This is a genomic window from Pantoea cypripedii, assembly GCF_011395035.1.
Taxonomy (GTDB): Bacteria; Pseudomonadota; Gammaproteobacteria; order Enterobacterales; family Enterobacteriaceae; genus Pantoea; species Pantoea cypripedii_A.
This window is the reverse complement of record NZ_CP024768.1, coordinates 3783029-3838041: the sequence shown is the minus strand read 5'-3', so window position 1 is coordinate 3838041 and position 55013 is coordinate 3783029. Positions and strand designations below refer to the sequence as shown.

Below are 55013 nucleotides of genomic sequence, written 5' to 3'. Positions count from 1 at the left end.
GATGCGATTGCCGCGCGTGAAAACCGTGAGCAGTACGTGCGTGAAGCCGAAGCCTACGCCAACGAAGTTCAGCCGCGAGCCAATGGTCAGGCACAACGTATCCTGGAAGAGGCGCGTGCTTACAAAGAGCGCACCGTGCTGGAAGCACAGGGTGAAGTGGCGCGCTTTGCCCTTATGCTGCCTGAATACAAAGCGGCACCACAGATCACCAAAGAACGTCTGTACATCGAAAGCATGGAACGCGTGCTCAGCCATACCCGCAAAGTGTTGGTTAGCGACCGTAGCAATAACCTGATGATGTTGCCGCTGGATCAACTGATGCGTGGCGCTCAGTCTGCTGCGGGCCAAAACGGCCAGAAAAATACCAATCTGATGAAGTTACCGCCGGCTTCGGACAGCAACGCCAGCAATAGCGACACTTCATCGTACAGTCCGAACAGCATCATGGATCAGCGTCGCGCCAATGCGCAGCGTAACGATACCCAGCGCGAAGGGAGGGAGTAATCGATGCGTAAGCCAATCATCGCCGTAATTATTGTAGTGCTGGTGGTGCTGTACGCGTCACTGTTCGTGGTGCAGGAAGGTCAGCGTGGCATCGTGCTGCGTTTTGGTAAGGTTCTGCGTGATAGCGAGAACAAACCGCTGGTTTATGCACCGGGTCTGCACTTCAAGATTCCGTTTATTGAAACCGTGAAATCACTGGATGCACGTATCCAGACCATGGATAACCAGGCAGATCGCTTTGTCACCAAAGAGAAGAAAGACCTGATCGTTGATTCCTATATCAAATGGCGTATCAGTGATTTTAGCCGTTACTACCTGGCGACCGGTGGTGGCGATATTTCTCAGGCTGAAGTGCTGCTGAAACGTAAGTTCAGTGACCGTCTGCGTTCTGAAATGGGCCGTCTTGATGTGAAAGATATCGTGACCGATTCGCGTGGCCGTCTGACCACCGACGTGCGTGATGCCCTGAATACCGGCAGCGCAGGCAACGATGATGAAGTACAGACACCGGCTGCAGACGATGCGATTGCTGATGCCGCAGCACGGGTTGAGCGTGAAACCAACAGCAAAGAGCCCGCGCCGAACCCGAACAGCATGGCAGCCCTGGGTATTCAGGTGGTTGACGTGCGGATTAAGCAGATCAACCTGCCAACTGAAGTCTCTGATGCTATCTACAACCGTATGCGCGCCGAGCGTGAAGCGGTAGCACGTAGCCAGCGTTCACAGGGTCAGGAAGAGGCAGAAAAACTGCGCGCTCAGGCGGATTATCAGGTGACCCGTACACTGGCAGAAGCCCAGCGTGAGGCACTGATTTCCCGTGGTGAGGGTGATGCGCAAGCGGCGAAACTGTTTGCTGATGCGTTCAGCCAGGATCCGGATTTCTATGCCTTTATCCGTAGTCTGCGTGCCTATGAAAACAGCTTCGCGGATAATCAGGATATTATGGTTTTAAGCCCGGATAGCGATTTCTTCCGTTATATGAAGGCCCCCTCTAACGCAACGCGTTAAGAACTGATATAAATTCAAGGCCGGCAATCTTGTCGGCCTTTTTTTTGGGGAAAAGATAATGAACACAACCATCTGGATGGCACTGGCTTTGGTGCTGGTTCTGGAAGGGCTGGGGCCGATGTTTCTGCCGCGTATCTGGCGACGTATGATTCTGGCTATGGCGCAGCTGCCGGATCGTCTGTTACATCGTTTTGGCGGCGGGCTGGTGGTTGCCGGAGTGGTGATCTATTACATGTTAAGTGTGCACGCGAGCTAAAATGCGCGCTATTTTTCAGCCTTGTTGTGTCTGGTCGCTGATTTATCCCCAACATGTTGTGACCTGACCAAAACTCAGGCAAAAAACCGCGCAATCGTATGCTAAAAGAGCTGAAAGTGGAAAAGTCAGGTGGTAGAATCCATTTTTAAGCAATCGGTGATTTTGAAAAAATGGGTAAGAACGTCGTCGTACTGGGCACCCAATGGGGTGACGAAGGTAAAGGTAAGATCGTAGACCTTCTCACAGAGCGCGCTAAATACGTCGTGCGCTATCAAGGTGGTCATAATGCAGGCCACACGCTTGTTATCAACGGTGAAAAAACCGTCCTCCACTTAATTCCATCAGGCATCCTGCGTGAAAACGTCACCAGCATCATTGGTAACGGCGTCGTGCTGTCACCAGAAGCGCTGATGAAAGAGATGAAAGGTCTTGAGGAGCGCGGTGTACCGGTACGCGAACGTCTGCTGCTGTCTGAAGCTTGCCCGTTAATCCTGCAATACCATGTGTCGATGGACCTGGCGCGTGAAAAAGCGCGTGGTGCTAAAGCTATCGGCACCACCGGTCGCGGTATCGGCCCGGCTTACGAAGATAAAGTTGCCCGCCGTGGTCTGCGCGTTGGCGATCTCTTCAACAAAGAAACCTTCGCTGCCAAGCTGAAAGAAGTGGTGGATTACTACAACTTCCAGCTGGTGAATTACTACAAAGAAGACGCTGTCGATTACGACAAAGTGCTGAACGATGTGATGGCGGTGGCCGACATCCTGACCAGCATGGTCGTTGACGTGTCTGAACTGCTGGATAACGCGCGTCAGCGTGGCGATCTGATCATGTTCGAAGGTGCGCAGGGTACGTTACTTGATATCGACCACGGTACTTATCCGTATGTGACCTCGTCAAACACCACCGCAGGTGGCGTGGCAACCGGTTCTGGTATCGGTCCGCGTTATGTTGACTACGTGCTGGGTATCGTTAAAGCCTATTCAACCCGCGTGGGTGCAGGTCCGTTCCCGACTGAACTGTTTGATGAAACTGGCGAGTTCCTTTGCTCCAAAGGTAACGAGTTCGGCGCCACCACCGGTCGTCGTCGTCGTACCGGCTGGCTGGATGCCGTGGCGGTTCGCCGTGCAGTGCAGATCAACTCGCTGTCAGGTTTCTGCATGACCAAACTGGACGTGCTGGATGGCCTGAAAGAAGTGAAAATTTGTGTGGGATATCGCATGCCGGATGGCCGCGAAGTCACCACCACGCCGCTGGCTGCTGAAGGCTGGGAAGGTATTGAGCCGATTTACGAATCAATGCCGGGCTGGAGTGAAAACACCTTTGGCGTGAAAACGCTGGAAGGTCTGCCGCAGGCCGCACGTGACTACATCAAACGTGTGGAAGAGGTAACCGGTGTTCCGGTGGATATTATTTCTACTGGTCCTGACCGTAGTGAGACCATGATTTTGCGCGATCCGTTTGACGCATAATCCCCTCTGGCCGGACTCTGTCCGGCCTCTGTTTATCTGCACTTTGACTCCGCTCACAATATTTTTTCTTGCAAATATCAAGAGTTGCCTGAAAAAAACGCACCGGCCTTCACGCACTGGTTTATCATCATAATTAAACACAACGCCAGTCGGCATATAAAAATAACACCCGATGATTCACTGAGGTACATGTGCAGCTTACAAGTTTTACTGATTACGGTCTGCGCGCCTTGATATATATGGCCACTTTGCCCGAGGGTAAGCAGACCAACATTACTGAAGTGACCGATACCTATGGGGTGTCGCGTAATCACATGGTGAAAATCATCAACCAACTGAGCCGGGCCGGTTTTGTGGCCGCAACACGCGGTAAAAACGGCGGAATTCGTTTAGGCATGGCCCCGGAAAAAATTGTCATTGGCGACGTTGTCAGGAAAATGGAGCCACTACAGCTCGTTAACTGTGGTGAATGCAGCATTACGCCAGCCTGTCGCTTGCGCAAAGCGTTGAACAATGCGGTCCAGTTATTTCTTGATGAACTGGATAATTACACGCTGGCCGATCTCATCAAAGACAACGAACCACTGTACCAAATCTTATTGTCCGAACCGCCGGTGGCAATCCATCAAAAATGACATCGGAGGAACCGTAATGTCAAAAGACCCTTTTCAGGAAAGAGAAGCTGAAAAATATGAAAACCCGATCCCCAGTCGGGAGTTTATTCTGGCGCTATTAGAGAAGCGCGAAAAGCCTGCCAGCCGCGATGACATCGCCCAGGAACTCAATATCAGCAGTGAGGAGCAGCTGGAAGCGCTGCGCCGCCGCCTGCGTGCCATGGAGCGTGATGGGCAGCTGATATTTACCCGCCGTCAGTGCTATGCCCTGCCTGAGCGCCTGGATTTGCTGCGTGGCAAAGTGATTGGTCATCGGGATGGTTATGGTTTTCTGCGCGTCGAAGGGCAGAAGGATGATTTCTATCTCTCTGCCGAACAGTTGAAATTGTGCCTGCACGGTGACGTGATCCTGGCACAGCCCGGTGGTGCGGATCGCAAAGGCCGCCGCGAGGCGCGCGTAGTACGTGTGCTGGAGCCGCGTAACAGCCAGATTGTTGGTCGTTACTTTACCGATGCGGGTACGGGTTTTGTGGTGCCGGACGACAGTCGTCTGAGCTTCGATATCCTCATCCCACAGGATCAGACGCTGGATGCGCGTATGGGTTCGGTGGTGGTGGTGGAGATCACCCAGCGCCCGACGCGTCGTACCAAAGCGCTAGGCAAAGTCACGGAAGTGCTGGGCGACAACATGGGCACCGGTCTGGCTGTCGATATGGCGCTGCGTACCCATGAAATTCCCCACGTCTGGCCGGAAGAAGTCGAAAAACAGATCGCCAAACTGAAAGAAGAAGTGCCGGAAGCCGCGAAGAAAGGTCGTGTCGATCTGCGTCAGCTGCCGTTAGTCACCATTGATGGTGAGGACGCGCGTGACTTTGACGATGCGGTCTACTGTGAGAAAAAACGCGGCGGAGGCTGGCGTTTATGGGTGGCGATTGCCGACGTCAGCTATTACGTGCGTCCGGGTACCGCTCTGGACAACGAAGCGCACCAGCGCGGCACCTCGGTTTATTTCCCGTCGCAGGTGGTACCGATGCTGCCGGAAGTGCTGTCGAATGGCCTCTGCTCACTGAATCCGCAGGTTGATCGCCTGTGTATGGTGTGCGAAATGACCATCTCGCCCACCGGTAAACTGACGGGCTACAAACATTATGAAGCGGTGATGAATTCACACGCGCGCCTGACCTACACCAAAGTGTGGAACATCCTGCAAGGCAACCCGGAGCTGCGTGAACAATACGCGCCGCTGGTTAAGCACCTTGAAGAGTTGCACCGCATGTATCAGGTACTGGAAAAGTCGCGTGAGCAGCGTGGCGGCATTTCATTCGAAACCGAAGAAGCTAAATTCATCTTCAATGCCGATCGTCGTATTGAGCGCGTTGAGCGCACGGTGCGTAACGATGCCCATAAGCTGATCGAAGAGTGCATGATCCTCGCCAACATCGCGTCAGCGCGTTTTGTTGAGAAGAACGAAGAACCGGCTCTGTTCCGCGATCACGATCGCCCGAGTGATGACAGCATCACCAGCTTCCGTACCGTACTGAACGAGCTGGGTCTGAGCCTGCCGGGTGGCAGCAAGCCTCAGCCGATTGATTATGCTGAACTGCTGACGCAGATCGCCGATCGCCCGGATGCAGAAATGCTGCAAACCATGCTGCTGCGTTCAATGAAGCAGGCGGTGTACGATCCGGAAAACCGTGGTCACTTTGGTCTGGCGCTGGCGTCGTATGCACACTTTACGTCACCGATTCGCCGCTACCCGGACCTGCTGCTGCATCGCGCCATCAAATATCTGCTGGCGAAAGAGCAGGGTGAGGAGAAAGGTAACACCACGGCGACCGGCGGTTACCACTATGATATGCAGCAGATGCTGCAACTCGGCCAGCATTGCTCCATGACCGAACGTCGTGCCGACGAGGCCACGCGTGACGTTGCTGACTGGCTGAAATGCGACTTTATGCAGGATCAGGTGGGTAACGTCTTTAACGGTGTGATCTCCAGCGTTACCGGTTTTGGTTTCTTCGTGCGTCTGAACGATCTGTTTATCGATGGTCTGGTGCATGTTTCCTCGCTGGACAATGATTACTACCGCTTCGATCCGGTCGGGCAGCGTCTGATCGGTGAATCCGGCGGACGAACCTATCGCCTGGGCGATGCCGTTGAAGTGCGGGTTGAAGCGGTGCACATGGATGAACGCAAAATCGACTTTGCGCTGATTTCCAGCAAGCGTGTACCGCGTGGTGAGGGTAAAACCGCGCGTGAACGTGAGAAGCGCGGCGGAAAAGCCCCGGCGAAACGCCGCCGCGATGCCGGTAAAAATGTGAATTTCGAGCCGGACGCCGCTTTCCGCAGTGAGCAGAAAAAACCTGCTAAAGCGAAAGCTGAGAAAAAAAGCAAAAAAGTCTCCGAAAAAACCCGTAAAATCGCCGCCGCCACGAAGGCTAAGCGTGCGGCGAAGAAGAAAACCAGCGAAGCCTGATGATGTTTCGCTAAGGCACCAACCGTAGCGGCGCGATTTATCGCGCGGGTTTTTAACCAACGCGCAATAAATTGCGCCGCTACGTCCGACATCCAACCTTGAGCAAAGTAATGAGTGAAATAATTTTTGGTATCCATGCCGTGCAGGCCCTGCTGGAACGCGATCCTCAGCGTTTTCAGGAAGTCTTTATCCTCAAAGGCCGTGATGATCGTCGCCTGCAACCGCTGATCGCCGCACTGGAAGCTCAGGGAATTGTGATTCAGCTGGCCAATCGCCAGTGGCTGGATAGCCAGGTGGAAGGCGGTGTGCATCAGGGGATCGTGGCACGCGTGAAGCCGGGTAAAAATTATCAGGAAGGCGATCTGCCGGATCTGCTGGAATCGCTGGAAAATCCGTTCCTGTTGATCCTCGATGGCGTTACCGATCCGCATAACCTCGGAGCCTGCCTGCGCAGCGCCGATGCGGCTGGCGTACATGCGGTGATCGTCCCGAAAGATCGTTCCGCACAGCTGAATGCCACGGCGAAAAAAGTGGCCAGTGGGGCCGCAGAAAACGTTCCGCTGATCCGTGTGACTAACCTGGCGCGCACCATGCGTTTGCTGCAGGAGTACAACATCTGGATCGTCGGTACGGCGGGTGAAGCCGATCATACTTTGTACCAGAGCAAGCTGCCGGGCTCACTGGCGCTGGTGATGGGTGCGGAAGGCGAGGGTATGCGCCGTCTGACGCGTGAGCATTGCGATGAATTGATCAGCATCCCGATGGCGGGCAGCGTCTCTTCCCTGAACGTTTCCGTGGCAACCGGTATTTGCCTGTTCGAAGCCGTGCGTCAGCGCCAGGCGTGATCCCCTCCGCAAATTAGTTTTTGTACCAGGCATAACTGCATATCACCCCCATACTTAGGCTGTTAGCCAAGTAAGGGGACGTTATGACCTGGTCAACCCACAGCGTTTTCAATCAGCCTCAGCCGCTCAGTAACAGCAACCTGTTTACCCGCGATCTTGCTTTATGCGAAGCCGTCGTGCGTGAAGGTGCCAGTTGGGATCGTGAGTGGCTGGCTTCCGTCGGGCTGCAACTCGGCAGCGCCGAATCTCTCGAACTGGGACGACTGGCCAATGCCCAGCCACCGGAATTGTTGCGCTATGACGCGCGTGGCGAACGGCTGGATGAGGTGCGTTTTCATCCCGCGTGGCATCTGCTGATGCAGGGCTTATGTGCCAGCCGCCTGCACAATCTCAGCTGGCAACCCGATGTTCAGCCCAACGCGATGGTGGCTCGTGCGGCCCGCTTTATCCTGCACGCGCAGGTGGAAGCGGGGTCGCTTTGTCCTGTCACCATGACGCACGCCGCCATCCCGCTGCTACAAAATCACCTGCCGGAACCCTGGCTTGACTGGCACGATGCGTTGCTGAGTGACCGCTACGATGCGCATCATCAACCCGGTAATAAGAAACGGGGTTTACTGATTGGCATGGGGATGACCGAAAAGCAGGGCGGCACTGATGTGCTGAGCAACAGCACGCGCGCGGAGCCATTAGGTGGACGCGGACCCGGAGAGGCTTATCGCATCGTCGGTCATAAATGGTTTTTCTCGGTGCCGCAAAGCGATGCGCATCTGATCCTGGCGCAGACCTCGGGCGGCCTGAGCTGCTTTTTCCTGCCACGCCTGTTGCCGGATGGCGAACGCAATGCTATCCGGCTGGAACGCCTTAAAGACAAGCTTGGCAATCGCTCCAACGCCAGCTGCGAAGTGGAGTTTCAGGATGCAATCGGCTGGCTGCTGGGGGAAGAGGGTGAAGGTGTGCGACTGATCCTGAAAATGGGCAGTATGACGCGTTTCGATTGTGCACTTGGCAGCCACGGTCTGATGCGGCGTGCATTCTCCATTGCCCTGCACCATGCGCAGCAGCGTCAGGTGATGGGTAAAAACCTCAGCGACCAGCCGCTGATGCGCGCGGTGCTGGCCCAGCAGGCGCTACAGCTGGAGGGGCAAACCGCGATGCTACTGCGTCTGGCGCGCGCCTGGTCAACCCCCGCCAGCGAGCATGAACGTCTCTATGCCCGTCTCTTCACCCCTGCCGCCAAATATGTGATTTGCCAGGCCGGAATGCCGTTTGTCGCCGAAGCGATGGAGGTGCTGGGTGGCATGGGTTATTGCGAGGAGAGCGAGTTGCCACGGCTGTATCGTGAGATGCCGGTCAACAGCATCTGGGAAGGCTCCGGTAACGTGATGTGCCTGGATGTGTTGCGGGTGCTGAACCGGCAATCGGATACGCTGGCGATGCTGAATGACGAGCTGGAAGCGGTGAAAGGGTGCAATCGTCATTTTGACCGCCGCTGGCGGCAGCTGCGCCTGCGTCTCGGTAACGTACAGGAAGCGCAGGCGCGTGCGGTGACTCATGATCTGTTGCAGCTGGCAACGGCGGCAATCCTGCTGAAAGTGGCGGAACCGCCGCTGGCCGATGGCTGGTGTCAGCAGTTCCTTGATACGCGCGGCAAGCCGCTATTAAGCCATGATCTCAGCTCACGGCTACTGCTGCGCGCCACTGCCGGTTGAGGCAGCATAAAGCACCGCAGTGGAGTACCAGAAACCCGGCATCACCGTTTCATCAATCAATAAAACCTGGTAATAGGTGGCACCCAGCTGATTAGCCCGCGCGGCGATAGCGCGCTCTGCATCATCCGGTGAACCCCGCACCTGGACGCTGATGGTGCCGAGTTTGCGTAAGCCGTAGCTCTGCGCCCGGTTAATTTCCTGGGCATGTGCCGTGGGTGGTGGCGGGGCCTGGGGCGTCGGTGTGAGTGCCGAGCAGCCGCTTAACAGCAGGCTCAGCGCGAGAAATAACGAAACACGCATGGCAACTCCGGTTCGGGGAAGATGGCTCAAGTGTATGCCATCTTCCCCTGCTGCATCAGGACTTAAGATGAAAAATACTCACCAGTTCGGCCAGATGATGTCCCTGCTGACTCAGGCCCTGGGCCGCAGCCTCAGATTCCGTGACTAAATCACTGCTCTGATGGGTGGCCTGGCTGATGTGGTTCATTGCCAGGTTCACCTGACCAATGCCCGATGCCTGTTCCTGCGCGGCGATATTGATTTCGCCCATCAGGGTTTTGACCTGCGCGATATGTTCGACAATGTGGTTCATGGCATCGCGTGTCTGCTCAGACAGATTATGCCCTTGCGCGACTTTGCTGATTGAGCTGGCGATCAACCCGTCGATCTCTTTTGCCGCCTGGGCACTGCGCTGCGCCAGAGCACGGACTTCCGCGGCCACCACCGCAAAACCTTTACCGTGCTCGCCCGCCCGCGCCGCTTCGACCGCCGCGTTCAGCGCCAGGATATTGGTCTGGAAAGCAATGGATTCAATCACATGGGTGATGTCGGCAATGCTCTGCGAGGCGACGCGAATTTCCGCCATGGTGCTGACCGAACGCGATACGGTCTCGCCACTCCGGGCCACGGTTTGGTCTGCCTCACTCACCCGCGCCAGTGCCTGACGCACGTTAGCGGCGGTTTGCGCCACGGTGGCACCAAATTGCTCCATGCTGGCCGAGGTTTGCTCGACGCTGCTGGCCTGGCGGCCAATTTGCGCGCTGATGTTCTGGCTGCTGGCGGCGATGCTGTCGGTGCCCTGGCTGATTTGTTGCGCTGTCTGGCGTACCTGGCCGACGATCTGCGCCAGACCATCACCAATACCGTTGATCGCCACCACCAGTTGGCCGATTTCATCATGACGCGTGGAGTCGAGGTGCGCCTGCAAATTACCCGCTGCATACTCTTCGGCCAGATGAATCACCTGATGCAACGGACGAGTAATGGCTCGGCGGCTGTACCAGATAAAACCACAGGCAAAGAGGATGACCAGCGCCAGACCGATGGCGAGAAACAGGTTACGGCTTTGGGTAATAGAGGCCAGCAGGCTGGCACGGCTGACTTCACCGGCGATAATCCAGTTCCAGCCCGGCAGCTGTTGCCAGGCCAGCAGTCGGGTTTCGCCATCCATCTGTATCGTGAGCAGGCCTTTCGGCTGGCTCAGTAGCTGTTGCTGCGTCGCGCTATCCCACAGCGGCAATTTACCTTCGCGCTGGCTGGCAAACAAGAATTGCCCCTGGGTGGTGCCGGGCGCACCGTTTAGCACAAAGAAATGCCCACTGTCGCCGAGATGGCGTGCCAGCACTTTGTCGCGCATCAGCGCGTACTGTTGGTCGATTTGCACCCCGACAAACAGAATGCCAATAACTGCGCCGCTCTCATCCATGACCGGCTGATACTGCGTGATATAACGATGACCAAACAGGGTGGCCAGGCCGCGGTAAGCTTCGCCCTGATTCACGCTGCGCCAGGCCGCACTGCTGCGATCCAGTCTGGTGCCGATCGCACGCTGGCCGTCTTCTTTCTTCAGCGAGGTGGCGATGCGCACGTAATCGTCACCGTCACGCACGAAGATGGTGGAGACTGCGCTGGTACGATCAAGAAAATCATCCACCGCAATCTGGTCAAGGTTGAGGGTCTTCAGACCGGCACGCAGGGTAGGTGTGCTGATATCCCCCACCTGAACGCGGGCGCTTTCATCGCGGCTGAAGCGTTTGGGGAGAAAACTCTGAAACAGCCGGGTGTAATTCGCCACCTCGGCAGACAAGGTGGTATTAAACATGCTGGCCATTTCACTGATGCCCTGCACCTGATTTTGCATGTCGTCCGTCGCCAGGTTTTCCAGCTGACGGGAGGCATTGTGGCTCAGGGTGAGGGTGAGGGTCAGCAGCACGATGGCTACGCTTAAAGACGTCAGTACAGACAGCTTAATTCCGAGGCCCATGGCGCTGAGAGAGAGACGCTTCATAAAGTACCTATGTTGATATGGATGAGGGGATACACGATCAACGGCAATTTAGGGAAAAGGTTTAGGGTGGAAATTATTCGCACGAAAATGTGAAGTGACTCGCGTTTCAGGGCACAGGGTTTACACTGTGAGCAGGTGATAATCATTCTCAACGGAGGCGACATGATTGAACTGGCAACGGAAACACTGGCAGGGATTCAGTGCATCCACGCGGCACCGTCCGGACAGCGGCAGGCGCGTTTACCGACCGTACTGTTTTACCATGGCTTCACCTCGTCAAAAGAGGTGTACAGCTACTTTGCGGTTGCCCTCGCTCAGGCTGGGTTTCGCGTGGTGATGCCGGATGCAGACATGCATGGCGCCCGTTATAACGGTGATACGGAAACCCGGATGACGCATTTCTGGGAAATCCTGAGAAAAAACATCGATGAAGTGCCGCTACTGGAAGCCGCGCTGCGCGCCAATGACTGGATTGCCGATGATCGCTTTGCCGTGGCTGGCGCATCAATGGGCGGGATGACGGCACTCGGGGCGATGGCGCGTTATCCGCAGATTCACAGCGTCGCCTGTATGATGGGATCGGGCTATTTTATGCAACTGAGCCACACGCTGTTCCCGCCGCTGGTGGCCCGCACGCCGGAACAGAAAGAAGCTTTTGCCGCCCGACTGGCACCGTTAGCGGGTTACGATCCCAGCCAGCAGCTGGATAAGCTGGCCAATCGTCCACTGCTGCTGTGGCACGGGGAAGCTGATGAGGTGGTGCCGTTCGCGGAAACGGTGCGGCTGGAAAAAGCGCTACGTGAAGCACAGCTGGATGGGCGCGTCACTTACCTGTCGGAAAAGCAGATCGGCCACAAAATCACACCTTCAGCGCTGGGTGCGCTGGTGAGTTTTTTCAAACATCACCTGTGAAAATAATTCGGGCTGGCAAGACACTGCCAGCCCGTTACGACATACCGGACTACAGCTGTGACGACAACCGTTCAGCCGCGCTACTGTTGGCCCCGGTGTGGTTATCACTGGGGGCACCCAGTCGGTTGACGTAGACATAGCCTGATGCCGCTTTGCTGCTGTTACTTCTCATCTGTTGCGCATAGTCAGTTGAGCTGGCAAAAGCGGGGGTAGACAGGAAGAGACCCAGTAAAGTGGCGATGACGATACTTCTCATAATCGACTCCTCACTACAGGGAATTCACTCTCAGACGCCAACGACAAGCTAAACCGTTGCGCCCATAAATAGTTTAGTTCTTCACCACATTGCTGCCAGCCAACCCTGTTGAACACCTTGTTCAGTCATTTTGATAAAACGCCGCTTAACTCCCTGAATTGTCACCCTTAGCACAAAAGGTGACATCATCTGGCACGCGGCAGGCAATTTGATGAATTGTGCGCTTGAGTTTAACGGGTAACGTCAGTATGATTACGCGTCAATTTTTCAGCTGCATTCAGAGGTGTGTTTCATTTATTAGATGAATCACAACCTATAACGTTCCTTGCTTCCGTGGGCCGCAGCTGACCCTGACAGGAGGCTGAATAATCCGTAAGGAGCAATTTCGATGCGTCATTACGAAATCGTATTTATGGTCCATCCTGACCAGAGCGAACAGGTTCCGGGCATGATCGAGCGTTACACTGGTGCTATCACTGGTGCACAGGGCACGATCCACCGTCTGGAAGACTGGGGCCGCCGTCAGCTGGCTTACCCGATCAACAAACTGCACAAAGCACACTATGTTCTGCTGAACGTAGAAGCGCCGCAGGAAGTGATTGACGAGCTGGAAACGAACTTCCGCTTCAACGACGCCGTTATCCGCAGCATGGTTATGCGCGTTAAGCACGCGGTAACTGAAGCATCTCCGATGGTTAAAGCGAAAGACGAGCGTCGTGAACGCCGTGAAGATTTCGCTAACGAAGCGGCAGATGACTCAGATGCTGGGGATTCTGAAGAGTAATCCATTATGACGGCTAATCGACTGCGCCTGTCTGGCACTGTGTGTAAGACGCCAGTTCGAAAAATCAGTCCGTCAGGAATTCCTCACTGCCAGTTCGTGCTTGAGCACCGTTCCATGCAGGAGGAAGCCGGGTTTCACCGGCAAGCCTGGTGTCAGATGCCGGTGATTATCAGCGGCAGCACCCATCAGGTGATTACTCAACATATAACGGTCGGCACGCAACTCATTCTCGAAGGCTTTATTAGCTGCCATCAGGCACGCAATGGTCAGAGTCGAATGGTGTTACATGCCGAGCAGATTGAATTGATAGATTCTGGAGACTAGCCAAATGGCACGTTATTTCCGTCGTCGCAAATTCTGCCGCTTCACCGCGGAAGGCGTTCAAGAGATCGATTACAAAGATATCGCTACGCTGAAAAACTACATCACTGAAAGCGGTAAGATTGTACCGAGCCGTATCACCGGTACTCGCGCAAAATACCAGCGTCAGCTGGCTCGTGCTATCAAGCGCGCGCGTTACCTGTCTCTGCTGCCGTACACTGATCGTCATCAGTAATCGGTTGCTGTCTAATAACGACTTTAAGAGGATAAGGTAATGCAAGTTATTCTGCTTGATAAAGTAGCAAACCTGGGCAGCCTGGGTGATCAGGTTAACGTTAAAGCGGGCTACGCTCGTAACTTCCTGGTTCCACAGGGTAAAGCTGTTCCTGCTACCAAGAAAAACGTTGAATTTTTCGAAGCGCGCCGCGCTGAACTGGAAGCCAAACTGGCTGACGTTCTGGCAGCTGCTAACGCACGTGCTGAGAAAATCAACGGTCTGGGCAGCGTTACCATCGCGTCTAAATCAGGCGACGAAGGTAAACTGTTCGGTTCCATCGGTACTCGCGACATCGCTGACGCTGTAACTGCAGCTGGCGTTGAAGTGGCTAAGAGCGAAGTTCGTCTGCCGAACGGCGTTCTGCGCACCACCGGTGAGCACGAAGTTGACTTCCAGGTTCATAGCGAAGTATTCGCGAAACTGGTTGTGAATGTTGTTGCTGAGTAATTTTACTCGGTAATGCGAAAAAGCCGGCCTTGTGCCGGCTTTTTTGTTATTGCGCGCGGATAAAGCTGCCGTCAGGTTGACGGGTAAACAGTACCGGGCCGTTGCCGCTATCGACGGTTAATCCAGTCACCACTCCCTGCGCATTCTGGCGAATCTTCACCTGCTGACCCGTCTGCAGGGCGCTCAGCGGCTGATCGTTACCTTCCACCCGCGCCATGGCAAACACATCACTCACCGGCAAATTGTTATCACGGAACAGCTGTGCCAGCGTCTGGCCTGAGGCCACGGTATAACTGCGCCATTCACCCTGTGAATCGGCTTTTGGCGTGTTGTTTTGCGCGTTGTTGTTGTCATAAATATCCGCCTGCATCGGCACCTCTTTAGCCGCGTTATCGCTGACCGGGCGCTCCACCGGATACTGAGGGGTACTGGACGGCCACAGAAACGCCAGCAGGATAATCACCAGTGCAATCACGATACCGCGACGGTGCAAGGCAGGTAGTGGGTCCATCCAGCGGACATTATCCAGCAAATGCCAGATACGGCTCAGGCTGCCGGGCAGGCGGGAAGGGGTAGCAGAAGCCATTCGTGGTTCCTCCTCACTGGTAACCGGGCGTTTGCCTTGCGGCAGCAAGTTCCGCAACCAGGGTAAAGTACGCGGGGTGCGCGTCCTGCGACGTCGTGGGGCGATCTGGCCCATGTATTCTCTCTTATCTCGACGGTGGAAAGGTTTATCCTTCCCTTAAATGTAGTATGGGCAATGCTGGCGCGAAGTGCCTGCCAGCATTGAAAATTTTGACCCGTATATTGTTTCTCTTTCCCTGATAAATGTCATCTGCGATGCGCGAGATTTTACGCCAGCGGCCAGCGCTGTTATGCTGCCGTTTCTATTTTTTTCTCCGGGATTAAGGAATCAAGATGACGACCCCTTCATTCGACAGCGTCGAAGCACAAGCAAGTTACGGTATTGGTTTACAGGTAGGCCAGCAGCTGCTGGAGTCCGGACTGCAGGGTCTGCAGCCGGAAGCGCTGCTCGCGGGCCTGCGCGACGCGCTGGAAGGGAATTCACCGGCAGTTCCGGTTGATGTGGTACATCGTGCGCTGCGTGAAGTACACGAGCGTGCGGAAGGCGTGCGCCGTGAGCGCGTCCAGGCAATGGCGGCGGAAGGCCAGAAATTCCTCGATCAGAACGCACAGCGTGAAGGCGTGAGCAGCACCGAATCAGGCCTGCAATTCAGCGTCATCAAACAGGGTGATGGGGCTATCCCATCTCGTCAGGACCGTGTACGTGTACACTACACCGGTAAACTGATCGATGGCACCGTGTTTGATAGCTCTGTGGCACGTGGTGAACCGGCAGAATTCCCGGTTAGCGGCGTCATCGCTGGCTGGATTGAAGCCCTGACCCTGATGCCGGTCGGCTCCAAATGGGAACTGGTGATCCCACACAACATTGCCTACGGTGAGCGCGGTGCTGGCGCATCGATCCCACCATTCAGCACGCTGATCTTCGAAGTCGAGCTGCTGGAAATTCTGTAAGACGCAGTCAGGGCGGCGGCTGCCGCCCTTCATTTCTTCTTTCTGCTGTAAATTCACCCGCCAGCAAGGTGATGATTATTTCAGCACTTTTTGTACGCATTTTCAGCGTATAACCCTTCACTGTTTCCTTCATCTCATCAACACGGCCTTTTCCCTGCTGATTGTTGCAATTCCAGATCATAATCCGGGGAAGAATGAAGACGATTTAACCCATTTTTAACTTTTGTGGCTGCTCCTGATGGTCGGAGACGGTGATTTTCTGAAAAAGTCTGAGTGCAGGTCGATAATTCTGGCGTTTCAGACGTGGTGGCAGACAATGAACTATGATATTGATATTAAAATAGATTGCTCCCGCGACTGGCGTGAACCTCGGAATAAACAGGTCGCCTGCTAAAATAGTTACAGGTTTGCTGTTTGCAGCGAGCAAGCAGATTCAGCAGAAAAGAGGTGAAGAATGTTAGAGCAAATTTGCCAGCTGGCGCGTGCCGCAGGTGATGCGATTATGCAGGTCTATGATGGCGCGCAGCCGATGGACATCGAACGTAAGGCAGATGATTCGCCGGTTACGGCAGCCGACCTCGCTGCACATCAGGTGATTCTGAGTGGGCTACAGGCCCTGACGCCCGAAGTCCCGGTGCTGTCCGAAGAAGATCCTCCAGCCTGGGAAATCCGTCAGCAATGGCAGCGCTACTGGCTGGTCGATCCGCTCGATGGCACCAAAGAGTTTATCAAGCGCAACGGTGAGTTCACGGTGAATATCGCGCTGATTGAAAAAGGAAAGCCGGTGCTGGGTGTAGTTTACGCACCGGCTATTGGCGTGCTTTATTCTGCTGCTGAAGGCAAAGCCTGGAAAGAAGAGGGCGGACACAAAACCCAAATTCATGTCCGCGATGCGCGTCCGCCGTTGGTGGTGGTGAGCCGTTCACATTTCGACAAAGATGCAGAACTGCAGGAGTATCTGCAGCAGCTGGGCGAGCACCAGACAACGGCCATCGGCTCCTCATTGAAATTCTGCCTGGTGGCAGAAGGCAAAGCCCAGCTCTATCCACGCTTTGGGCCGACCAACATCTGGGATACCGGTGCCGGACACGCAGTGGCAATTGCCGCAGGTGCGCATGTGCATGACTGGCAGGGTAAGACCCTCGACTATGCACCGCGAGAATCCTTCCTTAACCCGGGTTTCCGCGTCTCCCTGTTTTAGCCGATCCCGTAGCGGCGCGATTTATCGCGTCGTTACGACAGCAGCTTATGCAGTAACGTGATCACCTGCTGAACTTCCTGCTGCGTCAGTGCGCCATCTTTGGCGTATTGCACCCGTCCATTCTTATCCAGCACCACAATTGCGGAGCCTCCTTCCTCCAGCTGCCAGGCTTTGCGCGCGTTGCCATTGCTATCGACAATGAATTGCGACCACGGATACTGCTGTTTATTGCTTTCGATACTGCTGCGCACAAACATGCCGGTGCCGGGGATGGCATCGTCAGTATTGACCACGGTGGTGGTCTGGTAGCGGTCGTGTGGCAATTTGGCGGCTTTAATGGCTTCAATCAATGCTGCATTCATTTCTTTCGCTGAAGAACGCCCGGCGATATGCATGATGACGCGCACTTTGCCTACCAGCTGCGCGCTATTCCACGGACGATAGCTGAACTTGTCCTGAAGGTAGATCAGTTCCCCTTTGTCATTGACGCCGACCGCAGGGACACGCTCGCCTTGTTTGAACAGATGTGCCGCAGCGAGATTGGGCAGAAGTAGTGCCAGTGCTAACACCATGTGTGGCAATCGCATAAATGTGGCTCCTTGGTGATCCGACCAGTTGGTCATGTTCCTGCAATATTAAGCGTGGATGATGCGCCCTGTCGCGACGAGTTAACAGCTTTGTAACCGACGCCACAATTCCTTAATCACTGAAGGTTTATACTGGATTCTGTGAGCTCGATAACAGAGTGTTCTGTAATGATGTGTCAATTCAGTAAAAAATTCATTTTTTCGGAACATCCGCAGCGCAGGATGTTCTATAGTTTAGGCCTCATTTGCGCTTCATGGGCTCGTACCGATTTTGGCAACGAAGAAGCGTTTTATTTCTGTACAGGAGTTAGAACAACATGAAGATCTTCCAGCGTTATAATCCGCTGCAAATTGCGAAATACGTAAAAACGCTATTTAAAGGAAGGTTGTATATCAAGGACGTAGGCGCATTCGAATTCGATAAAGGGAAGGTGCTTATCCCTCGCGTCAAAGACATACAGCATCTGAGCGTGATGTCTGAAATCAACCGCCAGGTACTGCGACTACAAGCTGAGTACAACTAAGCAAAAGAAAGGGCGCCGATGGCGCCCTGAATTTTTGTCGCGGCGCGATTCATCGCGCGTTTTCCACAGAGGAGCTGTCATCTGCATCAGTCCCCGCATTTTTAGCGACATTCAGCACCGGCGGGCGCTCATCGATACGTGTGACCAGCAGCTGGTCGATGCGATAGCTGTCAATATCCACCACTTCAAACTTAAAGCCGGCAAACTTCACAAAATCGGTTCGTTTCGGGATCTTACGCAGCATATACATCATAAAGCCGCCGATGGTTTCATAGTTACCCGACTGCGGAAACTCATCGATATGCAGCACGCGCATCACGTCATCAATAGGCGTACCGCCTTCCACCAGCCATGAATTTTCATCACGCGCCACAATCTGTTCTTCCAGACCCTGGCCCACCAGGTCACCCATCAGCGTGGTCATCACATCATTCAGGGTAATAATGCCGACCACCAGCGCGTATTCGTTCATGATCACCGCGAAGTCTTCACCCGCCGTTTTGAAACTTTCCAGCGCTTCAGACAGCGTCAGCGTATCCGGCACAATCAGCGCGGAGCGAATCTGCACACCGCTATTCAGCGCCATGCTCTGGTTGCCCAGCACGCGCAGCAGCAGCTCTTTGGAATCGACATAGCCGACGATATGGTCGATATCGCCATCGCAGACGAGGAATTTCGAGTGAGGATGTTCGGCGATTTTCGTTTTGAGGCTGCTCTCGTCTTCATGCAGATCAAACCAGATGATATTTTCGCGTGACGTCATTGAAGACGGTACGGTGCGCGACTCCAGCTCAAACACGTTTTCAATCAGCTCATGTTCCTGCTTACGCAGCACCCCGGCCAGCGCTCCTGCTTCCACCACCGCGTAGATATCATCGGAGGTGATGTCATCTTTACGCACCATTGGCAGTTTAAAAATGCGGAAGAAGACGTTTGCGAGGCCGTTAAACAGCCACACCAGCGGACGGAAGACCAACAGGCAGAAACGCATCGGATTGATAATGCGCAGCGCAATGGTTTCCGGCGCGATCATGCCCACCCGCTTCGGGGTTAAATCGGCAAACAGGATGAACAGGCTGGTGACGATAGTGAAGGAGCAGATGAAGCTCAGTTGATCGGCCAGCTCCGGTGACATAAAACGATTGAACAGCGAACTGAAAGCCGGTGAAAACGCGGCATCGCCGACGATACCGCCGAGGATGGCCACGGCGTTAAGGCCGATCTGCACCACGGTGAAGAACATACCGGGCGTCTCCTGCATCTTCAGGACACGCTGTGCGTTGATATTGCCTTCGTCGGCCAGCAGTTTCAGCTTGATCTTGCGGGCAGCAGCCAGCGAGATCTCCGAGAGGGAGAAAAACGCACTGATAATAATCAGTAAAAGAATGACAAGTAAGCTATCGAGCATAAAAGATCCGTTGGGTTAATCACTTGTCATTTTTGGCCTGGGCAGCATGGGAATGGGTGTACGTCCGGTACTCACCAATCAAACAGGGCTATCCGTGCCAAAAATGTCTGCGCCAATTCGACAAGGCAGTTAAGCGTCGGGGCAGAAATGAATGCAGGTGTTGCCTGCAGGACGCTGATTATAGCAGCAGCGCTTATGATGCCGCTAGCGGAGACGTCAGGCGGCTTAAGATTAGTCTGAGTGCGTGCCGACAAACCGCAGAAGCACCGCTTCGTTGTTGTATCGATCCCGTCATTTGCCGACAATAGTGACGATTTGGCTTAATTGCCGCGTTTACACAGCTGTTCGGGGAAAAGAGCGGCTATGCTGATGGGTATGCCTGCACTGGATTTTACCCACGAAACAGATACATGCCCTGCGGAATAGGGGCAGGCATTATTAACAGGAGTAAGCGTGCCACGATTTCATGTTTATTGCATAGCCAGCCTGCTGCTGGTTGCACCCGCCCTTCAGGCGGCGAAGGTGCGATTGCAGCTGGAAGGTTTATCCGGGGATTTAGAGAAAAACGTCAGGGCACGTCTCTCCACCATTGGTAGCGACGAAGTTTCTAACGATGGCCGTTTCCGCGCACGCGTTTCCGTGGCGGTTAAAGAAGGCCTGCGCGCGCTCGGTTACTATGAAACGCAAATTGATTTTGAATCGCGTCCGGCACCGCCACAGGGTGGACGTCCGGTATTGATCGCGCGCGTCACGGCAGGAGAGCCGGTAAAGATTGGTGGCAGCACCATCGTGGTGGAAGGTGCGGCGAAAAACGATCCCGATTACCAGGCCTGGGTTAAGCAGGGCACGCCCAAAGTGGGCACACAGCTTAACCACGGTGATTACGACAGATTTAAAAGCGGTTTTTCCAGCCTGGCACTGCGTAATGGTTATTTTGATGGTGACTTTAAGCAAAGCCAGCTTGGTGTATCAGTCGAACGTCGCGAGGCTTTCTGGGATATCGACTACGACAGTGGTCCGCGCTATCGCTTTGGCGATGTCACTTTCCAGGGCTCGCAGATTCAGGAAGCCTACCTGCGCAATCTGGTGCCGTTCAAAAAGGGTGATCCGTACAGCTCACGCGATCTGGCTGAGCTGAACCGTCGCCTCTCCGCCACCGGCTGGTTCAATTCGGTGGTGGTGGCCCCGGAGTTTGCCAAAGGGCGTGAGACGAAGGTACTGCCACTCAATGCAGTGGTCTCCCCACGGGTAGAAAATACGCTGGAAACCGGTATTGGCTATTCCACCGATGTTGGCCCGCGTCTGAAAGGCACCTGGAAAAAGCCCTGGATCAACGACAGCGGCCACAGCCTGACCACCAGTGCCTATATTTCTGCTCCGGAACAGCAGATCGATCTGAGCTACAAAGTCCCGCTGCTGAAAAGCCCGCTGGAACAGTACTATACCTTCTCCGCCGGGGTGAAACGCACCGATCTGAACGATACCAAAGCCGATACCAATACGCTCGGCGTATCACGTAACTGGGACAGCAGCAGTGGCTGGCAGCGCGCGGTCAACCTGCGCTGGAGCCTCGATCACTTTACCCAGGGCAGCGTCACCAACACCACCATGCTGATTTATCCAGGTGTCAGCCTGAGCCGCACGCGTTCACGCGGGGGGTTGATGCCCACCTGGGGTGACTCGCAGCGCTATTCCGCCGATGTGTCGGATACCACCTGGGGATCGGATGTCGATTTCCTGATCCTGCAGGCGCAAAACGTCTGGATCCGTACCCTGGGTGAGAAAAATCGTTTTGTGATACGCGGCAATCTCGGTTGGATCGAAACCAACGACTTCGACAAAGTGCCACCTGACCTGCGCTTCTTCGCCGGGGGTGACCGCAGTATTCGCGGCTACAAATATCAGGGCATCTCGCCACGTGATGACAATGGCAAGCTGACCGGTGCATCCAAACTGGCGACCGGTTCGCTCGAATATCAATACAACGTGAGCGGCAAATGGTGGGGAGCGGTGTTTATCGACTCCGGTGAAGCGGTTAACGATATCAAACAAAGCAACTTCAAAACCGGTGCGGGCTTCGGTGTGCGCTGGGCCTCTCCGGTCGGGCCGATCAAACTCGATATCGCCCGGCCGATTGGTGATAGTGAGGAGCACGGAGTGCAATTTTATATCGGACTGGGGCCTGAACTATGAAGCTGTGGAAAAAGGTCCTGATTGGTTTTGGTATTTTTCTGCTGCTGATCTTTGGCAGCGTGGCTTTCCTGATTGGCACCACTCCGGGTTTGCATCTGCTCCTGAAGGGGGCCGATCGCTGGGTGCCGGGTTTGTCGATCAACAAGGTTGAAGGTGGCTGGCGCGATCTGACGCTGAGCGGAGTGAAGTACACCATGCCGGGGGTCAGCGTCGATGCCGGGCGCTTCCATCTGGCGCTCAATCTCAACTGCCTGCTGCACTCGTCGGTATGCGTTAACGACATCGCGTTGCAGGATGTCAGCGTGGTGGTGGATAGCAAACAAATGGCACCGGCCAGCGCCACCCCGCCGGAGCAGGAGAGCGGCAGCACCAACCTCAGCACGCCTTATCCCATCACGCTGAGTAAAGTCGGGCTGCACAACATCAATGTCAAAGTGGATGACACGGCGATTTCGCTGCTCGATTTCACCACCGGCATGCACTGGCAGAATCGTGACCTTCAACTTTTGCCTACCCATATCGAAAGTTTGCTGATTGCACTGCCGAAAGCAGCCAAAGTGGCGGATGAGCAAGTGGTGCAGCCGAAAGTGCAGCAGCCTAAGCCGGATGAAAAACCGCTGGGTGAGACGTTGCAGGCGATGTTCGCGCAACCGCTGCTGCCTGCCCTGCCGGACTTTCAGCTGCCGCTGGATATCACCGTGCAGGAGCTGACGGGCAAACAGCTGCGTATTACTGGCGATACCGATGTCACCATTAACAGCCTGTTGCTGAAGGCCCGGACTGCCGATCGTCATCTGCAACTGGAAACCTTCGCGGTGGATTCGACTCAGGGGCAACTCAACGCCAGCGGCGATGCCACTCTGGCGGATAACTGGCCGGTAAACTTTGCCCTTAACGGTGCGGTGAATCTCGACCCGATTAAGGGCGAGAAGATTAAAATGAATCTCAGCGGTGCGCTGCGTGATGAGCTGAAACTGGCGCTCAATTTGTCCGGCCCGGTACAGGCGCAGCTGGATGCTGCGGCACAGCCTGCCGTAGCTGGGTTGCCGTTATCGCTCAAACTTGCCAGCCCGCAACTGCGCTGGCCGCTGACCGGTCCGGTGCAATATCAGGCCGATAATCTGGATTATCAGTTCAGGGGCAAAGCCACCGATTATGTGATGTCATTGCGTACTGCTGTGAAGGGTGAAGGCGTGCCGCCTGCGGATATTTCTCTTGATGGCAAAGGGAATGTGCAGCAGTTCAGCCTCGACAAACTGCGCGTGGCGGCGTTGCAGGGCAATATTGACCTGACCGCGCTGGTGGACTGGAGCAAAGCGATTAGCTGGCGCAGTGAACTGACGCTGTCGGGTATCAACACGGCAAAACAATACCCGGACTGGCCGGCGAAGCTGGATGGTAAAATCGCCACGCGCGGTAGCCTGTACGGCGGCAGCTGGCAGCTGAGCGTGCCGCAGTTGCAGCTGAAAGGTAACGTAAAACAGAACGCGGTGAGTGCTGACGGCTCTCTGACCGGCAATAGCTACAACCAGTGGAAAATCCCGGGTATAAACCTGGTGCTGGGACGTAACCATGTGGACGTCAAAGGCGAACTGGGTGATGCGTTGAATCTGGACGCCAATATTGATGCACCGCATCTCGACAACGCGTTACCGGGCCTCGGCGGGGTGGCGAAAGGCACCATCAAGGCTCGCGGGACGCTACAGGCTCCGCAGCTGCTGGCCGATCTCACCGCCACTGGCCTGCGCTGGCAGCAGCTGCAAATTGCGCGCGTGATGCTGCAGGGGGATGTGAAATCCAGTGACCAGGTAGCGGGTAAATTGCAGTTGCGGGTGGAGCAGCTAAAACAGGATGCGCTGGCGATTAAATTGCTGACGCTCAATGCCGACGGCAACGAGAAGCAGCATCAGCTAAAACTTGAGGTGCAGGGTGAACCGGTCTCCGGCCAGCTGGCGCTGAATGGCAGCTTTGATCGCAAAACCCAGCACTGGCAGGGCTCGCTGAATAACACCCGCTTCGATACCCCGGTGGGCGAGTGGCGTCTGACGCGTGCCATGGCAATTGATTATCTCAACAGCAAGCAGACTGCCACCATTGGGCCACACTGCTGGCAGAATCCGAACGCGCAACTCTGCGTGCCGGAACCGATTGAAGCAGGAGCCAATGGTCATGCGCACGTGGTGCTCAGCCGCTTTGATTTGGCGATGCTTAAACCGTTCCTGACGGATGAAACCAAACTGGCAGGGGTGTTCAGCGGTGATGCACGGGTTAACTGGACTGCCGACGGCGCGTTGCCAACCGGCACTGTCTCGCTGAAGGGTAATGGCGTTAAAGTGGAGCAGGATGTGCAGGGCAACACCTTGCCGATCGCTTTCGATACCTTGAACCTGAACGCCGCACTGCGCAATGGCCGTGCCCAACTCGACTGGCTGATTCGTATCGCCAACAATGGTCAGTTGAGTGGTGACGTACAAATTGCCGATCCGCAGAAGCGTCGCCAGCTGTCGGGTAACGTTAATATCAACAATATTTCGCTGGCGATGTTCAACCCGGCATTGATGCAGGGTGAGAAAATCAAAGGCAGCCTCAACAGCGCCCTGCGCCTTGGCGGCACTCTGCAACAGCCGCAGGTGTTTGGTCAGCTGGGCTTAAGCGGCGTAAACGTAGAAGCCAGCTTTATGCCGGTTGCCCTCACTGCCGCCAATCTCAACATGGTGTTTAACGGCATGAGTTCTACCCTTAATGGGTTGATTCAGACCGCGCAGGGCAACATCAATCTCAACGGTAACGCTGACTGGAGCCAGCTGAATAACTGGCGAGCGCGTATTGCTGCGCAGGGCAGCCGGGTGCGCGTCACCGTGCCACCGATGGTGCGTATGGACGTGTCGCCAGACCTGGTATTTGAAGCGACACCCGCCGCCTTCAATCTTGATGGCCGGGTCGATATTCCGTGGGCGCGCATCACAGTGCAGGAAGTACCGGAAAGTGCGACCGGCGTGTCGTCGGATGAGGTCATGCTGGACCAGAACCTGAAGCCGATTCAGCCAAAAACCACGGCGATCCCGATTAACAGCAATCTGGTCATCCATGTGGGTAACGATGTCCGCCTGTCTGCCTTTGGCCTGAAAGCGAAGCTGAACGGTGATCTGAAGCTGGTGCAGGATAGAACCGGGCTCGGCTTAAACGGCCAGATTAATATCCCGGATGGTCGCTTCCACGCTTATGGTCAGGATCTGATTGTGCGCAAAGGTGAGCTGCAATTTGCCGGACCGCCGGATCAGCCCTATCTGAACCTGGAAGCTATTCGTAACCCGGATTCTACTGAGGATGACGTCACCGCAGGTATCCGTGTCACCGGGTTAGCTGATGAGCCAAAAGTCGAAATCTTCTCCGACCCGACGATGTCGCAGCAGGAGGCGCTGTCTTATCTGTTACGTGGTCAGGGACTTGATGCTAATGGTGACAGTAATGCACTAACTTCAGCGTTAATTGGCCTGGGGGTTGCACAAAGTGGGCAGGTTATGGGTAAAATCGGTGAGACGTTCGGCGTCAGTAACCTTGCGCTTGATACCACCGGCGTTGGCGATAGCCAACAGGTGCAGGTGAGCGGTTATGTGCTACCGGGTCTGCAAGTAAAATACGGTGTTGGCATATTTGATTCACTGGCGACCTTAACCTTGCGTTATCGCCTGATGCCCAAACTTTATTTGGAAGCCGTGTCTGGTGTTGATCAGGCACTGGATTTGCTCTATCAGTTTGAGTTTTAGCAATGCGAATAATTGTCTACGGCAGTTTACGGCGCAAACAGGGAAACAGTCACTGGATGACGAATGCGCAATGGCTTGGTGACCACCAGATTGAAGGGTACGAACTCTACAATCTCGGTCACTACCCCGGCGTGGTTGAGGGTGAGGGTAATGTCTTTTGCGAGGTGTATCGCATCGACGCTATCACCCTTGGCGAATTGGATGCCCTGCGCACCAAAAATGGCGAATACAAACGCCAGTTAATCCAGACGCCCTTCGGCAGCGCCTGGCTGTACGTTTACCAGCGTCCGGTTACCGGTCGCACGCGCATCATCAGTGGTGACTGGTTGCAGCGTGACGACGAATCAGATGCATAAATAAAAACACCGTCCAGTTGGACGGTGTTTTTTTATGCGCGGGAGGCAGCAGAATTATTTCTTCTGCGCGCGCTCGTAGGAAGAGATGATCTCGGCTTTGGCCGCTTCGGCGTTATCCCAGCCGTCAACTTTAACCCATTTGCCTTTTTCCAGATCTTTGTAGTGTTCAAAGAAATGGGTGATCTGTGCACGCAGCAGTTCCGGCAGATCGTTCACATCTTTGATGTGATCGTATTCTTTGCTCAGCTTGGTGTGCGGTACGGCCACCAGTTTGGCATCTTCACCGGATTCGTCGGTCATTTTCAGCACGCCAACCGGACGGCAACGGATCACAGAACCCGGCTCCAGCGGATACGGGGTCGGCACCAGTACGTCAACCGGGTCACCATCCAGAGACAGGGTGTGGTTGATGTAACCGTAGTTGCACGGATAGAACATGGCGGTAGACATGAAACGGTCTACAAACAGGGCGCCAGACTCTTTGTCTACTTCATATTTGATCGGATCGGCATTGGCCGGGATCTCGATGATGACATAGATATCTTCTGGCAGATCTTTACCTGCGGGCACCTGGTTCAAACTCATCTGGCTTTCCTTCATTAGTCGTAAGTTGAGTGTCGGCTATTATAGCCAACTGACTCTGAAAGTATGCCCCCTTTTTGGCGTTTCGGAATGGTCCAGCCGCTTACTTCGCCGCGACAAACAACGAGACGATACCTGCGGCAATCAAGGGTCCGACTGGAACGCCGCGGAAGAAGGCCACACCAATCACCGTCCCAATCAGCAAGCCGCCAATCACCGAAGGTTGTGCGCTCATAAAATGCACGCCACGGCCACCAAGCCAGGCCACAAACACACCTACCAGAATTGCCACAATCGATTGCCAGTTTGCGAACGACTTAATCAGCGAGGACGCGGGCAGTGAGCCGCTGGCCAGTGGGGCCATCACCGCCACGGTAAGAATAATGATGCCGAGCTGAATTCCCTGTTTTTCCACATAGGGGAAGAATTGTGCCAGCGGGGTAATTTTGATCACCAGCAGAATCAGAATCGAGATGGTGACAGCGTTGTTATGAACGAAATAACTGAGCACAGCGAGGCAAACCAGAATAATGGTGGAGGCATAAGCAGCCATGATTTCTCCCAGAGGATTGAAGGGGCACTGGCAACGACCAGCGCGAAGCGGTTTTTTTTACCGCCCCCATTTATCAACAATCATCGGGATTGGCGCAACTGCCTTTGTTAATTGATTGCAGCATCAGGGCCTGATTGCGCACCAGGCTGACGCCCTGTGCCCCCACCGAGAGCGACGCCATCGTGCCCTGGTTGGCAAAGAAATAGCTCTTGCTGGCATCCAGCCAGCTGTTGCGGTAAGCCAGCCAGGCACGTTGGGCGCTACGCAATTTGGCTTTAGGTTCACCGGTTAATTTTTTCATTGCCTGCTCGTATTGCTGATTCATCTCCTGATCCCATGCTTTATTTGCACTGTCGTAACATTGCGTTAGCGCGACAGTGCTGGATTCCTTATTCAGGCACTGCTGTAACTGCTGGTCGATAGTATTTTCCTGCGCAGCCGCATAACCACTCAGTAACAGACAGGCAACCAGCAACCTTTTATACATCGTGATATTCCTTATTCGGGATGAAAGTGACTTTAGCCATTCTGAAGGTCGGGTGATCATCAGCCCATTGACCATCAACAGTGGTTAAAGTTTAGCAAAGTGACTGCCGATAACTTATCCGTTTTAGGGCTGCTGGATTTCTGCCTTTTTTCATACACACGGGTACTATCATGATCAAAAATTTATCAATACGGACCGGTCTACTCACTTTACTCGCTTTTATGACGCTGCTGCTGCTGGCGGTCAGCACCCTGGGCATTTACGCCATCAACGCAGGTAACCAGTCGCTGGATGTTATCAATCGCATCCAGGGCGTTGAACTCAACAGCCTGTACCAGAGCAACGCAGATCTGATGCGCGCCCGCGCCAGTGGCGCTCTGGCGGTGCGTAAGATCGAAATCGGCCTGCTGGATGAGGGGGCCGCAGTGACCAAACTTGCGCAGGCTGATGTCGCCACTTCGCAGCAGCACCTGAAGGATTTTGTCGATGCTGGCACGGTGACGGCACAGGGTAAAGCGCTGGCGGATGCAGTGGCCGCCAGCTTTGCTGCCTATCTGCAACAGGGCATCTCACCGATGATGGATGCGTTGCAGAAGCAATATACCGATGAATATTACACGGTGCTGGAGGGCAATCTCTCGACGCTGGCCGCCAATTACGCCAAAGCGGTGCAGGATTTCAGCCGCTATGCCGATCAGGTGTCAGCCGATCGACTGGCCCAGGCCGCGCGCAACGAAATACAGATGAAAGTCCTGATTGGCGTCGCAGTGCTGATGACACTGCTGATGATTGTGCTGGCATGGCAGTTGCTGCGTCGTTTGTTACTGCGTCCACTGGAGGGGGCGATTGGGCATCTGCAACAAGTCGCAGAGGGGGATTTATCGCAGGCACTGCCGGCAACCGCCAATAATGAACTGGGTCGACTCAATCAGGCGCTGGCTGCCATGCAGCTGGCCTTGAGTGATTCGGTCAGTCAGGTACGCGAAGCCAGCCTGCAAATTGATGTTGGCAGCCGTGAACTGGCGGCAGGGACGGTGCATTTGTCGCAGCGCACTGAAGAATCGGCGGCCTCGCTGGAGCAAACTGCCGCCAGCATGGAGCAGCTCACCGCAACGGTGCGCCTCAACGCCAGTAACGCCCATCAGGCGCACCAGCTGGCGAACAGCGTTTCGGATACTGCCGATCGCGGTGCCGAAGTGGTGTGTTATGTGATGGAGAAGATGCGGGAAATTACCCATAGTTCCGACCGTATCGCCGATATTCTCGGCGTGATTGATGGCATCGCGTTCCAGACCAATATTCTCGCGCTGAATGCGTCCGTGGAAGCGGCGCGTGCCGGTGAGCAGGGACGGGGTTTTGCCGTGGTGGCGAATGAGGTTCGTACCCTGGCAGGCCGCAGCGCCACCGCCGCGAAGGAGATTCGTGAGTTGATTAGCGAATCGCAGGTCCGGGTCAAAGAGGGCACTGACATGGCCACGCAGGCGGGTGAAACCATGGATGAAATCTCCAGTGAAGTGATGCGTGTCACGGCGCTGATGAAGGAGATTTCGGTTGCATCTGAGGAGCAAAGCCGCGGTATTGAGCAGGTGAATCAGGCGGTGACGCAGATGGATGAAGTGGCGCAGCAAAACGCCGCCCTGGTGGAGGAAGCCAGCGCCGCGACACAATCGCTGGAAGCGCAGTCGCAGCAGTTGCAGGCGTCTATGGCGCAGTTCCGCATAACGACGGTGTAAATTAAGGCATGTTTTGTAACGGCGCGATCTATCGCGCCATTACACATTAATCGCCACATCACTGATAATATTCTGCTATGTTAATCAGAAATATATATCAGGGAGACGATAATGATTTCTACCGTGGTCGAGAATATTGCTACCTTGTTAAATGCCATCAAGAATGATCCTGTTAATACCGTTTTAGTTTTAGTTTTCTTCCTCATCCTTGGTGTGCTGAAAAGTGTTTTTTCACAGATTAAGCTTGAGCATATTCTCAAAAATACCTTGAATAACAGAATAAAGTTCATTGTCAGCCAGCTGGATAACGAATTCCTGAGCAATGAGGAACGCCACCGACTCTCTCGCCAATACACGCAGTTGGTCAATCAAAGAATGTATGGCATTGAGAATCGTCATATTCAGGATGAAGTGATTAAAATTATCGACCACTCCAGCGAAATAAAGAGTAATAAATACTTTTCCATGCACCGACATTATCTCAGTATGAATGATGCTGGTGAGGTTTTTATTAATCCTAAAAAAATCACGGAACGATATTTAGAGGCGGCGACTTTCGTAGGTTTGGGTGTGATTATTATATTCTTTGCTATTTTTGTTGGCACCCACGCCACGGCACCCGGATTACTTTTCCTGGTGGTAGGTGTGCTGTTTTACGTACTGGGCCTGGGGCATTTCCCGGTCGGGAAATGGGGGCGCAGGAAAGCTGAGAAAGAAATTGACGATTTTTACCAGCAACAAAAAGCCCGCATCACGCGGGCTTCCGTAAGTGATACCAATCAGCCCTGATGATCGTCCGGGAACTCACGCAGGAAACGCTCGACGTCATCCACCATGGCGTCGTTGCCGCAGAAGAACGGGCAGCGCTGGTGCAGGGTTTCTGGCTGGATATCCAGGATACGGTTTTTACCGTCGCTGGCTTTACCGCCCGCCTGCTCTGCCAGGAAGGCCATCGGGTTGCATTCATACAGCAGACGCAGCTTACCTTTCGGATGGCTGGCGGTGCTTGGGTAGAGATAAATGCCGCCTTTCAGTAGGTTACGGTGGAAGTCTGCCACCAGGGAACCGATGTAGCGTGAGGTGTAAGGACGGTGAGTGGCGATATCCTCTTCCTGACAGAACTTCAGGTATTTTTTCACACCCTGCGGGAAGCGAATGTAGTTACCTTCGTTGATGGAGTAGGTGTAGCCCTTCTCTGGGAAGGTCATACGTTCGTGGCTCAGGCAGAACACCCCCAGTGAAGGATCGTAGGTAAAGGCGTGCACGCCTACACCGGTGGTGTACACCATCATGGTGGAGGAACCATACACCACGTAACCTGCGGCAACCTGCTTGCTACCTGGCTGCATAAAATCAGCTTCGGTCACCGGGGTACCCGGCGCAGATATACGATGGTAGATCGAGAAAATCGTGCCAACGGAAACGTTAACGTCGATGTTGGAAGAACCGTCCAGCGGGTCCATTAACACCACGTATTTGCCGTGCTCCACTCCTTCGAAGATGACGAACTCATCTTCCTCTTCGGAAGCGATACCCGCCACAATGCCACGCGCTTTCAGTGCTGCTTTCAGCTTTTCGTTGGCGAACAGGTCCAGCTTCATCTGCTGCTCACCCTGTACGTTTTCCACGCCACTGGCACCGAGAATATCCACCAGACCCGCTTTGTTGATATCGCGGTGGATAATTTTCGCACCCAGCTTGATGGCTGAAATCAGCGCCGTCAGTTCACCTGTGGCGTGAGGAAAGTCGTGTTGCTTCTCGACGATAAATTCGCCTAACGTTTTCATAACACATTCCCTGAATCTACGATGGAGTGGCAGCAGCTCTAACAAACTGCCAACGTATGGGTACGCAGTTTAGCCGATTGAACTTTAAAAACCATAGTCCTAATCCGTTTCTTCCACCTGCACTCGGCGTTACACTGTGCGCCGAACTTTTGAGTAATGGATCTCTTTATGCGCATTCACATCCTTGGGATTTGTGGCACTTTTATGGGCGGTCTGGCGATGCTGGCGCGCTCACTTGGCCACGAAGTGACCGGCTCTGACGCCAATGTCTATCCGCCAATGAGTACCTTGCTGGAGCAGCAAGGCATTGAATTAACGGAAGGTTATGATGCCAGCCAACTGGACCCAGCACCGGATCTGGTGATCATCGGCAACGCGATGACGCGCGGTAATCCCTGTGTGGAAGCAGTGCTGGAACGCAACATTCCTTACCTCTCCGGCCCGCAATGGCTGCACGATTTCGTGCTGCGCGATCGCTGGGTGCTGGCCGTGGCCGGAACCCACGGTAAAACCACCACAGCCGGCATGGCAGCGTGGATTCTTGAGGCTTGTGGCCTTGAACCGGGCTTTATTATTGGTGGTGTACCAGGAAATTTCGATGTTTCGGCAAAATTAGGAAAAAGCCCGTTCTTCGTTATTGAGGCGGATGAGTACGACAGCGCCTTTTTCGATAAGCGTTCCAAGTTTGTGCATTACTGCCCGCGCACACTGATCCTCAACAATCTGGAATTCGATCATGCGGATATCTTTGACGATCTGCGTGCCATCCAGAAACAGTTCCATCATCTGATCCGCATCGTACCGGGCCAGGGCAAGATCCTGCTGCCGGAACACGATCATAACCTGAAGCAGGTGATGGCCATGGGTTGCTGGAGTGAGCAGGAAACGGTGGGTGACAACGGCCACTGGCAGGCGAAAAAACTGACGCCGGATGCCTCTCGCTGGGAAGCCTGGCTTGATGGCGAGAAAGTGGCGGAAGTGAACTGGGGTCTGGTGGGCGAGCACAACATGCATAACGGCCTGATGGCGATGGCCGCAGCACGTCATGTGGGGGTCAAGCCGGACGATGCCGGTGAAGCGCTGGGACGCTTTATCAATGCACGCCGCCGCCTGGAGCTGCGTGGCGACGTCAACGGCATCAAGGTTTATGACGATTTTGCCCATCATCCAACGGCGATCCTCGCCACCCTGGCCGCGCTGCGCAGCAAAGTGGGCGGCACGGCACGTATTCTGGCGGTGCTGGAACCGCGTTCGAACACCATGAAAATGGGCGTCAGCAAGAATGAGCTGGCACCGTCACTGGGACGTGCCGATGAAGTGTTCCTGTTCCAGCCGCACCATATTCCGTGGCAGGTTGCCGATGTGGCGGATGCCTGCATCCAGCCTGCTCACTGGAGTGCCGATATCGATACGCTGGTAGAAATGGTGGCGAAAGTCGCGCAGCCAGGGGATTCGATTCTGGTGATGAGCAACGGCGGCTTTGGCGGGATTCATCAGAAACTGCTGGAGCGCCTGGGGCGTTAATGTGTAGCGGCGCGATTAATCGCGCGTCTTTTAATGTGCCATGGCACAGACACGCGCGATAAATCGCGCCGCTACAATGCGTTAAGCCTCTGCCAGTTCGCGCAGATACTGGAAAATCTGGCGTGCTGCCTTGGGTGGCTTGTTCGCCGCTTTTTCTTTCTGCGCATTGCGGATCATGCTGCGCAGCTGCTGACGATCGGCCTGCGGATAGAGGTTCACCACCTCGGCCATCACATCATCACCTTGCTCAATCAAACGATCGCGCAAATTCTCCAGTTTATGGAACAACGCGACCTGCTGGTTGTGGCGGTTTTTCAGTTTATCCAGCGCCAGACGAATCGGCTCTTCATCACGGGCGCGCAGCATCTTACCGATCAGCTGCAACTGGCGGCGACGGCCTTCTTTCTTGATACGCTGCGCCAGTTCAATGGCGGCACGTAAATCTTCGTCGAGTGGAATTTTGTCGAGGGAATTTTTCCCCAGTTCAACTAACTCGGCACCCAGGCGTTTCAGCTCCTCGGCATCGCGTTTTATTTCGCTTTTGCTGACCCAGATAATCTCTTCGTCTTCTTCTTCCTGATTATCCGGCACATCATCGAGCCAGTCTTCGGGTTGCTTGGTCATCTCTTGGCTCCCTAAAAAAAAGAGGCTAATCCTACCAGTTTATCGGGGGACTGCGAAATTGTTCTCTGAGTCTGATAGACTCAAAATATTCATACATAAGATTAGACGGCAGGTCGATGAACGTATCTACTCAGGTTGCAGAACAACGTAAAGTGTTGGAACAGGCTGTCGCACAGGCGCTGGAACTGGCGAAAGCCAGCACCGATGGCGCAGAAGTGGCGGTCACGAAAACCACCGGCATCGGCGTCAGTACCCGCTACGGCGAAGTGGAAAACGTCGAATTCAATAGCGATGGCGCGCTCGGCATCACCGTTTATCACCAGAATCGTAAAGGCAGTGCTTCCTCCACCGACCTCAGCCCGGACGCCATCAAGCGAACCGTTCAGGCGGCGATCGATATTGCCCGCTACACCTCAGCTGATCCGTATGCGGGTCCGGCGGATCGCGACCTGCTGGCGTTCGACGCCCCGGATCTCGATCTCTACCATCCGTGGGAGATCGACGCCGATCGTGCGATTGAACTGGCTGCGCAGGCAGAACAAGCCGCGTTACAGGCAGACAAACGTATTACCAACACCGAAGGCGGCAGCTTCAACAGCCATGTGGGCATCAAAGTGTTCGGCAACAGCCACGGCATGTTGCAGAGCTACTGCTCCAGCCGCCATTCACTGTCCAGCTGCGTGATTGCGGAACAAAACGGTGAGATGGAACGTGATTACGCCTACACCATTGGCCGTGATATTCACGATCTGCAAAGTGCTGAGTGGGTGGGCGCCGAATGCGCCCGTCGCGTGCTGTCACGCCTGGCTCCGCGCAAGCTTTCCACCATGAAAGCACCGGTGATTTTCGCGCCGGAAGTGGCAACGGGCTTGTTTGGTCATCTGGTGGGAGCCATCAGCGGCAGCAGCGTCTATCGCAAATCGACTTTCCTGCTCGATGCGCTGGGCACCCAGATCCTGCCGGAATGGCTGACTATCGAAGAGAAGCCGCACCTGCTGAAGGGGCTGGCCTCGACGCCATTTGATAGCGAAGGGGTACGTACCGAGGCGCGTGACATTATCAAAAATGGTGTGCTGCAAAACTGGCTGCTGACCAGCTATTCCGCGCGTAAGCTCGGCCTGCAAAGCACCGGCCATGCAGGCGGTATTCACAACTGGCGCATTGCCGGTCAGGGCCATAGCTTTGACGATTTGCTGAAGCAGATGGGCCGTGGTCTGGTGGTGACGGAGCTGATGGGCCAGGGCGTGAGTGCCATCACCGGCGACTATTCGCGTGGTGCGGCAGGTTACTGGGTTGAGAACGGTGAAATCCAGTATCCGGTCAGTGAAATCACCATTGCCGGAAATCTGAAGGACATGTGGCGCAATATGGTCACCGTCGGCAACGATATTGAAACCCGCAGCAACATCCAGTGTGGATCGGTGCTGCTTCCGGAGATGAAGATCGCCGGGCAGTAATGACATCGCTTCCTGAAGGCAGCCCGCAAGGCTGCCTTTTTTATCTCCACAATAATAAAGGAATGAACGATGCGTAAGCATGTGATTGCAATGTTGTCTCTGTCGCTGTTGTTCTCCAGTGCCAGCCTGTATGCGGCTGATCTGGAGCAGGATATGCATACTTTGAATGATGGGCTGAAAACGGTGAAAAAAACCTCCGATGCCCAGGAAATGCACACCGCGCTCGGCAAGATGCGCCAGGCGGCGGAGGATGCGAAAAAATCCACGCCGGAAAAGCTGGAAGGTCAGCCTGCTGATAGCGCTCAGATCAAGGATTTCCACGCCGGACTGGATTCGCTGATCGCCCAGATTGATGTGGTTGATCAGCTGGCTCAGGCCAACAAACTGGACGAGGCCAAAACCGAAGCGAAGAAACTGGAAGATATTCGCAACGCCAACCATAAGAAATTCCGCTGACAGCCAGGCCAGCCATCTGGCTGGCCTTATTCCCAGGCATAACCCGCCCGATTCTGCCCCATATCCCCATCATTCTGTGCGAAATGTGATGTATTTTGCATTCTTCGTGCATCCTGCGATCTGGCGCACAGTCGCCCGCATGATTTCCACTTTGAGGTGGAAAAGATGCGTCTCCACACCGTCCGGTGGACAGGATAATTTATTTTTAACGCGAATTAACGGTCATTGTCCGCTGTAAACAGGAGTGAGCCAGGTGAGTAGTGAAGCAGTTCCGCTGAAACAGAGCACGCCGGAAGCGATTCAGGCTCTGGCGGATAACGTGATGACGCAGATTGCCGCGCTGTATGCGGCACACCACATCGAACCCAATGCGGTGCAGCAGCTAATGCTGACCTCACACGTGCGGGCCATGGCCTCGCGCTCCCTCACCGGGGAAGCCTTACCGGAAGTGGAAGCGGAGCTATTTGAGGATATCTCACCCGAGACGATGGCGCTGGCACAGCAGGTGGTGGATCTGTTCGGCAACCTGCCACGCGAAGAGGCGTGGTTATTGTCGGTTCACATTGAAGTGGCAAGGTCGAATTAGTCAGAAATTTTAAGAGGAATTGAACATGGTAACAGTAGTGATTGGCGATCGTCTGGGTAAAGGACAAAAAGTGGCAGCGGGCGTCGAGAAAGCCGGTGGCCGTGCGGTGGTGGTGCCGGGTGTGGCGGCGGATATGAAGCTTGGCGACGTGATGAAAGCCGAAAACGCCGACTTTGGCATCTCCTTCTGCGGCAGCGGCGGCGCAGGTGCCATCACCGCACAGAACAAATATGGCTACAAAGCGAAACATGGCATGCGTTCGATTGATGAAGGTGTTACCGCGATCAACGAAGGCGCGACGGTGCTTGGCTTCGGCTTTATGGACAAAGAAGAGCTGGGTGAACGGCTGGTGCAGGCCTGGACGAAAAAACACGGCAGCTAAGCATGAAACAACAATACGTGACTCAGGTGACGGTACAGGGCGCTGGCGACACCAAAGCCAAAGCCTTTGCCGATGCCCTGAGCCGGGTGCAGCAGCAAGTGCTGCGCACCACGCAAAAGATTCTGCTGCGCATTGAACCTCAGGATGTTCGGGTGCTGCGCGCGCAGGAACGCGTCAAGACGGAGAAATTTTTGTTCTTTTTCCTCGCGCGTGAGCGACGGAACTACAGCGTCGAGCTGGAGATAACCGTCAGCGTCACCGTGATCGATACCGAACAGGTGGAATTCACGGCGACACCTTAACAACAGACGAAAAACAAAGGTAAGCGCATGTTTTTAATTATTTTGTTTAAGTCGTTAATCATTGGCGGGTTGGTAGGGGTTGGCGTCGGAGCAGGTGCCGCACGCATGTTTCACGCCCCTACCACGCAGGGCATGGGCGCGTTCCGTACGCTGGGCGAGCTTAACTCCTGTGAAGGCGATCCAGCATCGCACTTCTCCTTTGGTCTCGGCTTTTTCTTTAACGCCTGGGCTTCATCCGTGGCGGCGGGTTCATTCACTCAGGACGTTGACCATCGCATCCTGCCCAACTGGGGCGCGGCGGCACTGATGGTGAAAAACCGCAACGTAGCTGAAACACTACACAACCCGAAAAAAATGGCCATTGCCTGCGGCATCATCGGCATGATCGTGGTGGCTTTCCTCAACAGCACTGCTTCTGCCGTCCCGGCGGCTTTGCAGGTCACCGCCGTTAAGGTGCTGGTCCCTGCGGCTAACTTGCTGGTGAACACCGTGATGCCGGTGATTTTCTGGCTGGCAGCGATTGATGCCGGTAAGAAATCGGGCTTCTGGGCCACCATTTTTGGCGGTCTGGCGCAGTTGATCATGGGCAACGCCGTACCTGGCCTGGTGCTGGGTATCCTGATCGGTAAAGGCGTCGAGGAGAGCGGCTGGAACAAAGTCACCAAAGTGATGATGACTGCCATCGTGCTGCTGTTTGTGCTGAGTGGCTTCTTCCGCGGCTTCGACATGAAACTGCTGCAATCCTTCCAGCTTGGTATTCCTGGCTGGCTGGACATGATCCACAACGGCCTCAGCGGCAAATAAGGAGCCATCAGCATGAACGAAAACAAAGGGTTCTGGTACGCCGACTGGTCATTCCCGATCTTTGTTGGCCTGCTCTCCGCCGGGGTATTTGCCGGTACGCATATGTACTACCTGTACGGCATCGGTGCCTTTAACGAGGTGGCGTTTGTCTCGATGCTGCGTTCCGGCATGGAAACCGGCGTCTACGGTGCGGTCGCGGCCTTTGGTGCCAGCTTCCTGTTCGCCCGCATTATTGAAGGATCGCTGGTGGGGATTCTCGACATCGGCGGGGCGATTCAGACCGGTATCGGCCTTGGTGTTCCGGCCTTGTTGCTGGGCGCGGGAATTGTCTTCCCGGTGGCGAACTTTGCTGCCTCGCTGGCGACCGGCCTGGTGCTGGGCCTGGCGGTTGGCTACATCATCATCCTGGCGCGTAAGTTCACCATTAATCAGAGCGACTCCACCTACGGTGCCGACGTGATGATGGGGGCCGGTAACGCCTCTGGCCGATTCCTTGGGCCGTTGATCATCCTGTCAGCGATGGCGGCGTCGATTCCGATCGGACTCGGCTCGCTGGTGGGCGCGCTGCTGTTCTACCTGTGGAATAAGCCGATTACCGGTGGCGCGATCCTCGGTGCCATGGTGCTGGGCGCGATCTTCCCGGTTTCTCTCTGATGTTGTGCGCGGCCTGGTAACGGGTCGCGCTTAAGGAGTTGATATGTTTGATGTGATTCTGCGCCGTGCGCGTTTGTGCGACGAACAATTGGTCGATATCGCGTGGCAGGACGGCAAAATTGCCGCCGTGGGTACGGTGTCCGGCCCGGCAGCACAGGAACGCGATCTGGCCGGGCGTTACTACGTCAGCGCCGGCTGGATCGACAGCCATGTGCACTGTTACCCGAAATCACCGATTTACCATGATGACGCCGATGCCATTGGTGTGGCGCAGGGTGTCACCACGGTGGTCGATGCGGGCAGCACCGGAGCGGATGACATTGACGATTTTTATCAGCTTACGCGCCAGGTCACCACGGACGTGCGTGCGCTAATCAATATTGCCCGCACCGGCATTGTCACGCAGAACGAACTGGCCGATATGGCGCAGATTGACGGCGAAGCGGTGGTGCAGGCGGTGCAGCGTCGTCCGGATTTTATTGTCGGCCTGAAGGCGCGGATGAGCAGCAGCGTGGTGGGCGAAAACGGCATCCAGCCGTTAATCCGTGCCAAAGCCATTCAGCAGGCTGCCGGTAATCTGCCGCTGATGGTGCATATCGGTAATAACCCGCCCGTGCTGGAAGAGATCGCCGACCTGCTGACCTCCGGCGACATCATCACGCATTGCTACAACGGCAAACCTAACCGCATCCTCACGCCGCAGGGCGAACTGAAAGCGGCGGTGAAAAACGCCATCGCGCGCGGTGTGCGGCTGGATATCGGTCACGGCAGCGCCAGCTTCAGCTTTGAGGTGGCCCGCCAGGCGATTGCCCAGGGCATTCTGCCTGACACCATCAGCTCGGATATTTACTGCCGCAACCGTATCAACGGACCGGTGCATAGCCTGGCGCATGTGATGTCGAAATTTTTCAGCATCGGTATGACGCTGGCTCAGGTGATCGACTGCGTCACCTGGAAAGCCGCTGAGGGGCTGCGTCTGATGCACAAAGGGCGGCTGGCCGTGGGCTATGACGCCGACCTGACCATTTTTACCGTCAAAGAAGAAGCTCGCCCGTTCGTCGATGCTGAAGGCGAACAGGTGCTGGGTGAACAACATGTGTTGCCGCTGGCTGCCGTAGTGGCGGGCCAGTGGTATCTGACTGATGAAGGGAAAACCAATCATGTCTTCGATTTATGAAAAATATGGCCTGAAACAGGTCATTAATGCCTCCGGTCGGATGACCATTCTCGGCGTATCCACACCGGCAGCGGATGTGGTGGATACCGTGAAATACGGCCTCAACCACTACTTTGAGATGAAAGATCTGGTTGATAAAACCGGTGCGTATATCGCGCAGCTGTTGCAGGTGGAGAATGCGGTGGTGGTGTCCTGCGCCTCGGCGGGGATTGCGCAGAGCGTGGCGGCGGTGATCGTCAAAGATAACGCCTGGCTGCTGGAGAACCTGCATGCCGCACCGTTGAGCGTGCCGCACGATATCGTGGTGCCGAAGGGGCATAACGTCAATTTTGGCGCCCCTGTGGGGAGCATGGTGGCGTTAGGCGGCGGACGGCTGGTGGAAGCAGGCTACAGCAACGAATGCTCGCCAGAGCAGCTGGCAGCCGCGATTACGCCGACTACGGCCGCGCTGCTCTACATCAAATCACATCATTGCGTGCAGAAAAGCCATCTCAGTGTCGAACAAGCGGCAGTGGTGGCACGTAAACACGGTATTCCGTTGATTGTCGATGCCGCCGCAGAAGAAGATTTGCAGTGCTATTACCAGATGGGTGCTGACCTGGTGATCTACAGCGGCGCGAAAGCGATTGAAGGGCCGACCAGTGGGCTGGTGATTGGCCGCACGCAATATGTTGAGTGGGTGAAACGTCAGAGCAACGGCATTGGTCGCGCCATGAAGGTGGGCAAAGAGGGCATCCTTGGTCTGACCCAGGCGATTGAAAACTATCTGGTGCAGGAAAAAACCACCGGTGCGCAAATGGTGGAAAAAATGACGCCGTTTATCGCCAACCTCAACACCCTGAAGGGCGTGACTGCACGGGTGGTATGGGATGCCGCCGGACGTGACATTGCACGCGCCGAGATTAAATTTGACGAAGCGCAGACAGGCTGGGGCACCGGCGAGCTGGTACAGGCGCTGAAAACCGGCGTTATCGCCATCTACTTCCGCGGCTACAAAGCCAACGAAGGCATTATTGAAGCTGATGTACGCAGCGTCAGCGCCGATCAGCTGCATACCATTTTTACCGCCATCCAGGCGTTGCTCAACGGGGAGAAACAGGCATGACTCTGACACCGAATTTTTATCAGGGCCGTTTGTGCCTCAATGTACTGGCGGGTTCAAAGCAAAATGCGCGCGACATCTGGCAGGCAGCCGAAGGCCATGTGCTGGTGGGCGTATTATCAAAAAACTACGCCACCACCGAGGCGGCCATCGCCGATATGCGCGAGTACGCTGCACTGATTGATAACGCCATTTCCGTTGGGCTGGGTGCCGGGGATCCGCATCAGTCGGCGATGGTGAGCGCGATTGCCGCCGCGATTCAGCCGCAGCATGTCAATCAGGTGTTTACCGGCGTTGCCACCAGCCGTGCGCTGCTCGGGCAGAATGAAACCGTGGTCAACGGGCTGATTTCCCCCACTGGCACGCCTGGCCTGGTAAAAATCTCTACCGGACCGCGCAGTGCGCAGGGGCCAGATGCCATCGTGCCGATCGCTAGCGCCATCGCGCTGCTGCAGGATATGGGGGGCAGCTCGGTGAAGTATTTCCCGATGGGTGGACTGAAAGCGGTGGACGAATACCGTGCCGTGGCAGAAGCCTGTGCGCGTCACGACTTCTGGCTGGAACCGACCGGCGGCATCGATCTCAGCAACTTTGAGGAAATTGTTCGCATTGCGCTGGAAGCGGGTGTCAGTAAAGTGATTCCGCATGTCTATAGTTCAATTATCGATAGCGCCACTGGCGACACGCGCATTGACGATGTCCGTCAGCTGCTGGCAACGTGCAAGAAGTTGTTGTAACACATAAGTCACAGGTGAAGCCCCTTGAGATTCCCTAACCAGCGTCTGGCCCAACTTTTCGCTGCTCTGCAAAATGAAACGCTGCCGCAGGATGAGCTGGCGCGGCGTTTCTCCGTCTCTACGCGCACGGTGCGTACCGACATTACGGCGTTGAATGCACTGCTGGCGCAGCATGGCGCGCAGTTTGTGCTGGCGCGTGGCGCGGGATATCAGCTGAAAGTGGAAGATGCACGGCGTTTTGGTCAGTTGCAGGCACAAACCGCCGCACCGCTGCGGGTGCCGCGCACTTCGCCGGATCGCGTGCGCTATCTGCTCAGCCGCTTCCTGACGGCGGCTTATTCGCTCAAACTGGAAGATCTGTCGGAAGAGTGGTTTGTCAGCCGGGCCACGCTGCAAAGCGATATGGCTGAGGTGCGTGAATGGCTGGGGCGCTATCACCTGAATATCGAAACCAAGCCACGCTACGGCATGAAGCTGTTTGGCAGCGAAGCGGCGATTCGCACCTGCCTGACCGACCTGCTGTGGCAGATCGATCAGGAAACGCCGGATAGCCCGCTGCTGACGGTGGAAGCCCTGCACAGCGGAATGCTGGAGCAGCTGCAACCGCTGTTGCAGCAATGCTTTACCCATCACGCCATTCGTCTGAGCGATGAAGGCGAGCGCTATCTGCAAATCTATTGTGCGGTGGCGGTGCGGCGTATCAGCGAGGGCTTTCCGCTGAACGATCCCGGAGCCGAGGATGTGGGGGAAGAGGTGCGTGAAGCGGCACACCAGCTGGTTAACCTGATGCTGCCGCTGGTCGGCAAACCCATTTCACAGGCGGAAGAGAACTGGCTGCGCGTCAATATCGCCGCACGCCAGATTCAGGCGCTGGCACCCAGTACCATCAACGCCGACGATGCCGATGCGCTGGTGGATTATCTGCTGAGTTACATCAACACCCACTACAACTACCGGCTGCAACAGGATGAGCAGCTGCGCGCCGATTTGCTCACCCATATTAAAACCATGATCACCCGGGTGCGTTACCAGATCCATATCCCCAATCCGTTACTGAACAACATCAAGCAGCATTACCCGATGGCCTATGACATGACGCTGGCAGCGGTCACCAGTTGGGGCAAATATACGCCGTACACCATCAGCGAAAACGAAATCGGTTTTCTGGTGCTGCACATCGGCGTGGGGCTGGAGCGCCATTATGACGTGGGCTATCAGCGCCATCCGCAGGTGCTGCTGGTATGCGATAGCGGTAATTCCACGCTAAGGATGATTGAGGCGCTGCTGCTGCGTAAGTATCCGCAATTGCAGGTGACGGCGCGCCTGTCGCAACGTGAATATGAGGCGCTCGATTTTATTGAAGAAGATTTCGTTATCTCCACCGCGCGGCTGAGCGAGAAAAATAGCCCGGTGGTGGTGATGTCACCCTTTCCCACCGAATTCCAGCTGGAGCAGCTGGGCAAGCTGGTGCTGGTGGATCGCACCCGCCCTTACATGCTGGAGAAATACTTCGACGCCCAACATTTTCTGGTGGTGGATCAGCCGATGACGCAATCGGCGTTGTTTCGCCAGCTGTGTGACCAGCTGCAACAGGAAGGCTATGTTGACGACGATTTTTATCCGTCGGTTGAGGAGCGCGAAGCGATTGTCAGCACCATGCTGGGGGAGGGGATTGCGTTGCCGCACTCGCTGGGCCTGCTGGCGAAAAAAACCGTGGTCTACACCGTGCTGGCCCCCCAGGGGATTAGCTGGGGCGATGAAACCGCCTCGGTGATTTTCCTGCTGGCGATCAGCAAAAGCGAATATGAAGAGGCGATGGCGATATACGATTTGTTCGTCACGTTTCTGCGCGAACGGGCGATGGCGCGGCTGCGCGACTGTGGCGATTTCGCCAGCTTTAAGGCGGTGGCTATGGATTGTCTGAGCCGCCTGTAAAATCCCAGGTGCGGATGAATCCGCACCCTACGCCTGTAGGGTCGGCATTGATGCCGACCAGGCCAATAACCGTGGATTAACCCTTTTTCGCCAGCAGGCGCGGGATTTCGCGCAGGCACCAGGCTTTGGCTTCGCCCATACTGTCGCGTCGCCATGCCATGATGATATCCACTTCACGGGTATATTCCGCACTCACCACGCGCAAACGTCCTTCCGCAATATCCTGCTCCACCAGTGAATAGGGCATGGTCGCCACACCCAGTCCGGCCAGCAGCGCGCGGCGTTTGTCATCCATGCTGCTTACCGTCAGACGCTGTTGTTTATCCAGCAGCTGCACAGTCAGTACCGGGCGTTCACGGGCGGTGTCGGCCACGGCAATGCCGCGATATTTGACGCGCGTCACTTCAGACTGCGGCTCGGCTTCCTGATGGATCGGATGATCGGGGCTTGCCACATACACGCTCATCATGCTGTACAACTTGCGGGTGTTGATTTCGGTTGAGGCGCGGAAATGCATATCCGGCGCAATCACGATATCGGCGCGACCCTGTTCCAGCCGCTCCCAGGCACCGGCCAGCACTTCGGTGACCAGTGAAATCTGGGTATTGGCTTTGTCCGCCAGCCGGGTCACCAGCGGGAACAGGTGTTCAGTCGGTACCAGTGCCTCGGTGACGATGGTGAGGTGGGTTTCCCAGCCGCGCGCCAGTGCTTCGGCATCGGTGGTGAGTTTATCGGCGGCTTCGAGCAACACCCGGCCACGTTCCAGCAACATGCGGCCGACATTGGTGAATTTGGTGCGGTGGCCGGAACGGTCAAACAACACCACATCCAGCTCCTCTTCCAGTTTCTGCATGGTGTAGCTCAGTGCGGAAGGTACGCGTCCCAGCTCGTCGGCCGCTGCGGCAAAGCTGCCGCGTCGGTCAATAGCATCCATCACACGTAAAGCTTCAAGGGTTAACGCGCGCTCTTTTGCCATGCCGATTCTCTGTCAGGAAATTTGAACATGCCAGGCAGATTAACTGGCTAACAATCCGGCGTCCAGCCTTTTACCATAATCATATAAACCTGCGGTCGTATCATCCCGCAGAGCGTCGGAGGTAAATCATGATGACAACCCGCTGCGCGTCAGCATGTGGCCAGGCCGATTTCGGTTGGTTGCAGGCGCGATACAGCTTCTCATTTGGCCACTATTTTGACCCGAAACTGATGGGCTATGCTTCGTTGCGGGTGCTCAATCAGGAAGTGCTGGCACCCGGTGCGGCCTTCCAGCCACGGACTTATCCGCTGGTTGATGTACTCAACCTGGTGCTACAGGGTGAGGCCGAGTACCGCGACAGTGACGGTAACCATATCATCGCCCGTGCCGGTGAAGCGCTGCTGCTGTCGGCGCGCCAGGGCGTGAGCTATAGCGAAATCAACCTCAGCAAAGATCAGCCACTGACCAGGATGCAGCTGTGGCTGTCAGCCTGTCCGGAGCGGGAGAATCCGCTGTTGCAGAAAATGGCGTTGCCAGAGCAAACCGCTTTCCTGCTGGCCTCGCCAGACGGCGCAGAAGGCAGCCTGCAACTGCGTCAGCAGGTGTGGGTACATCAGGTTACGCTGGCACCCGGCGAGCAGCACAGCGTGAAGCTGCACGGACCGCGCGCTTATCTGCAATCGATCCACGGTTCGCTTGATGTGCTGGCCAGCAACGACCATCAGGAAAAACTCAGCTGCGGTGACGGGGCGTTTCTGGCGGAAGAGCAACAGATTACGCTGCAGGCAAAAACGCCGTTGCGTGCGCTGGTGATTGATATTCCGGTGTGAAAAAAGGGCGGCTGATGCCGCCCTTGAAAAGTTATTTCAGAATGGTAAACGCGGTGGTGACGTGCTTCACGCCGCTCACCCGGCTGGCAAGATCTGCCGCCGCTGTGGCTTCCTGCTGTGTCACCAATCCTAACAAAAACACTTCGCCGTTTTCGGTAGTCACTTTCACGTTCGAGGATTTCACCTGATCGCTGCCCAGCAGCTGAGAGCGGATTTTGGTGGTGATCCAGGTATCGCTTGAGGACGTCCCCAGGCTGACTTTCTGGCCAGTACGGATTTCGTTATAAACCTCGGTGGCACCATCAACGCCCATGGCGATCTGTTTAGCGCGATTCGACAGGTCTGCCGACGGTGACTGGCCGGTCAGCAGCACTTTGCCCTGATAGGCCGTCACCACCACGCGCGCCTGGCTTTTGATTTGTGCATCTTTCGCCAGCGCGTTGGTCACACGCAGTTCCAGCGTACCGTCATCAACCTGGGTGCCCACGGTACGTGGGTCAGTGGCGGTTTTGGTCGCCACGGCGGCACCGCCAGCGACGACGGCAACGCAGCCCTGCAACATCATGGCGGTTAAAAGAATGGCGACAGCGTTCAATGCTTTCATCTTAGCTCCTTCAGTCATTCCTGGTGGGGGAACAAGGTGTTATCGATCAAATCGCACAGGCAATTCAGAGTCAGCATATGCATCTCCTGAATGCGCGCACTGCGATGAGACGGAATGCGAATTTCCACATCGTGCGGGCCGAGTAACCCGGCCAGCTCACCGCCGTCGTAGCCGGTCAGCGCCACGATGGTCATATCGCGTGTAACCGCAGCTTCCACCGCTTTAATAATGTCGCGGGTGTTGCCACGGGTGGAAATGGCCAGCAGTACATCACCGGCCTGACCAAGCGCTCGCACCTGCTTGGCATAAATTTCATCGTGCAACCGATCGTTGCCAATCGCCGTCAACATCACGTTGTCGGCGCTCAGCGCCAGCGCGGGCAGGCTGGGGCGCTCGGTCTCAAATCGATTAATCATGCTGGCAGCAAAATGCTGGGCATTGGCCGCTGACGCACCATTGCCACAGCTCAGGATTTTGTTACCACTCAGCAGCGACTGCACCAGCGCCATGGCCGCACGGGAAATAGCGTCCGGCAGCGCCTCAGCGGCAGCGATTTGAGTCTGAATACTTTCGGTAAAACACGCTTTAATTCTGTCCTGCACAAGACCACCTGGTTCTACACATCCGCATGAAAGGCATCGGGTAGCCACTCCAGCTCGTGGCCGGTGATGGCAATGATGTCAAAACGGCAATTCACCGTAGCAAAACTGCCGTTACGTCCCAGCAACCATAGTGCGGCTGCACGGAGTAGCTTTTGTTGTTTCTGACGCGTCACGCTGGCGGCAGCACCGCCAAAACGCGCATCGCGCCGATAGCGCACTTCGACAAATACCCAGCAATCGCCATCCTGCATGATGAGATCAAGCTCACCAATGCGGTAACGGACGTTGCTGGCAACCCAGCGCAGCCCGGCGCGCTCCAGATAGCGACGCGCCTGCTGCTCCTGCTCAGCGCCAATGCGCTGGCGGTTTACTGTACCGGAACGATCTGTCCCTGACGATACTGGTTCCATGCCAACTTCCTGTTGATCACGCAATCCGGGGTGGCGCTCAGCTTACCGGTATTGCCATCAATGGCGAAGCCCGGCACCTGACGCATCTGGTTAAAGTGGTTCGCCAGCGTCCAGGCATCAATGCCCATCGCATACAGGCGTACCAGCGAGTAATCGTTGTTAAACGACTTCGCCGCCTGCTGCATCAGTGCCGGATTAGTACCGGACAGCAGCGGGATATCGCTGAATTGCAGACCATCCATCTCCAGACGGAAGTCCGGGCCAGCACCCGCCTGGAAACTACGTGAGCTGGCATACAGCGCGATATTGTTGCGGCTGCTGGTACGCATCGCAATCATCGGTTTGATCAGCTGCAGTTCATCCTGGCTGGCAACGATATAGACCGAATCAATGCTGCCACCGCTGGCATCGGCGGCCGGAGCGCTGGTCTGTGGTGCCGGAATGGTTAGCCCGGCAATCGACACGCCCTGTGACTGTGCCGGTTCCACGATAAGCGGCGTACCACTCAGGTTAATCCCGGCGCCGCTGTTGATGCCCTGTTTCAGCTCACCCACCGAACCAAAGCGCTGTTGCAGCACGGTGGAACCGCCCAGCGTCTGCCACTCCTGGGCAAAGGCTTTGCCGACGCGATCGCCGTAACTGTTACGCGGCAACAGCAGCAACGGCTGGCGTTTGCCCTGGTCCCACATATGGTGGGCGGCATCACGCGCTTCGTCTTCAGGAGAAAGCGCAAAGTAACAAATATTCGGATGGTTCTGGATCTGTTCTGGCTCGTTCAGCGCCAATACGTTAAGCGGTGAATTGCTGTTCGCCACGGTTTCTACGTCGCTTTTCAGCAGCGGACCGACCACGATGGTCGCGCCATCCTGCTGTGCCTGCTGCATCACCTGCTGAATGGGCTGGCTGCTGGTGTCGTACACCTTAACCTGGGCGTTACTGTCGCCAGCGCTGGCTGCCGGGGCAGGTGTTGCAGGGGCTGGGGCAGCGGCAGCGGTTTGCGGCTGCGCGTTTTGATCCGGCGTGACGGCAGCAGCAGCGGGGCTGACCACGGCATTATTGTCGGCGGTGGCCGCAGGCGTCGCTGCGGACGGTTGCTGGGCGCTGGCATCGCCAGTGGCCGGTGTTGCTGCGGTTTGCGGCTGCGGTGCGGGTGTGGCGGTTAACACGCCGTTTTTCGCATCGTTAAAACCTTTCTGGATGGCATTGGCAAAGATCTGCGCCTGACCATTCAGCGGCAGCAGCAGCGCAATGGTGCTGGTCGAGGCTTTGCTGAAGTTCTGTACCTGGCTCAACGCGGTTGGCAGCGTTTTGGCTGCCGGGTTAACCGGGTAACGCGTTTGCCAGTCTTTGATGGCAGCTTTTAGCATCTCCGGATCCTGGCTGTTGGTATGCCAGGTATTCAGCAGGTCCAGCCAGCCTTGCAGGGTATTCTCATCGGCGTTGATCACCAGGTTGCTGAGCTGATCTTTGGTCATTTGCGTCAGCGCCTGCCAGGTGGCGTCGATATTGCTCTGGTGGTCGGCACCTTGCAGCAGCGGTTCCTGAGCAATATAGGCGCGTAGCAGTGCCAGCGACGGACGATTCTGAGCGGCAGCGATTTGCAGACCGTAGAAGCGCGCCAGCTGATCCTGTGACATACCTGCGGTTTTCAACTGGCCCAGTAGCTGCTGTGCGCCATTAAAATCCTGCTGACCAATCAGCATCTGTGCGCGCAGTAACTGGAGTTCCTGTTGCTGCGTATCCGAGAGTTGCTGCGGCAATTGTTTGATCTGATCGCCAGCCTGTGGATACTTTCCTTCCTTCAGCAGGGCACGGATGGCAAGTAATTGCCAGTCGGTCTTGCTATCATCGCTGCTTTGCTGCACCTGCTGCAGATAATAGTCAGAGCGGCCCGTCGCTGGACCCTGAATATTGACGTTAGATGTTTGCTGCGGTCCCTGGCCGCTACAGGCGGCTAGAATCAATCCAGCAAGAAGAACAGGTACCAGGCGTCCTGCTTTATGACGTACGACTTTTGAAGGAAGCATACTGTATCCAGTGATGTTTTTTTCAAGATGCTCAATATTAAATCGGCAATTCGGATGAAACAATGAAACAACTCGATCGGGCAGACATTTCTGCCAGCACGCTCTATATCGTTCCTACCCCGATCGGTAACCTGGGTGATATTACGCAGCGAGCGTTAACGGTGCTTGCGAGCGTCGATCTGGTCGCTGCGGAAGATACACGTCATACCGGGCTGTTGCTACAACATTTCGCCATCAATGCGCGACTGTTCGCACTTCACGACCACAACGAACAGCAGAAAGCTGAGGTGCTGCTGGCCAAATTGCAGGAAGGCCAGAGCATTGCGCTGGTCTCCGATGCGGGAACGCCATTAATTAACGATCCGGGCTATCATCTGGTGCGTCGCTGCCGTGAAGCAGGGGTCCGCGTGGTGCCGTTGCCGGGTGCCTGCGCGGCGATTACAGCATTAAGCGCAGCGGGATTACCGTCCGATCGTTTCTGTTACGAAGGATTTCTGCCCGCCAAAACCAAGGCGCGCTGCGATGCTCTGCGGGCGTTGGCCCAGGAACCGCGCACGCTGATTTTCTACGAATCCACTCATCGCTTGATCGATAGCTTACAGGATATGGTGAGTGAGCTGGGGCCGGAACGCTATGTGGTGCTGGCGCGTGAAATCACCAAAACCTGGGAATCGCTGCACGGTGCGCCGGTGGCAGAGCTGCTGGCGTGGGTGCTGGAAGATGAAAACCGTCGCAAAGGTGAGATGGTGCTGGTGGTTGAGGGACATAAGGCAGATGAAGAAGCGTTACCTGCCGAAGCCCTGCGTACCCTGGCGCTGCTACAGCAGGAATTGCCATTGAAGAAAGCGGCCGCGCTGACGGCGGAAATCCACGGTGTGAAAAAGAATGCACTGTATCGCTACGCACTCGATCAGCAAGAGGCGTGACAAACGACGAAGGATCGCCTATTATCCCGCGCCGAAGCTGACCAGACAGTCGCCGCTTTGTCGTCGTCCTTCTTCGGAGGGAGACGGGCAGAGGGGAGGAAAGTCCGGGCTCCATAGGGCAGGGTGCCAGGTAACGCCTGGGGGGCGCAAGCCTACGACCAGTGCAACAGAGAGCAAACCGCCGATGGCCCAGTAATGGGATCAGGTAAGGGTGAAAGGGTGCGGTAAGAGCGCACCGCGCGGCTGGCAACAGTTCGTGGCACGGTAAACTCCACCCGGAGCAAGGCCAAATAGGGGTTCACAAGGTACGGCCCGTACTGAACCCGGGTAGGCTGCTTGAGCCAGTGAGCGATTGCTGGCCTAGATGAATGACTGTCCAAGACAGAACCCGGCTTATCGGTCAGTTTCGACTTTTCAATGTAAAAACCCCGCCTCGGCGGGGTTTTTGCTTTTGTGCGCATGAATGCGCATCCTACAGGAAAATGTAGGGTCGGCATTTATGCCGACCAGGCAAGACAGCTATCCCCGCCCGTGCGGTTCATCCCAGTTAAACGCCGGTCCCAGTGAAATCACGCCACTCGGGTTAATGGTTTTATGGCTGCAATAATAATGATGGCGAATATGCGGCAGGTTCACCGTCTCAGCAATACCCGGCATCTGATAGATATCACGCAGGAAGCCGTTGAGGTTGCGGTAATCACTAATACGATGGCGGTCGCATTTGAAGTGGGTCACATAGACCGGGTCAAAACGCACCAGCGTGGTCCACAGTCGCAGGTCAGCCTCGGTCAGTTGGTTACCGGTGAGATAGCGATGTTGACCAAGAATCTGCTCCAGGCGCGCCAGGGAATGAAACAGCGCGGTGACCGACTCATCGTAAGCCGCCTGTGAGGTGGCGAAACCAGACTTATACACGCCGTTGTTTACCGTGTCGTAAATCCAGCCATTCAGCTCATCAATTTGTGGCCGCAACGCTTCTGGATAGTAATCTCCGGCACGCGCGCCCTGCGCATCAAAGGCGCTATTCAGCATGCGGATGATATCGGCGGATTCGTTGCTCACAATGGTGTGCTGCTGCTTATCCCACAGCACCGGTACGGTGACGCGTCCGCTGTAGTGCGGATCGGCATGCAGATAGAGTTGATACAGATATTCGTTCTGGTACAACGAATCACCCGTGGCGTCGGGGAAATCGTCGTCAAAGGTCCAGCCGTTTTCCAGCATCAGCGGGTGCACCACCGACACGGAAATCATCTCTTCCAGTCCCTTGAGTTTCCGCATCAGCAGGGTGCGATGCGCCCACGGGCAGGCGAGTGAGACATATAAATGATAACGGTCACGTTCAGCGGCAAAACCAGCGTTGCCTGTAGGGCCTGCGCTGCCATCGGCGGTGACCCAGTTACGCCAAACCGCTTCTGTGCGTTTGAAGCGGCCACCGGTTGACTTCGTATCGTACCAGGTGTCATGCCAGACACCGTCAATCAGTTGACCCATAAGCCCTCCATAAAAAAATGGGGCGAGGAATATCCTCGCCCCTTTTCAGTATATGCTGCGTTCAGCTTGCGTGCTTAGCGTGCGGTCGCTGGCAGGAAACGCTGACGGATCACGCGGTCGATGCTGTAAGCACCCGGACCGACCAGGCCCAGCACCAGGAAGCCACCTGCGATTGACAGGTTTTTCATAAACATCAGCTGGTTAACGCCTTCCGCGAAGTTGCTGTGGAACAGAAACGCCGTCAGAATGGTGAAGCCCGCAGTAAACAGCGCGGTGAAACGGGTCAGGAAACCAAACAGAATGGCCAGACCACCACCCAGTTCGAGCAGAATAACCAGCGGCAGCAGGAAGCCCGGCACGCCCATCGATTGCATGTACTGTGCAGTGCCCGCATAACCAGTAAGTTTACCCCAGCCTGCGGTGATAAACAGAATGGTCATCAGTACGCGTGCCAGCAACAGGCCTGAATCTTCGAATTTTTTCATCATCTACTCCAACAAGGATTTTGTTGCAGGTTGTTGGCCTGCATGGACTTATTCCCGCCGAACCGCATGTGGCAATTCATTGGGCTGATGGCTGAAGATGATAATCGCGGTGTGGAAAGGTTGTAAGCGAGATAAACTGTCGATGTTATTCAGGAATTCTGAAAAAGAAGAAAACGGACCTGAAAAAGGTCCGATAATGGCAGGGGGGATTCAGCGTGGTGGCAGGGCGGATTTGAGCATCCGCCAGGTACTCCACAGGCCAAATCCGCGTTTTGCCCAGCGCAATAAACGATTGGGGCTGCGGATCGACCAGATCGCCAGCGCGCTGCTGCCAATCGCCAGATAGCGTCGCAGGCTGAGGAAAGTGAGCCAGCCACGATCATAGTGTGCCGTGCCTTCCAGCCAGTCACGACGCGCAGCGCTCAGATCCAGGCGCTGCTGTTGTACCTGGTTAAGCAAGGCGTGAATACGTGCTTCGCGCTCGCGACGGCTCATGAGCGATGCTCCTCCAGCAGTTGGCGATCGGTTTCCAGCTCTTTGCGTGTATGGCGCAGCAACGTGGACTGGCGTGATTTACGTAGCGTCCAGAGACCAAAAATCAACGCCAGCAGAAACAGGACGGCAGTGGTAATGGCTATCGCCATCAGCCGATATTGCGCATCGACCGCCCAGATGATCAGCACCATCAGGCTCATCAAGCCAAAGGCGGTAAACAGCATGGTCAAGCCCACCATCATCAGCATCTGAATCAGGTTGGCTTTTTCCTCTTCCAGTTCCACCACTGCAAGCCGGATGCGTGTCTCAACAATACTGACCAGCGTGGTAACAATACGTTGACCAATGTTGATGACCCCTTTGCCTGGGCCGTGGCTTTGCTGACTGTCACTCATCATTAACGCCGTGAAATCAGAATGCCGATGATTACACCCACCGCCGCACCGATACCCACGCCATGCCACGGGTTTTCGCGCACGTAGTCATCCGCTTTGTGTGCCGCTTCGCGGGTCGATTGCGCCAGACGCTCACTCGATTCACCCAGGCGTTCACGCGAATTATCCAGCGCTTCACGCGCTTTCTGACGCAGCTTATCCAGCTCGGTTTTCGATTTTTCACCGGTGTTGCTCAGAACTTCTTCCAGGGTATCTGCCAGGTTTTTCAGTTCCGCACGCAAATGTTCTGAAGTTGTTTCTTTAGCCATAATAATCTCCATTTACATCATAAAGTTATGTCCGATTAGTAGCGCTCAGCTTCGAGCTGTTTCAGCTCATGCTGCGCCTCTTCCAGCTTACGCTCGCGTTTCGCAATCTTCTCTTTGTCATTACCTTTCTGACGCTCTTCTTTCAGTTCACGCTCTCGTTCAGCCACATCGTGCTTCTGCGCTTCAATACGTTCGTGATGCGCCGCCTTCAGTTTTTCATCGGTGCAGCTGGCGCGGACTTCGGTCAACGCACGTTCCAGCCCGTTAACGCGGCGCTGGTTATCATGTTGCTTTGCCATACCGATTTCACGCTGAATATCCTGCTCCTTTTGCTGGCACAGTGACTCAGCTGCCAGCAGTGAGCCGGAGAGGGAGAAGAGAACAGCACCCAGGAGTAAATGACGTTTCATCAGGTTAATACCTTCCATTGTGAATGACCTGCCGCAAACCGGGCAGGAGAGGCATCCCAGCTTGTCTTGTGCTCACGCTACCTTTAAGAATAGACAGCGGATGAAAAAATTCAAAGAAGACGCGGGGATAGCGAGGATGAAGTGGTCGCCTGAGGTGTAAACAAGCGACATTGCTTAGCTATAAGTCGGACGGTTGGCATCCTGATTTTGCTGTGAGGCCTGATGGCCCGCAGCCACGACAAAACCTTGTGGCAGCAGACGGCGCAACACTTTTTGCGCCGCCAGACTCTGCTCTTCGTTTTCGAAGTGAATCACCAGCGCATCGCCAGACGGCGTGATGCTTTTGATGCGCACGCCCTGGGCAGAAAGCTGCTGATAGAGATAGAAGCCATCCGGCAGCGCGGTGCCGTTATGTGCGACACGGATTTTTACCACGGTGTCGTGGTTCAGCAGTGCCGGAGCGAGGGTTAACGCCAGCAGTGCCAGTGCACCGCCCAGCAGCCAAGGCAGCAGGCGTTTGGGAATCAGATTTTTCATTACTGAGATTTCCCGTTTTGATCAGACTGACGTTTACGCCACAACATCACCAGTGAACCTACCAGGCCGATCACCAGCAGAACCAGAGGCAGCAGCATCAGGCAGAACATCAGTTCATCTTCGTAACGACGGAAAATTGGTGTTTTGCCGAGCGCAAACCCCAGCACAGTAAGAATCAGTACCCACAGCAGGCCGCTCACCCAGTTGAAGAACTGAAAACGCGCATTGCTGAGACCGGATAACCCGGCGATGGTGGGCAGCAGGGTGCGAACAAACGCAATAAAGCGACCAATCAGCAGCGCGGAAAGTCCATGACGGTGGAACAGGCTATGCGCGCGCTGATGATATTGCGCGGGCAGATGTGAGAGCCATTTTTGTACCGTGGGCGTATTGCCCAGCCAGCGTCCCTGGATATAACTGACCCAGCAGCCGAGACTGGCACCGGTGGTCAGTACCAGCAGGGTGAGAGGGAAGCTCATGGTGCCTTTTGAAATCAGTACGCCAACCAGAATCAGCAGACTATCACCGGGCAAAAATGCAGCGGGCAGCAGGCCATTCTCCAGGAATAAAATCATGAACAGCACGCCATAAATGGCCCATACCAGCGTCGGGTCGGAAAGGGTTTCATAATCCTGCTGCCATAAGGCATGCAGCAATGCCTGCAAAATATCCATCAATCGGTCCTGAACATCATTGTTAAACGAGCCCATCGGGCTGGAGCACAAGCTGGCAATTTGGTTATGCGTTTTAGGAGCACAGCTGAGCCGGATTTTCCGGATCCTTCCAGAATTGATTGTTAAATCAGCAACTTTTTAATGCCCTGTCGCAAAGGGTAAGAAAAGGGCGATAACTGTAACAAAAATCATAAATCTGAGACAGTAGAAAGTACCCATTGATAGGGAGTTTTACCTTTTGACGCAGCTGGTCCAAAGGAGCTTTACATGAGCTGACATTATTGCAGATTAACTGACTTAACCGCCTGGAAATCCAGCAGAATCAACGAGAATTGTCAGTACCTTCCGGCAGGATGACCGGATTTTCAGCAAACATGTAACGGTCCACATTAAACTCAAAATCGTCTGCGGTAGCGTTGAACAGCATCTGTTTAGTATTTTCCAGATGCTGCCACATAGCCAGCTTACTGGCGGCGGGATCTTTGCGGATTAGTGCTTTCAGGATCTGATCGTGATCGTCACACCAGCTGAGGATGTTGCGTTGATCAATATGCTCATGCAGCTTCAGCCAGTAGGGGTTATGCAGGCGATGCAGCCACATTTTCTCGACGATCGCCGCTAAGGCGCTGTTTTGTGTTGATTGGGCAATACGGACATGGAACTGCATGTCCCATTCGGAATCGCGGAAATGGTCTTCCTGACGTGCTTTTTCCTGAATCGCCATCAGCGCAATGATGTCCTGGCGTGTCACCTGGGTAGCGGCAAATTCTGCCACATTGCTCTCAATCAGCTGACGTGCCTGGAGCAGTTCAAACGGGCCAAAACTGGCAAACTCCAGCTGGCTGGAGGTGACAATCCGGTTCTGCTGCTGGCTGGCAATGACATGAATACCGGAACCTTTGCGCACCTCCACGTAGCCTTCCACTTCCAGCATGATGATGGCTTCGCGCACCACCGTGCGGCTTACCTGCATCTCTTCGGCGATCAATCGCTCGGCTGGGAGTTTTTCGCCCACCGGATATTCACCGGCTTCGATGCGGCGTTTCAGCTCGCTGGCCAGTTGCTGATAAAGGCGACGGGATTCGGTCAGGTCCATGGCACGGTTCCGTGTTACGACAAAAAGTTGAGTTGTTATACCACTTCAGCCGGACGGAAGAAATGGGCTGGCTCACACCAGCCCTGGGAGATTAACTGCGGGCGGCGGCTGTATGTGCC

At 55.3% G+C, this 55013-nt stretch carries 62 protein-coding genes and 1 other RNA gene (2 of these 63 running past the window's edge); 36 read left to right on the top strand and 27 right to left on the bottom strand.

Features of this window, described 5'->3' with window-relative positions; translation table 11 throughout:
• The 8 genes from hflK to CUN67_RS17805 all read left to right on the top strand — a co-directional run.
• Positions 1-504: the 3' portion of an FtsH protease activity modulator HflK gene (gene hflK / locus CUN67_RS17840; protein ID WP_208716645.1), read on the top strand. The gene continues 735 nt to the left of window position 1, outside the view; only the last 504 of its 1239 coding nucleotides appear in the window; its start codon lies beyond the left edge, outside the window; its stop codon occupies positions 502-504.
• Between the two features lie 3 nt (positions 505-507).
• Entirely contained in the window at positions 508-1512 is a 1005-nt protein-coding gene (gene hflC, locus CUN67_RS17835; RefSeq protein ID WP_208716643.1) for a protease modulator HflC, read from the top strand.
• A gap of 58 nt (positions 1513-1570) precedes the next feature.
• Positions 1571-1768 (top strand): DUF2065 domain-containing protein, encoded by a 198-nt coding sequence (locus tag CUN67_RS17830; protein WP_208716641.1) that lies wholly within the window; start codon positions 1571-1573, stop codon positions 1766-1768.
• 170 nt (positions 1769-1938) lie between these two features.
• The gene (locus CUN67_RS17825; protein WP_208716639.1) at positions 1939-3237 is read left to right on the top strand and encodes an adenylosuccinate synthase; all 1299 of its coding nucleotides are present in this window, start codon (positions 1939-1941) and stop codon (positions 3235-3237) included.
• A 191-nt stretch (positions 3238-3428) separates the two neighbouring features.
• Positions 3429-3872 (top strand): nitric oxide-sensing transcriptional repressor NsrR, encoded by a 444-nt coding sequence (gene nsrR / locus CUN67_RS17820; RefSeq protein ID WP_208716637.1) that lies wholly within the window; start codon positions 3429-3431, stop codon positions 3870-3872.
• Positions 3873-3888: 16 nt separating this feature from the next.
• Complete coding sequence (gene rnr, locus CUN67_RS17815; RefSeq protein WP_208716635.1) at positions 3889-6327, top strand: ribonuclease R; 2439 nt, start codon at positions 3889-3891, stop codon at positions 6325-6327.
• A 110-nt stretch (positions 6328-6437) separates the two neighbouring features.
• The gene (gene rlmB, locus CUN67_RS17810) at positions 6438-7172 is read left to right on the top strand and encodes a 23S rRNA (guanosine(2251)-2'-O)-methyltransferase RlmB (RefSeq protein WP_208716633.1); all 735 of its coding nucleotides are present in this window, start codon (positions 6438-6440) and stop codon (positions 7170-7172) included.
• An 83-nt stretch (positions 7173-7255) separates the two neighbouring features.
• Positions 7256-8884, top strand: a complete 1629-nt coding sequence (locus CUN67_RS17805; protein ID WP_208716631.1) for an isovaleryl-CoA dehydrogenase — start codon at positions 7256-7258, stop codon at positions 8882-8884.
• Here the strand turns inward: CUN67_RS17805 and bsmA are convergent.
• Positions 8858-9184: a biofilm peroxide resistance protein BsmA gene (gene bsmA / locus CUN67_RS17800; RefSeq protein ID WP_208716629.1), complete on the bottom strand. Its 327-nt coding sequence runs from the start codon at positions 9182-9184 to the stop codon at positions 8858-8860. The two genes, CUN67_RS17805 and bsmA, sit on opposite strands and share 27 nt — an antisense overlap.
• 55 nt (positions 9185-9239) lie before the next feature.
• Positions 9240-11171, bottom strand: coding sequence for a methyl-accepting chemotaxis protein (locus tag CUN67_RS17795; RefSeq protein ID WP_208716627.1), 1932 nt, complete (start codon positions 11169-11171; stop codon positions 9240-9242).
• Positions 11172-11333: 162 nt separating this feature from the next.
• Between CUN67_RS17795 and yjfP the strand changes: the two genes are divergently transcribed.
• Positions 11334-12083: an esterase gene (yjfP, locus tag CUN67_RS17790; protein WP_208716625.1), complete on the top strand. Its 750-nt coding sequence runs from the start codon at positions 11334-11336 to the stop codon at positions 12081-12083.
• Positions 12084-12132: 49 nt separating this feature from the next.
• On the opposite strand, the gene CUN67_RS17785 is transcribed toward yjfP, so the two are convergent.
• Positions 12133-12339, bottom strand: coding sequence for a hypothetical protein (locus CUN67_RS17785; RefSeq protein WP_084877128.1), 207 nt, complete (start codon positions 12337-12339; stop codon positions 12133-12135).
• A gap of 388 nt (positions 12340-12727) precedes the next feature.
• Here CUN67_RS17785 and rpsF point away from each other — a divergent pair, with 388 nt between their 5' ends.
• Genes rpsF through rplI form a run of 4 tightly spaced genes read left to right on the top strand, consistent with a single transcriptional unit; the run spans position 12728 to position 14168 of the window.
• Positions 12728-13123 (top strand): 30S ribosomal protein S6, encoded by a 396-nt coding sequence (gene rpsF / locus CUN67_RS17780; protein ID WP_013510684.1) that lies wholly within the window; start codon positions 12728-12730, stop codon positions 13121-13123.
• A 6-nt stretch (positions 13124-13129) separates the two neighbouring features.
• Positions 13130-13447 (top strand): primosomal replication protein N, encoded by a 318-nt coding sequence (gene priB / locus CUN67_RS17775; protein ID WP_208716623.1) that lies wholly within the window; start codon positions 13130-13132, stop codon positions 13445-13447.
• Positions 13448-13451: 4 nt separating this feature from the next.
• Complete coding sequence (gene rpsR / locus CUN67_RS17770; RefSeq protein ID WP_000135199.1) at positions 13452-13679, top strand: 30S ribosomal protein S18; 228 nt, start codon at positions 13452-13454, stop codon at positions 13677-13679.
• A 39-nt stretch (positions 13680-13718) separates the two neighbouring features.
• On the top strand, positions 13719-14168 hold the full coding sequence (rplI, locus tag CUN67_RS17765; protein ID WP_208716621.1) for a 50S ribosomal protein L9: 450 nt from the start codon (positions 13719-13721) through the stop codon (positions 14166-14168).
• Between the two features lie 46 nt (positions 14169-14214).
• Here rplI and CUN67_RS17760 read toward each other — a convergent pair whose 3' ends face one another.
• The gene (locus CUN67_RS17760; RefSeq protein WP_208716619.1) at positions 14215-14868 is read right to left on the bottom strand and encodes an OapA family protein; all 654 of its coding nucleotides are present in this window, start codon (positions 14866-14868) and stop codon (positions 14215-14217) included.
• Positions 14869-15086: 218 nt separating this feature from the next.
• Between CUN67_RS17760 and fklB the strand changes: the two genes are divergently transcribed.
• Positions 15087-15707 (top strand): FKBP-type peptidyl-prolyl cis-trans isomerase, encoded by a 621-nt coding sequence (fklB, locus tag CUN67_RS17755; RefSeq protein ID WP_084877117.1) that lies wholly within the window; start codon positions 15087-15089, stop codon positions 15705-15707.
• A 7-nt stretch (positions 15708-15714) separates the two neighbouring features.
• Here the strand turns inward: fklB and CUN67_RS17750 are convergent, their stop codons facing one another.
• Complete coding sequence (locus tag CUN67_RS17750; protein ID WP_208716618.1) at positions 15715-15888, bottom strand: hypothetical protein; 174 nt, start codon at positions 15886-15888, stop codon at positions 15715-15717.
• A 273-nt stretch (positions 15889-16161) separates the two neighbouring features.
• On the opposite strand from CUN67_RS17750, the gene cysQ reads away from it, so the two are divergent.
• Positions 16162-16908, top strand: coding sequence for a 3'(2'),5'-bisphosphate nucleotidase CysQ (gene cysQ / locus CUN67_RS17745; protein ID WP_208716617.1), 747 nt, complete (start codon positions 16162-16164; stop codon positions 16906-16908).
• A 32-nt stretch (positions 16909-16940) separates the two neighbouring features.
• Here cysQ and CUN67_RS17740 read toward each other — a convergent pair whose 3' ends face one another.
• On the bottom strand, positions 16941-17495 hold the full coding sequence (locus CUN67_RS17740; protein ID WP_208716616.1) for a YtfJ family protein: 555 nt from the start codon (positions 17493-17495) through the stop codon (positions 16941-16943).
• Positions 17496-17812: 317 nt separating this feature from the next.
• Here CUN67_RS17740 and CUN67_RS17735 point away from each other — a divergent pair, with 317 nt between their 5' ends.
• On the top strand, positions 17813-18019 hold the full coding sequence (locus CUN67_RS17735) for a DUF1107 domain-containing protein (RefSeq protein WP_208716615.1): 207 nt from the start codon (positions 17813-17815) through the stop codon (positions 18017-18019).
• 49 nt (positions 18020-18068) lie between these two features.
• On the opposite strand, the gene CUN67_RS17730 is transcribed toward CUN67_RS17735, so the two are convergent.
• The gene (locus tag CUN67_RS17730; protein WP_208716614.1) at positions 18069-19427 is read right to left on the bottom strand and encodes a hemolysin family protein; all 1359 of its coding nucleotides are present in this window, start codon (positions 19425-19427) and stop codon (positions 18069-18071) included.
• 453 nt (positions 19428-19880) lie between these two features.
• On the opposite strand from CUN67_RS17730, the gene tamA reads away from it, so the two are divergent.
• Genes tamA through CUN67_RS17715 form a run of 3 tightly spaced genes read left to right on the top strand, consistent with a single transcriptional unit; the run spans position 19881 to position 25743 of the window.
• Positions 19881-21620 (top strand): autotransporter assembly complex protein TamA, encoded by a 1740-nt coding sequence (gene tamA, locus CUN67_RS17725; RefSeq protein WP_208716613.1) that lies wholly within the window; start codon positions 19881-19883, stop codon positions 21618-21620.
• Positions 21617-25387 (top strand): autotransporter assembly complex protein TamB, encoded by a 3771-nt coding sequence (tamB, locus tag CUN67_RS17720; protein WP_208716612.1) that lies wholly within the window; start codon positions 21617-21619, stop codon positions 25385-25387. Before tamA ends, tamB begins: the two co-directional genes overlap by 4 nt.
• Before the next feature lie 2 nt (positions 25388-25389).
• Complete coding sequence (locus tag CUN67_RS17715) at positions 25390-25743, top strand: gamma-glutamylcyclotransferase family protein (RefSeq protein WP_208716610.1); 354 nt, start codon at positions 25390-25392, stop codon at positions 25741-25743.
• Between the two features lie 54 nt (positions 25744-25797).
• On the opposite strand, the gene ppa is transcribed toward CUN67_RS17715, so the two are convergent.
• From ppa to CUN67_RS17700, 3 genes are all read right to left on the bottom strand, one after another.
• Complete coding sequence (ppa, locus tag CUN67_RS17710) at positions 25798-26328, bottom strand: inorganic diphosphatase (protein ID WP_031376399.1); 531 nt, start codon at positions 26326-26328, stop codon at positions 25798-25800.
• 100 nt (positions 26329-26428) lie between these two features.
• Entirely contained in the window at positions 26429-26878 is a 450-nt protein-coding gene (locus CUN67_RS17705; RefSeq protein ID WP_208716608.1) for a DUF441 domain-containing protein, read from the bottom strand.
• A gap of 73 nt (positions 26879-26951) precedes the next feature.
• Positions 26952-27365: a lysozyme inhibitor LprI family protein gene (locus CUN67_RS17700; RefSeq protein WP_208716606.1), complete on the bottom strand. Its 414-nt coding sequence runs from the start codon at positions 27363-27365 to the stop codon at positions 26952-26954.
• A 173-nt stretch (positions 27366-27538) separates the two neighbouring features.
• Between CUN67_RS17700 and CUN67_RS17695 the strand changes: the two genes are divergently transcribed.
• Together CUN67_RS17695 and CUN67_RS17690 are read left to right on the top strand one after the other, a co-directional pair.
• Positions 27539-29098, top strand: a complete 1560-nt coding sequence (locus CUN67_RS17695; protein ID WP_208717259.1) for a methyl-accepting chemotaxis protein — start codon at positions 27539-27541, stop codon at positions 29096-29098.
• A 111-nt stretch (positions 29099-29209) separates the two neighbouring features.
• Positions 29210-29887, top strand: coding sequence for a phage holin family protein (locus CUN67_RS17690; RefSeq protein WP_208716604.1), 678 nt, complete (start codon positions 29210-29212; stop codon positions 29885-29887).
• Here the strand turns inward: CUN67_RS17690 and fbp are convergent.
• Positions 29878-30885 (bottom strand): class 1 fructose-bisphosphatase, encoded by a 1008-nt coding sequence (fbp, locus tag CUN67_RS17685; protein WP_208716602.1) that lies wholly within the window; start codon positions 30883-30885, stop codon positions 29878-29880. The genes CUN67_RS17690 and fbp overlap by 10 nt on opposite strands.
• Positions 30886-31053: 168 nt before the next feature.
• On the opposite strand from fbp, the gene mpl reads away from it, so the two are divergent.
• Complete coding sequence (mpl, locus tag CUN67_RS17680; RefSeq protein ID WP_084877080.1) at positions 31054-32409, top strand: UDP-N-acetylmuramate:L-alanyl-gamma-D-glutamyl-meso-diaminopimelate ligase; 1356 nt, start codon at positions 31054-31056, stop codon at positions 32407-32409.
• Positions 32410-32490: 81 nt separating this feature from the next.
• Here mpl and yjgA read toward each other — a convergent pair whose 3' ends face one another.
• Complete coding sequence (gene yjgA / locus CUN67_RS17675; protein ID WP_208716601.1) at positions 32491-33033, bottom strand: ribosome biogenesis factor YjgA; 543 nt, start codon at positions 33031-33033, stop codon at positions 32491-32493.
• Between the two features lie 116 nt (positions 33034-33149).
• On the opposite strand from yjgA, the gene pmbA reads away from it, so the two are divergent.
• From pmbA to CUN67_RS17620, 11 genes are all read left to right on the top strand, one after another.
• Complete coding sequence (gene pmbA, locus CUN67_RS17670; RefSeq protein WP_208716599.1) at positions 33150-34490, top strand: metalloprotease PmbA; 1341 nt, start codon at positions 33150-33152, stop codon at positions 34488-34490.
• 69 nt (positions 34491-34559) lie between these two features.
• Positions 34560-34946: a cytochrome b562 gene (gene cybC / locus CUN67_RS17665; RefSeq protein ID WP_208716597.1), complete on the top strand. Its 387-nt coding sequence runs from the start codon at positions 34560-34562 to the stop codon at positions 34944-34946.
• A gap of 253 nt (positions 34947-35199) precedes the next feature.
• A complete protein-coding gene (locus CUN67_RS17660; RefSeq protein ID WP_208716595.1) occupies positions 35200-35532 on the top strand; it encodes a glycine dehydrogenase in 333 nt (110 codons plus the stop codon).
• 25 nt (positions 35533-35557) lie between these two features.
• Entirely contained in the window at positions 35558-35914 is a 357-nt protein-coding gene (locus CUN67_RS17655) for an SFCGS family glycine-rich protein (protein WP_084877066.1), read from the top strand.
• Positions 35915-35916: 2 nt separating this feature from the next.
• A complete protein-coding gene (locus tag CUN67_RS17650) occupies positions 35917-36216 on the top strand; it encodes a DUF4312 family protein (protein ID WP_208716594.1) in 300 nt (99 codons plus the stop codon).
• Positions 36217-36243: 27 nt separating this feature from the next.
• Positions 36244-37020, top strand: a complete 777-nt coding sequence (locus CUN67_RS17645) for a DUF4311 domain-containing protein (RefSeq protein WP_208716592.1) — start codon at positions 36244-36246, stop codon at positions 37018-37020.
• Between the two features lie 12 nt (positions 37021-37032).
• Positions 37033-37674, top strand: coding sequence for a DUF4310 family protein (locus CUN67_RS17640; protein WP_084877060.1), 642 nt, complete (start codon positions 37033-37035; stop codon positions 37672-37674).
• A gap of 43 nt (positions 37675-37717) precedes the next feature.
• Positions 37718-38851 carry an amidohydrolase/deacetylase family metallohydrolase gene (locus CUN67_RS17635; RefSeq protein WP_208716590.1) on the top strand — a complete coding sequence of 378 codons (1134 nt, stop codon included), beginning with the start codon at positions 37718-37720 and terminating at the stop codon, positions 38849-38851.
• The gene (locus CUN67_RS17630) at positions 38835-39956 is read left to right on the top strand and encodes a DgaE family pyridoxal phosphate-dependent ammonia lyase (protein ID WP_208716588.1); all 1122 of its coding nucleotides are present in this window, start codon (positions 38835-38837) and stop codon (positions 39954-39956) included. The genes CUN67_RS17635 and CUN67_RS17630 overlap by 17 nt, the downstream gene beginning before the upstream one ends.
• Complete coding sequence (dagF, locus tag CUN67_RS17625) at positions 39953-40690, top strand: 2-dehydro-3-deoxy-phosphogluconate aldolase (RefSeq protein ID WP_208716586.1); 738 nt, start codon at positions 39953-39955, stop codon at positions 40688-40690. Before CUN67_RS17630 ends, dagF begins: the two co-directional genes overlap by 4 nt.
• 24 nt (positions 40691-40714) lie before the next feature.
• On the top strand, positions 40715-42625 hold the full coding sequence (locus tag CUN67_RS17620; RefSeq protein ID WP_208716584.1) for a BglG family transcription antiterminator: 1911 nt from the start codon (positions 40715-40717) through the stop codon (positions 42623-42625).
• A gap of 76 nt (positions 42626-42701) precedes the next feature.
• Here CUN67_RS17620 and CUN67_RS17615 read toward each other — a convergent pair whose 3' ends face one another.
• On the bottom strand, positions 42702-43601 hold the full coding sequence (locus CUN67_RS17615; RefSeq protein ID WP_208716582.1) for a LysR family transcriptional regulator: 900 nt from the start codon (positions 43599-43601) through the stop codon (positions 42702-42704).
• Positions 43602-43729: 128 nt separating this feature from the next.
• On the opposite strand from CUN67_RS17615, the gene CUN67_RS17610 reads away from it, so the two are divergent.
• Complete coding sequence (locus tag CUN67_RS17610) at positions 43730-44431, top strand: pirin family protein (RefSeq protein ID WP_208716580.1); 702 nt, start codon at positions 43730-43732, stop codon at positions 44429-44431.
• Between the two features lie 31 nt (positions 44432-44462).
• Here the strand turns inward: CUN67_RS17610 and dolP are convergent, their stop codons facing one another.
• Genes dolP through CUN67_RS17590 form a run of 4 tightly spaced genes read right to left on the bottom strand, consistent with a single transcriptional unit; the run spans position 44463 to position 48074 of the window.
• Entirely contained in the window at positions 44463-45035 is a 573-nt protein-coding gene (gene dolP / locus CUN67_RS17605; protein WP_208716578.1) for a division/outer membrane stress-associated lipid-binding lipoprotein, read from the bottom strand.
• Between the two features lie 14 nt (positions 45036-45049).
• Positions 45050-45637, bottom strand: a complete 588-nt coding sequence (gene diaA / locus CUN67_RS17600) for a DnaA initiator-associating protein DiaA (RefSeq protein ID WP_084877038.1) — start codon at positions 45635-45637, stop codon at positions 45050-45052.
• A 14-nt stretch (positions 45638-45651) separates the two neighbouring features.
• Positions 45652-46047: a YraN family protein gene (locus tag CUN67_RS17595; protein ID WP_208716576.1), complete on the bottom strand. Its 396-nt coding sequence runs from the start codon at positions 46045-46047 to the stop codon at positions 45652-45654.
• Entirely contained in the window at positions 46005-48074 is a 2070-nt protein-coding gene (locus CUN67_RS17590) for a penicillin-binding protein activator (protein WP_208716574.1), read from the bottom strand. Before CUN67_RS17590 ends, CUN67_RS17595 begins: the two co-directional genes overlap by 43 nt.
• Before the next feature lie 62 nt (positions 48075-48136).
• On the opposite strand from CUN67_RS17590, the gene rsmI reads away from it, so the two are divergent.
• Together rsmI and rnpB are read left to right on the top strand one after the other, a co-directional pair.
• Complete coding sequence (gene rsmI, locus CUN67_RS17585) at positions 48137-49000, top strand: 16S rRNA (cytidine(1402)-2'-O)-methyltransferase (RefSeq protein WP_084877029.1); 864 nt, start codon at positions 48137-48139, stop codon at positions 48998-49000.
• A gap of 33 nt (positions 49001-49033) precedes the next feature.
• Positions 49034-49412: RNase P RNA component class A (gene rnpB / locus CUN67_RS17580), an RNA gene on the top strand.
• A gap of 107 nt (positions 49413-49519) precedes the next feature.
• Here rnpB and CUN67_RS17575 read toward each other — a convergent pair.
• From CUN67_RS17575 to CUN67_RS17530, 10 genes are all read right to left on the bottom strand, one after another.
• Positions 49520-50494 carry a glutathione S-transferase family protein gene (locus tag CUN67_RS17575; protein WP_208716572.1) on the bottom strand — a complete coding sequence of 325 codons (975 nt, stop codon included), beginning with the start codon at positions 50492-50494 and terminating at the stop codon, positions 49520-49522.
• A gap of 74 nt (positions 50495-50568) precedes the next feature.
• Positions 50569-50979, bottom strand: coding sequence for a DoxX family protein (locus tag CUN67_RS17570; protein ID WP_208717258.1), 411 nt, complete (start codon positions 50977-50979; stop codon positions 50569-50571).
• Between the two features lie 210 nt (positions 50980-51189).
• Positions 51190-51474 carry a YqjK-like family protein gene (locus CUN67_RS17565; protein WP_208716570.1) on the bottom strand — a complete coding sequence of 95 codons (285 nt, stop codon included), beginning with the start codon at positions 51472-51474 and terminating at the stop codon, positions 51190-51192.
• A complete protein-coding gene (locus tag CUN67_RS17560; RefSeq protein ID WP_208617298.1) occupies positions 51471-51869 on the bottom strand; it encodes a phage holin family protein in 399 nt (132 codons plus the stop codon). Before CUN67_RS17560 ends, CUN67_RS17565 begins: the two co-directional genes overlap by 4 nt.
• Positions 51870-51871: 2 nt before the next feature.
• On the bottom strand, positions 51872-52177 hold the full coding sequence (locus CUN67_RS17555; RefSeq protein WP_208716568.1) for a DUF883 family protein: 306 nt from the start codon (positions 52175-52177) through the stop codon (positions 51872-51874).
• A gap of 35 nt (positions 52178-52212) precedes the next feature.
• Entirely contained in the window at positions 52213-52587 is a 375-nt protein-coding gene (locus CUN67_RS17550) for a DUF1090 domain-containing protein (RefSeq protein WP_208717257.1), read from the bottom strand.
• Positions 52588-52761: 174 nt separating this feature from the next.
• Positions 52762-53124, bottom strand: a complete 363-nt coding sequence (mzrA, locus tag CUN67_RS17545; RefSeq protein WP_208716566.1) for an EnvZ/OmpR regulon moderator MzrA — start codon at positions 53122-53124, stop codon at positions 52762-52764.
• A complete protein-coding gene (locus CUN67_RS17540; RefSeq protein ID WP_208716564.1) occupies positions 53124-53798 on the bottom strand; it encodes a DedA family protein in 675 nt (224 codons plus the stop codon). Before CUN67_RS17540 ends, mzrA begins: the two co-directional genes overlap by 1 nt.
• Before the next feature lie 322 nt (positions 53799-54120).
• A complete protein-coding gene (exuR, locus tag CUN67_RS17535) occupies positions 54121-54894 on the bottom strand; it encodes a transcriptional regulator ExuR (protein ID WP_208716562.1) in 774 nt (257 codons plus the stop codon).
• Between the two features lie 91 nt (positions 54895-54985).
• Positions 54986-55013 carry the final stretch of an MFS transporter gene (locus CUN67_RS17530; protein ID WP_208717256.1) on the bottom strand. The gene runs 1274 nt beyond the window's last position, so only the last 28 of its 1302 coding nucleotides appear in the window; the start codon falls outside the window, past its right edge; the stop codon is at positions 54986-54988.

Bases quoted from the DNA above. Each gene is read 5' to 3' on its own strand.
- hflC (WP_208716643.1), top strand. From the start codon at position 508: ATGCGTAAGCCAATCATCGCCGTAATTATTGTAGTGCTGGTGGTGCTG.
- CUN67_RS17830 (WP_208716641.1), top strand. From the start codon at position 1,571: ATGAACACAACCATCTGGATGGCACTGGCTTTGGTGCTGGTTCTGGAA.
- CUN67_RS17825 (WP_208716639.1), top strand. From the start codon at position 1,939: ATGGGTAAGAACGTCGTCGTACTGGGCACCCAATGGGGTGACGAAGGT.
- rnr (WP_208716635.1), top strand. From the start codon at position 3,889: ATGTCAAAAGACCCTTTTCAGGAAAGAGAAGCTGAAAAATATGAAAAC.
- rlmB (WP_208716633.1), top strand. From the start codon at position 6,438: ATGAGTGAAATAATTTTTGGTATCCATGCCGTGCAGGCCCTGCTGGAA.
- CUN67_RS17805 (WP_208716631.1), top strand. From the start codon at position 7,256: ATGACCTGGTCAACCCACAGCGTTTTCAATCAGCCTCAGCCGCTCAGT.
- bsmA (WP_208716629.1), bottom strand. From the start codon at position 9,184: ATGCGTGTTTCGTTATTTCTCGCGCTGAGCCTGCTGTTAAGCGGCTGC.
- CUN67_RS17795 (WP_208716627.1), bottom strand. From the start codon at position 11,171: ATGAAGCGTCTCTCTCTCAGCGCCATGGGCCTCGGAATTAAGCTGTCT.
- yjfP (WP_208716625.1), top strand. From the start codon at position 11,334: ATGATTGAACTGGCAACGGAAACACTGGCAGGGATTCAGTGCATCCAC.
- CUN67_RS17785 (WP_084877128.1), bottom strand. From the start codon at position 12,339: ATGAGAAGTATCGTCATCGCCACTTTACTGGGTCTCTTCCTGTCTACC.
- rpsF (WP_013510684.1), top strand. From the start codon at position 12,728: ATGCGTCATTACGAAATCGTATTTATGGTCCATCCTGACCAGAGCGAA.
- priB (WP_208716623.1), top strand. From the start codon at position 13,130: ATGACGGCTAATCGACTGCGCCTGTCTGGCACTGTGTGTAAGACGCCA.
- rpsR (WP_000135199.1), top strand. From the start codon at position 13,452: ATGGCACGTTATTTCCGTCGTCGCAAATTCTGCCGCTTCACCGCGGAA.
- rplI (WP_208716621.1), top strand. From the start codon at position 13,719: ATGCAAGTTATTCTGCTTGATAAAGTAGCAAACCTGGGCAGCCTGGGT.
- CUN67_RS17760 (WP_208716619.1), bottom strand. From the start codon at position 14,868: ATGGGCCAGATCGCCCCACGACGTCGCAGGACGCGCACCCCGCGTACT.
- fklB (WP_084877117.1), top strand. From the start codon at position 15,087: ATGACGACCCCTTCATTCGACAGCGTCGAAGCACAAGCAAGTTACGGT.
- CUN67_RS17750 (WP_208716618.1), bottom strand. From the start codon at position 15,888: ATGATCTGGAATTGCAACAATCAGCAGGGAAAAGGCCGTGTTGATGAG.
- cysQ (WP_208716617.1), top strand. From the start codon at position 16,162: ATGTTAGAGCAAATTTGCCAGCTGGCGCGTGCCGCAGGTGATGCGATT.
- CUN67_RS17740 (WP_208716616.1), bottom strand. From the start codon at position 17,495: ATGCGATTGCCACACATGGTGTTAGCACTGGCACTACTTCTGCCCAAT.
- CUN67_RS17735 (WP_208716615.1), top strand. From the start codon at position 17,813: ATGAAGATCTTCCAGCGTTATAATCCGCTGCAAATTGCGAAATACGTA.
- CUN67_RS17730 (WP_208716614.1), bottom strand. From the start codon at position 19,427: ATGCTCGATAGCTTACTTGTCATTCTTTTACTGATTATTATCAGTGCG.
- tamB (WP_208716612.1), top strand. From the start codon at position 21,617: ATGAAGCTGTGGAAAAAGGTCCTGATTGGTTTTGGTATTTTTCTGCTG.
- CUN67_RS17715 (WP_208716610.1), top strand. From the start codon at position 25,390: ATGCGAATAATTGTCTACGGCAGTTTACGGCGCAAACAGGGAAACAGT.
- ppa (WP_031376399.1), bottom strand. From the start codon at position 26,328: ATGAGTTTGAACCAGGTGCCCGCAGGTAAAGATCTGCCAGAAGATATC.
- CUN67_RS17705 (WP_208716608.1), bottom strand. From the start codon at position 26,878: ATGGCTGCTTATGCCTCCACCATTATTCTGGTTTGCCTCGCTGTGCTC.
- CUN67_RS17700 (WP_208716606.1), bottom strand. From the start codon at position 27,365: ATGTATAAAAGGTTGCTGGTTGCCTGTCTGTTACTGAGTGGTTATGCG.
- CUN67_RS17690 (WP_208716604.1), top strand. From the start codon at position 29,210: ATGATTTCTACCGTGGTCGAGAATATTGCTACCTTGTTAAATGCCATC.
- fbp (WP_208716602.1), bottom strand. From the start codon at position 30,885: ATGAAAACGTTAGGCGAATTTATCGTCGAGAAGCAACACGACTTTCCT.
- mpl (WP_084877080.1), top strand. From the start codon at position 31,054: ATGCGCATTCACATCCTTGGGATTTGTGGCACTTTTATGGGCGGTCTG.
- yjgA (WP_208716601.1), bottom strand. From the start codon at position 33,033: ATGACCAAGCAACCCGAAGACTGGCTCGATGATGTGCCGGATAATCAG.
- pmbA (WP_208716599.1), top strand. From the start codon at position 33,150: ATGAACGTATCTACTCAGGTTGCAGAACAACGTAAAGTGTTGGAACAG.
- cybC (WP_208716597.1), top strand. From the start codon at position 34,560: ATGCGTAAGCATGTGATTGCAATGTTGTCTCTGTCGCTGTTGTTCTCC.
- CUN67_RS17655 (WP_084877066.1), top strand. From the start codon at position 35,558: ATGGTAACAGTAGTGATTGGCGATCGTCTGGGTAAAGGACAAAAAGTG.
- CUN67_RS17650 (WP_208716594.1), top strand. From the start codon at position 35,917: ATGAAACAACAATACGTGACTCAGGTGACGGTACAGGGCGCTGGCGAC.
- CUN67_RS17645 (WP_208716592.1), top strand. From the start codon at position 36,244: ATGTTTTTAATTATTTTGTTTAAGTCGTTAATCATTGGCGGGTTGGTA.
- CUN67_RS17640 (WP_084877060.1), top strand. From the start codon at position 37,033: ATGAACGAAAACAAAGGGTTCTGGTACGCCGACTGGTCATTCCCGATC.
- CUN67_RS17635 (WP_208716590.1), top strand. From the start codon at position 37,718: ATGTTTGATGTGATTCTGCGCCGTGCGCGTTTGTGCGACGAACAATTG.
- CUN67_RS17630 (WP_208716588.1), top strand. From the start codon at position 38,835: ATGTCTTCGATTTATGAAAAATATGGCCTGAAACAGGTCATTAATGCC.
- dagF (WP_208716586.1), top strand. From the start codon at position 39,953: ATGACTCTGACACCGAATTTTTATCAGGGCCGTTTGTGCCTCAATGTA.
- CUN67_RS17615 (WP_208716582.1), bottom strand. From the start codon at position 43,601: ATGGCAAAAGAGCGCGCGTTAACCCTTGAAGCTTTACGTGTGATGGAT.
- CUN67_RS17610 (WP_208716580.1), top strand. From the start codon at position 43,730: ATGATGACAACCCGCTGCGCGTCAGCATGTGGCCAGGCCGATTTCGGT.
- dolP (WP_208716578.1), bottom strand. From the start codon at position 45,035: ATGAAAGCATTGAACGCTGTCGCCATTCTTTTAACCGCCATGATGTTG.
- CUN67_RS17595 (WP_208716576.1), bottom strand. From the start codon at position 46,047: ATGGAACCAGTATCGTCAGGGACAGATCGTTCCGGTACAGTAAACCGC.
- CUN67_RS17590 (WP_208716574.1), bottom strand. From the start codon at position 48,074: ATGCTTCCTTCAAAAGTCGTACGTCATAAAGCAGGACGCCTGGTACCT.
- rsmI (WP_084877029.1), top strand. From the start codon at position 48,137: ATGAAACAACTCGATCGGGCAGACATTTCTGCCAGCACGCTCTATATC.
- CUN67_RS17575 (WP_208716572.1), bottom strand. From the start codon at position 50,494: ATGGGTCAACTGATTGACGGTGTCTGGCATGACACCTGGTACGATACG.
- CUN67_RS17570 (WP_208717258.1), bottom strand. From the start codon at position 50,979: ATGAAAAAATTCGAAGATTCAGGCCTGTTGCTGGCACGCGTACTGATG.
- CUN67_RS17565 (WP_208716570.1), bottom strand. From the start codon at position 51,474: ATGAGCCGTCGCGAGCGCGAAGCACGTATTCACGCCTTGCTTAACCAG.
- CUN67_RS17560 (WP_208617298.1), bottom strand. From the start codon at position 51,869: ATGAGTGACAGTCAGCAAAGCCACGGCCCAGGCAAAGGGGTCATCAAC.
- CUN67_RS17555 (WP_208716568.1), bottom strand. From the start codon at position 52,177: ATGGCTAAAGAAACAACTTCAGAACATTTGCGTGCGGAACTGAAAAAC.
- CUN67_RS17550 (WP_208717257.1), bottom strand. From the start codon at position 52,587: ATGAAACGTCATTTACTCCTGGGTGCTGTTCTCTTCTCCCTCTCCGGC.
- mzrA (WP_208716566.1), bottom strand. From the start codon at position 53,124: ATGAAAAATCTGATTCCCAAACGCCTGCTGCCTTGGCTGCTGGGCGGT.
- CUN67_RS17540 (WP_208716564.1), bottom strand. From the start codon at position 53,798: ATGGATATTTTGCAGGCATTGCTGCATGCCTTATGGCAGCAGGATTAT.
- exuR (WP_208716562.1), bottom strand. From the start codon at position 54,894: ATGGACCTGACCGAATCCCGTCGCCTTTATCAGCAACTGGCCAGCGAG.